This is a genomic window from Leptospira terpstrae serovar Hualin str. LT 11-33 = ATCC 700639 (genome assembly GCF_000332495.1).
In the GTDB taxonomy this organism is placed as follows: Bacteria; Spirochaetota; Leptospiria; order Leptospirales; family Leptospiraceae; genus Leptospira_A; species Leptospira_A terpstrae.
The window spans coordinates 115,344-173,014 of sequence record NZ_AOGW02000002.1; the positions used below are offsets into that span (position 1 = coordinate 115,344).

The 57,671-nt window shown below is 39.4% G+C and carries 53 protein-coding genes (1 of these 53 only partly in view); 34 read left to right on the forward strand and 19 right to left on the reverse strand.

Annotated elements, in window-relative coordinates; genetic code table 11:
• The 7 genes from LEP1GSC203_RS00665 to LEP1GSC203_RS00700 all read left to right on the forward strand — a co-directional run.
• A protein-coding gene (locus LEP1GSC203_RS00665; RefSeq protein ID WP_002971709.1) for an FAD-binding dehydrogenase crosses the window boundary here: on the forward strand, positions 1 to 1,102 show its 3' portion. The gene continues 512 nt to the left of window position 1, outside the view; 1,102 of the gene's 1,614 nt are visible here — the last part of the coding sequence; the start codon falls outside the window, past its left edge; its stop codon occupies positions 1,100 to 1,102.
• Between the two features lie 34 nt (positions 1,103 to 1,136).
• Positions 1,137 to 2,900, forward strand: coding sequence for a thiamine pyrophosphate-binding protein (locus LEP1GSC203_RS00670; RefSeq protein ID WP_002971786.1), 1,764 nt, complete (start codon positions 1,137 to 1,139; stop codon positions 2,898 to 2,900).
• Positions 2,901 to 2,914: 14 nt separating this feature from the next.
• The gene (locus tag LEP1GSC203_RS00675) at positions 2,915 to 3,856 is read left to right on the forward strand and encodes a tRNA dihydrouridine synthase (RefSeq protein ID WP_002971597.1); all 942 of its coding nucleotides are present in this window, start codon (positions 2,915 to 2,917) and stop codon (positions 3,854 to 3,856) included.
• Positions 3,857 to 3,913: 57 nt separating this feature from the next.
• Complete coding sequence (locus LEP1GSC203_RS00680) at positions 3,914 to 4,402, forward strand: DUF2721 domain-containing protein (RefSeq protein ID WP_002971913.1); 489 nt, start codon at positions 3,914 to 3,916, stop codon at positions 4,400 to 4,402.
• Positions 4,403 to 4,846: 444 nt separating this feature from the next.
• Complete coding sequence (locus tag LEP1GSC203_RS00690; protein ID WP_002971726.1) at positions 4,847 to 6,157, forward strand: 3-hydroxyacyl-CoA dehydrogenase NAD-binding domain-containing protein; 1,311 nt, start codon at positions 4,847 to 4,849, stop codon at positions 6,155 to 6,157.
• A 13-nt stretch (positions 6,158 to 6,170) separates the two neighbouring features.
• Positions 6,171 to 7,436, forward strand: coding sequence for an acetyl-CoA acetyltransferase (locus LEP1GSC203_RS00695; RefSeq protein ID WP_002971619.1), 1,266 nt, complete (start codon positions 6,171 to 6,173; stop codon positions 7,434 to 7,436).
• A gap of 4 nt (positions 7,437 to 7,440) precedes the next feature.
• A complete protein-coding gene (locus tag LEP1GSC203_RS00700; protein ID WP_002971697.1) occupies positions 7,441 to 7,878 on the forward strand; it encodes a hypothetical protein in 438 nt (145 codons plus the stop codon).
• A 78-nt stretch (positions 7,879 to 7,956) separates the two neighbouring features.
• Here LEP1GSC203_RS00700 and LEP1GSC203_RS00705 read toward each other — a convergent pair whose 3' ends face one another.
• Complete coding sequence (locus LEP1GSC203_RS00705) at positions 7,957 to 8,376, reverse strand: OsmC family protein (RefSeq protein WP_002971605.1); 420 nt, start codon at positions 8,374 to 8,376, stop codon at positions 7,957 to 7,959.
• A gap of 30 nt (positions 8,377 to 8,406) precedes the next feature.
• Positions 8,407 to 10,092, reverse strand: coding sequence for a methyl-accepting chemotaxis protein (locus tag LEP1GSC203_RS00710; protein WP_002971661.1), 1,686 nt, complete (start codon positions 10,090 to 10,092; stop codon positions 8,407 to 8,409).
• 191 nt (positions 10,093 to 10,283) lie between these two features.
• On the opposite strand from LEP1GSC203_RS00710, the gene LEP1GSC203_RS00715 reads away from it, so the two are divergent.
• From LEP1GSC203_RS00715 to LEP1GSC203_RS00730, 4 genes are all read left to right on the forward strand, one after another.
• Positions 10,284 to 12,086, forward strand: coding sequence for a SpoIIE family protein phosphatase (locus LEP1GSC203_RS00715; protein ID WP_002971744.1), 1,803 nt, complete (start codon positions 10,284 to 10,286; stop codon positions 12,084 to 12,086).
• A gap of 80 nt (positions 12,087 to 12,166) precedes the next feature.
• Positions 12,167 to 13,552, forward strand: a complete 1,386-nt coding sequence (locus tag LEP1GSC203_RS00720) for an MFS transporter (protein WP_039936800.1) — start codon at positions 12,167 to 12,169, stop codon at positions 13,550 to 13,552.
• A gap of 13 nt (positions 13,553 to 13,565) precedes the next feature.
• Positions 13,566 to 15,128 (forward strand): adenylate/guanylate cyclase domain-containing protein, encoded by a 1,563-nt coding sequence (locus LEP1GSC203_RS00725; RefSeq protein WP_002971579.1) that lies wholly within the window; start codon positions 13,566 to 13,568, stop codon positions 15,126 to 15,128.
• A 7-nt stretch (positions 15,129 to 15,135) separates the two neighbouring features.
• Entirely contained in the window at positions 15,136 to 15,450 is a 315-nt protein-coding gene (locus LEP1GSC203_RS00730; RefSeq protein ID WP_002971850.1) for a hypothetical protein, read from the forward strand.
• A 12-nt stretch (positions 15,451 to 15,462) separates the two neighbouring features.
• On the opposite strand, the gene LEP1GSC203_RS00735 is transcribed toward LEP1GSC203_RS00730, so the two are convergent.
• A complete protein-coding gene (locus LEP1GSC203_RS00735) occupies positions 15,463 to 15,948 on the reverse strand; it encodes a DUF4468 domain-containing protein (protein WP_002971596.1) in 486 nt (161 codons plus the stop codon).
• 261 nt (positions 15,949 to 16,209) lie between these two features.
• Here LEP1GSC203_RS00735 and LEP1GSC203_RS00745 point away from each other — a divergent pair, with 261 nt between their 5' ends.
• Together LEP1GSC203_RS00745 and LEP1GSC203_RS00750 are read left to right on the forward strand one after the other, a co-directional pair.
• Complete coding sequence (locus LEP1GSC203_RS00745) at positions 16,210 to 16,503, forward strand: hypothetical protein (protein ID WP_039936804.1); 294 nt, start codon at positions 16,210 to 16,212, stop codon at positions 16,501 to 16,503.
• Between the two features lies 1 nt (position 16,504).
• Positions 16,505 to 17,227: a lysophospholipid acyltransferase family protein gene (locus LEP1GSC203_RS00750; RefSeq protein WP_002971899.1), complete on the forward strand. Its 723-nt coding sequence runs from the start codon at positions 16,505 to 16,507 to the stop codon at positions 17,225 to 17,227.
• 20 nt (positions 17,228 to 17,247) lie between these two features.
• Here LEP1GSC203_RS00750 and dapF read toward each other — a convergent pair whose 3' ends face one another.
• Complete coding sequence (gene dapF, locus LEP1GSC203_RS00755; protein ID WP_002971875.1) at positions 17,248 to 18,090, reverse strand: diaminopimelate epimerase; 843 nt, start codon at positions 18,088 to 18,090, stop codon at positions 17,248 to 17,250.
• A gap of 110 nt (positions 18,091 to 18,200) precedes the next feature.
• On the opposite strand from dapF, the gene LEP1GSC203_RS00760 reads away from it, so the two are divergent.
• The gene (locus LEP1GSC203_RS00760; RefSeq protein ID WP_002971890.1) at positions 18,201 to 19,052 is read left to right on the forward strand and encodes a class I SAM-dependent methyltransferase; all 852 of its coding nucleotides are present in this window, start codon (positions 18,201 to 18,203) and stop codon (positions 19,050 to 19,052) included.
• On the opposite strand, the gene LEP1GSC203_RS00765 is transcribed toward LEP1GSC203_RS00760, so the two are convergent.
• Entirely contained in the window at positions 19,026 to 19,799 is a 774-nt protein-coding gene (locus tag LEP1GSC203_RS00765; RefSeq protein ID WP_039936806.1) for an HAD family hydrolase, read from the reverse strand. The genes LEP1GSC203_RS00760 and LEP1GSC203_RS00765 overlap by 27 nt on opposite strands.
• Positions 19,800 to 19,876: 77 nt before the next feature.
• On the opposite strand from LEP1GSC203_RS00765, the gene LEP1GSC203_RS00770 reads away from it, so the two are divergent.
• Positions 19,877 to 20,092, forward strand: coding sequence for a hypothetical protein (locus LEP1GSC203_RS00770; RefSeq protein ID WP_002971787.1), 216 nt, complete (start codon positions 19,877 to 19,879; stop codon positions 20,090 to 20,092).
• On the opposite strand, the gene LEP1GSC203_RS00775 is transcribed toward LEP1GSC203_RS00770, so the two are convergent.
• On the reverse strand, positions 20,089 to 21,051 hold the full coding sequence (locus tag LEP1GSC203_RS00775; protein WP_002971891.1) for a hypothetical protein: 963 nt from the start codon (positions 21,049 to 21,051) through the stop codon (positions 20,089 to 20,091). The genes LEP1GSC203_RS00770 and LEP1GSC203_RS00775 overlap by 4 nt on opposite strands.
• Positions 21,048 to 22,970 carry a flagellar filament capping protein FliD gene (gene fliD / locus LEP1GSC203_RS00780; RefSeq protein ID WP_002971595.1) on the reverse strand — a complete coding sequence of 641 codons (1,923 nt, stop codon included), beginning with the start codon at positions 22,968 to 22,970 and terminating at the stop codon, positions 21,048 to 21,050. The genes LEP1GSC203_RS00775 and fliD overlap by 4 nt, the downstream gene beginning before the upstream one ends.
• A 25-nt stretch (positions 22,971 to 22,995) precedes the next feature.
• Between fliD and ppk1 the strand changes: the two genes are divergently transcribed.
• The 8 genes from ppk1 (at position 22,996) to LEP1GSC203_RS00820 (ending at position 34,240) form a co-directional block, all read left to right on the forward strand.
• Complete coding sequence (ppk1, locus tag LEP1GSC203_RS00785; RefSeq protein WP_002971743.1) at positions 22,996 to 25,140, forward strand: polyphosphate kinase 1; 2,145 nt, start codon at positions 22,996 to 22,998, stop codon at positions 25,138 to 25,140.
• 11 nt (positions 25,141 to 25,151) lie between these two features.
• The gene (locus LEP1GSC203_RS00790; RefSeq protein ID WP_002971920.1) at positions 25,152 to 26,564 is read left to right on the forward strand and encodes an FAD-binding oxidoreductase; all 1,413 of its coding nucleotides are present in this window, start codon (positions 25,152 to 25,154) and stop codon (positions 26,562 to 26,564) included.
• Between the two features lie 121 nt (positions 26,565 to 26,685).
• Entirely contained in the window at positions 26,686 to 27,015 is a 330-nt protein-coding gene (locus tag LEP1GSC203_RS00795; RefSeq protein ID WP_039936872.1) for a hypothetical protein, read from the forward strand.
• Positions 27,016 to 27,279: 264 nt separating this feature from the next.
• On the forward strand, positions 27,280 to 27,657 hold the full coding sequence (locus LEP1GSC203_RS00800) for a hypothetical protein (RefSeq protein WP_039936809.1): 378 nt from the start codon (positions 27,280 to 27,282) through the stop codon (positions 27,655 to 27,657).
• A 103-nt stretch (positions 27,658 to 27,760) separates the two neighbouring features.
• Positions 27,761 to 29,179 (forward strand): TolC family protein, encoded by a 1,419-nt coding sequence (locus tag LEP1GSC203_RS00805; protein WP_002971815.1) that lies wholly within the window; start codon positions 27,761 to 27,763, stop codon positions 29,177 to 29,179.
• A gap of 1 nt (position 29,180) precedes the next feature.
• Positions 29,181 to 30,188 (forward strand): efflux RND transporter periplasmic adaptor subunit, encoded by a 1,008-nt coding sequence (locus tag LEP1GSC203_RS00810; RefSeq protein ID WP_002971895.1) that lies wholly within the window; start codon positions 29,181 to 29,183, stop codon positions 30,186 to 30,188.
• Between the two features lies 1 nt (position 30,189).
• A complete protein-coding gene (locus LEP1GSC203_RS00815) occupies positions 30,190 to 30,939 on the forward strand; it encodes a hypothetical protein (protein WP_002971594.1) in 750 nt (249 codons plus the stop codon).
• The gene (locus tag LEP1GSC203_RS00820) at positions 30,932 to 34,240 is read left to right on the forward strand and encodes an efflux RND transporter permease subunit (RefSeq protein ID WP_002971770.1); all 3,309 of its coding nucleotides are present in this window, start codon (positions 30,932 to 30,934) and stop codon (positions 34,238 to 34,240) included. The genes LEP1GSC203_RS00815 and LEP1GSC203_RS00820 overlap by 8 nt, the downstream gene beginning before the upstream one ends.
• Before the next feature lie 97 nt (positions 34,241 to 34,337).
• Here LEP1GSC203_RS00820 and LEP1GSC203_RS00825 read toward each other — a convergent pair whose 3' ends face one another.
• From LEP1GSC203_RS00825 to LEP1GSC203_RS00835, 3 genes are read right to left on the reverse strand one after another with little or no spacing between them, the layout of a single operon-like run.
• Complete coding sequence (locus LEP1GSC203_RS00825) at positions 34,338 to 35,549, reverse strand: porin (RefSeq protein ID WP_002971600.1); 1,212 nt, start codon at positions 35,547 to 35,549, stop codon at positions 34,338 to 34,340.
• A 42-nt stretch (positions 35,550 to 35,591) separates the two neighbouring features.
• A complete protein-coding gene (locus tag LEP1GSC203_RS00830; RefSeq protein ID WP_002971669.1) occupies positions 35,592 to 35,993 on the reverse strand; it encodes a hypothetical protein in 402 nt (133 codons plus the stop codon).
• A 21-nt stretch (positions 35,994 to 36,014) separates the two neighbouring features.
• Positions 36,015 to 36,893: a DUF455 family protein gene (locus LEP1GSC203_RS00835; RefSeq protein ID WP_039936873.1), complete on the reverse strand. Its 879-nt coding sequence runs from the start codon at positions 36,891 to 36,893 to the stop codon at positions 36,015 to 36,017.
• A 68-nt stretch (positions 36,894 to 36,961) separates the two neighbouring features.
• On the opposite strand from LEP1GSC203_RS00835, the gene LEP1GSC203_RS00840 reads away from it, so the two are divergent.
• Together LEP1GSC203_RS00840 and thiD are read left to right on the forward strand one after the other, a co-directional pair.
• Positions 36,962 to 37,300 carry an MGMT family protein gene (locus tag LEP1GSC203_RS00840; protein WP_002971775.1) on the forward strand — a complete coding sequence of 113 codons (339 nt, stop codon included), beginning with the start codon at positions 36,962 to 36,964 and terminating at the stop codon, positions 37,298 to 37,300.
• 1 nt (position 37,301) lies between these two features.
• Entirely contained in the window at positions 37,302 to 38,102 is an 801-nt protein-coding gene (thiD, locus tag LEP1GSC203_RS00845; protein ID WP_002971658.1) for a bifunctional hydroxymethylpyrimidine kinase/phosphomethylpyrimidine kinase, read from the forward strand.
• A gap of 8 nt (positions 38,103 to 38,110) precedes the next feature.
• Here thiD and LEP1GSC203_RS00850 read toward each other — a convergent pair whose 3' ends face one another.
• On the reverse strand, positions 38,111 to 40,228 hold the full coding sequence (locus tag LEP1GSC203_RS00850; protein WP_408605588.1) for a sigma-54-dependent Fis family transcriptional regulator: 2,118 nt from the start codon (positions 40,226 to 40,228) through the stop codon (positions 38,111 to 38,113).
• A gap of 247 nt (positions 40,229 to 40,475) precedes the next feature.
• On the opposite strand from LEP1GSC203_RS00850, the gene LEP1GSC203_RS00855 reads away from it, so the two are divergent.
• Genes LEP1GSC203_RS00855 through yihA form a run of 4 tightly spaced genes read left to right on the forward strand, consistent with a single transcriptional unit; the run spans position 40,476 to position 44,336 of the window.
• Positions 40,476 to 42,404 (forward strand): GAF domain-containing SpoIIE family protein phosphatase, encoded by a 1,929-nt coding sequence (locus LEP1GSC203_RS00855; RefSeq protein ID WP_002971764.1) that lies wholly within the window; start codon positions 40,476 to 40,478, stop codon positions 42,402 to 42,404.
• The gene (locus LEP1GSC203_RS20070) at positions 42,401 to 42,724 is read left to right on the forward strand and encodes an ATP-binding protein (RefSeq protein WP_002971905.1); all 324 of its coding nucleotides are present in this window, start codon (positions 42,401 to 42,403) and stop codon (positions 42,722 to 42,724) included. Before LEP1GSC203_RS00855 ends, LEP1GSC203_RS20070 begins: the two co-directional genes overlap by 4 nt.
• On the forward strand, positions 42,721 to 43,701 hold the full coding sequence (locus LEP1GSC203_RS00865; protein ID WP_039936814.1) for a tRNA lysidine(34) synthetase: 981 nt from the start codon (positions 42,721 to 42,723) through the stop codon (positions 43,699 to 43,701). The genes LEP1GSC203_RS20070 and LEP1GSC203_RS00865 overlap by 4 nt, the downstream gene beginning before the upstream one ends.
• A gap of 5 nt (positions 43,702 to 43,706) precedes the next feature.
• Positions 43,707 to 44,336, forward strand: coding sequence for a ribosome biogenesis GTP-binding protein YihA/YsxC (gene yihA, locus LEP1GSC203_RS00870; RefSeq protein ID WP_002971589.1), 630 nt, complete (start codon positions 43,707 to 43,709; stop codon positions 44,334 to 44,336).
• On the opposite strand, the gene LEP1GSC203_RS00875 is transcribed toward yihA, so the two are convergent.
• The 5 genes from LEP1GSC203_RS00875 to LEP1GSC203_RS00895 all read right to left on the reverse strand — a co-directional run bounded on the left by LEP1GSC203_RS00875 (position 44,319) and on the right by LEP1GSC203_RS00895 (position 49,381).
• Entirely contained in the window at positions 44,319 to 45,032 is a 714-nt protein-coding gene (locus LEP1GSC203_RS00875; RefSeq protein WP_002971624.1) for a hypothetical protein, read from the reverse strand. The genes yihA and LEP1GSC203_RS00875 overlap by 18 nt on opposite strands.
• Positions 45,033 to 45,161: 129 nt before the next feature.
• A complete protein-coding gene (gene lsa25, locus LEP1GSC203_RS00880; RefSeq protein WP_002971684.1) occupies positions 45,162 to 45,845 on the reverse strand; it encodes a surface adhesin Lsa25 in 684 nt (227 codons plus the stop codon).
• Between the two features lie 13 nt (positions 45,846 to 45,858).
• Entirely contained in the window at positions 45,859 to 47,346 is a 1,488-nt protein-coding gene (gene omp85, locus LEP1GSC203_RS00885) for an Omp85 family outer membrane protein (protein ID WP_039936816.1), read from the reverse strand.
• Positions 47,347 to 47,418: 72 nt separating this feature from the next.
• Positions 47,419 to 47,934 (reverse strand): acetyl-CoA carboxylase biotin carboxyl carrier protein subunit, encoded by a 516-nt coding sequence (locus LEP1GSC203_RS00890; RefSeq protein WP_002971829.1) that lies wholly within the window; start codon positions 47,932 to 47,934, stop codon positions 47,419 to 47,421.
• Between the two features lies 1 nt (position 47,935).
• Positions 47,936 to 49,381: an acetyl-CoA carboxylase biotin carboxylase subunit gene (locus tag LEP1GSC203_RS00895; protein ID WP_002971582.1), complete on the reverse strand. Its 1,446-nt coding sequence runs from the start codon at positions 49,379 to 49,381 to the stop codon at positions 47,936 to 47,938.
• A gap of 94 nt (positions 49,382 to 49,475) precedes the next feature.
• On the opposite strand from LEP1GSC203_RS00895, the gene LEP1GSC203_RS00900 reads away from it, so the two are divergent.
• Positions 49,476 to 51,476, forward strand: coding sequence for an LTA synthase family protein (locus tag LEP1GSC203_RS00900; protein ID WP_002971784.1), 2,001 nt, complete (start codon positions 49,476 to 49,478; stop codon positions 51,474 to 51,476).
• On the opposite strand, the gene LEP1GSC203_RS00905 is transcribed toward LEP1GSC203_RS00900, so the two are convergent.
• The 3 genes from LEP1GSC203_RS00905 to LEP1GSC203_RS00915 form a co-directional block, all read right to left on the reverse strand.
• Positions 51,456 to 51,770, reverse strand: coding sequence for a hypothetical protein (locus LEP1GSC203_RS00905; RefSeq protein WP_002971810.1), 315 nt, complete (start codon positions 51,768 to 51,770; stop codon positions 51,456 to 51,458). The genes LEP1GSC203_RS00900 and LEP1GSC203_RS00905 overlap by 21 nt on opposite strands.
• A gap of 137 nt (positions 51,771 to 51,907) precedes the next feature.
• Positions 51,908 to 52,633: a lysophospholipid acyltransferase family protein gene (locus LEP1GSC203_RS00910; RefSeq protein ID WP_002971618.1), complete on the reverse strand. Its 726-nt coding sequence runs from the start codon at positions 52,631 to 52,633 to the stop codon at positions 51,908 to 51,910.
• A gap of 175 nt (positions 52,634 to 52,808) precedes the next feature.
• A complete protein-coding gene (locus LEP1GSC203_RS00915) occupies positions 52,809 to 53,927 on the reverse strand; it encodes an LIC11274 family protein (protein ID WP_002971749.1) in 1,119 nt (372 codons plus the stop codon).
• A gap of 136 nt (positions 53,928 to 54,063) precedes the next feature.
• Between LEP1GSC203_RS00915 and LEP1GSC203_RS00920 the strand changes: the two genes are divergently transcribed.
• Genes LEP1GSC203_RS00920 through LEP1GSC203_RS00935 form a run of 4 tightly spaced genes read left to right on the forward strand, consistent with a single transcriptional unit; the run spans position 54,064 to position 57,661 of the window.
• Positions 54,064 to 54,942: a DUF2225 domain-containing protein gene (locus tag LEP1GSC203_RS00920; protein ID WP_002971924.1), complete on the forward strand. Its 879-nt coding sequence runs from the start codon at positions 54,064 to 54,066 to the stop codon at positions 54,940 to 54,942.
• A 4-nt stretch (positions 54,943 to 54,946) separates the two neighbouring features.
• Positions 54,947 to 55,741: a tRNA pseudouridine(38-40) synthase TruA gene (gene truA / locus LEP1GSC203_RS00925; protein ID WP_002971608.1), complete on the forward strand. Its 795-nt coding sequence runs from the start codon at positions 54,947 to 54,949 to the stop codon at positions 55,739 to 55,741.
• Entirely contained in the window at positions 55,713 to 56,351 is a 639-nt protein-coding gene (locus LEP1GSC203_RS00930; protein WP_002971802.1) for a hypothetical protein, read from the forward strand. Before truA ends, LEP1GSC203_RS00930 begins: the two co-directional genes overlap by 29 nt.
• Complete coding sequence (locus LEP1GSC203_RS00935; protein ID WP_002971617.1) at positions 56,351 to 57,661, forward strand: LIC11270 family surface protein; 1,311 nt, start codon at positions 56,351 to 56,353, stop codon at positions 57,659 to 57,661. The genes LEP1GSC203_RS00930 and LEP1GSC203_RS00935 overlap by 1 nt, the downstream gene beginning before the upstream one ends.
• Positions 57,662 to 57,671: the final 10 nt, after the last annotated feature.

Sequence of the window (57,671 nt, forward strand, 5' to 3'; positions counted from 1 at the left end):
GGTTACAGAGTTAGTCGAAGAAAATGGGAAGATTGTAGGATGCACCGCCAAACAGAAAAATACGAGTGAAAAAGATTTGTCTTTTTTTGCCGACCACGTAGTGGTAGCGACTGGTGGGATTACTGGATGCCTAGATAAAGTCAGGGAGAACTGGTATAAACCTTGGGGAAAGCCACCTACGGAGATATTAAACGGTTCACATCCGTATGCTGATGGCTTACTTCATGAGGCTGTGAGTCGGAAGGGTGGAAACCTCACTCATCTGGATAAAATGTGGAATTATGCGGCAGGGATTCCTCATCCCAAACCAGAATTTGAAGCCCATGGCCTCAGTTTGATTCCTTGTAAATCTGCCTTGTGGCTTGACCACTCGGGGCGAAGGATTGGACCGGAACCGATGGTGACTGGGTTTGATACCAATGAACTTTGCCACCGCATTTCGCAATTAAACAAACCTTACACCTGGCAATTGTTAAACTGGAGGATTGCTGCTAAAGAACTGGCAGTATCAGGTTCGGAACACAATCCCATGATCCGAGACCGAAAATTATTTTCCTTTCTGCAAGAAGTATTACTCGGCAACCACCGCTTAGTGCGACAGTTAGAGAAAGAGAGCGATCATTTTATTGTGGCCCGGGATTTACATGAGCTTGTAAATCAAATGAATCGTTTAAATGGAGACAACTCAGTTGATTACGAAGTATTAAAACAAGAAGTCACCCAGTTTGATGATGTGATCCGGCGCGGACAAGGACTTTGGAACGACGACCAGTTACGAAGGATCCAACATGCTAGGTCTTGGCGTTCCGATCGAGTACGAACCTGTAAACCAAGACCCATTCTCGATCCCAGTGCAGGACCACTCATTGCCATCAAACTACGATTGATTACACGTAAAAGTTTGGGCGGAATCCAAACAGATTTACAAAGTCGCGTATTGAATCAGTTAGGTGCTCCGATCGCCGGTTTATATGCGATTGGAGAAGCAGCGGGATTCGGTGGTGGTGGTGCTAGTGGTTTTAAGTCTCTGGAAGGAACATTTTTATCTGGCTGTATTTTAACCGCAAGAGCCGCAGCAAAGTCGATCAACGCTAGTGTATAACGAAAGTAATAAGGATTCACTAAGGAAATAAAACATGAAAAAAACAGGTGCCTGGTTAGTAAGATATGCTCTGGAACAAATTGGTGTTCGTTATACTTTTGGAATTCCAGGAGTCCATAATACCGAAATCTATGACGAACTAAATAGTTCGGACTCAATCATACCAATGTTAGTGACCCATGAAGGTAGTGGTGCCTTTATGGCCGACGCCATCAGTCGCACGAGTGACTCGATTGGGACTTTACTCATTGTGCCCGCAGCTGGAGTGACTCATGCCGCAAGCGGGATCGGGGAAGCTTTTTTGGATGGGATTCCCATGCTCGTAATTGCGGGAGGAGTCAGAAGCGATTCTAAGTTTAAATACCAATTGCATGATATGGACCAACATGCACTACTCAAACCCATTACTAAAAAAACTTTTAAAGTCAAATCACAAGAGGAAGTAGTAGAAACGATTTACAAAGCCTATCAAATTGCTGTTAGTGGAGAACCAGGACCTGTATTTGTGGAAATACCAGTGAATATTCAACTTTACACTGGTTCGGTGGAAAATCTTCCCACTTATAAAGACTATTGTAAGTTACAAACAATCATACCTTCCCCATTCCCGTTTGCAAGTCTAGACGAAGCCGTGGAACTATTAGTTCAAGCAAAATCACCGGGTTTGTTTTTGGGTTGGGGAGCGGTCGATGCGACAACTTCCACTATAGAAATCGCAGAACTTTTAGGTGCACCAGTTTCCACCACCTTACAAGGTTTAAGTGCATTTCCAGGGAACAATCCTTTACATTGCGGAATGAGTTTTGGTGCGGCAGCAGTTCCTGCGGCCACAATAGCTTTCTCAGATTGTGATTGTTTACTCGCCGTAGGTACTCGATTTGCAGAAATTGCAACCGCGAGCTTTGGAGTCAATGTACCGAAAAATCTAATTCATATCGACATCAATCCAGATGTGTTAGGTGCCAATTATTCCACCAAAGTTGGAATTACAGGAGATTCCAAATTAATACTTCCAGAACTTGTCAAACGATTGAAACTTAAATTAGAGGAAACTAAAAAAAGTAGGGATGAACATTCAAAAAAAATCAAATTGGATATTCTAAAAAACAAACAGGCATATACGGAAGAATGGTTCCATCATGATAGTCAGGGCAGAGTGAACCCTGCGAGATTTTTTAGTGTACTGCGGTCTACACTTCCTGATGACGGCTTTGTTGTAGTGGATGATGGAAACCATACATTTCTTACGGCAGAACTTATGCCGATCCACAAACCTAGGCATATGATTTCACCCACTGATTTTAATTGTATGGGTTATGCAGTGCCTGCAACGATTGCCACTAAACTAGCAAACCCTGAAAAAGCAGTGGTAGGAATCATCGGTGACGGTGCCTTTCTAATGACTTGTATGGAGATCATTACTGCCAGTAGGAACCAGATAGGAGCAATCTTTACTATCTTCAATGATGGTGAGTTATCTCAAATTGCACAGGCCCAACAAGTTCCATACAATCGCAAAATCTGTACGATTCTTGGAACCACTCGTTTTGAAGGCATTGCCCTGGCCACAGGTGCGGAATATTTGCGCATAGAAACCAATGACGAGATCCAACAAAAGTTAGAAACTGCCTGGAATCTGACGAAGGAAGGTCGCCCTGTGATTTTGGATGTAAATATCGATTACAGTAAAAAAACTCGATTTACCCAAGGTATTGTGGGAACGAACCTAAAGCGTCTGCCATTTTCTACAAAATTACGAATGATCAGCCGTGCCCTGGTGAGAAAAGTGACTGGATAGGTTGATGATCCCCTTTGCGTATCTTACTTGCACCCATGGAAGGACTACTTGATTACCGACTGCGTGATACACTAACACGCGTAGGTGGATTTGATGAATGTGTCAGCGAATTCATTCGTGTGAATGATACCCTTCTCCCTGCACACAGGTTTTACCGCTATGTTCCCGAATTGTATGATGGGTGCCGAACCAAGGCGGGAGTTCCTGTGAAAGTACAACTTTTAGGTTCTGATCCTATTTGTATGGCAGAGAACGCAAGTAAGGTGGCCTCTCTTGGAGCTTACGGAATTGATATTAATTTTGGATGCCCTGCGCCTACGGTAAACAGAAACCGGGGAGGAGCTGCTCTTCTCAAAGAACCCGATCTTATGTTTGCAATTGTAAAAGCGATTCGTAATGCCGTTCCAAAAATAATTCCTGTGACGGCAAAGATGCGACTCGGATTTGACTCCACCGAACTAGCGCTAGTTTGTGCCAAGGCTTTAGAAGACGGAGGAGCCGAAGAAATTGTCGTCCATGCCAGAACCAAAACAGACGGATACAAACCTCCGGCATATTGGGAATGGATTACAAAAATCCGCTCTACGGTGAAGGTTCCTGTGGTTGCCAATGGAGAAATTTGGACTGCAGATGATGCCCGAAGGTGTCTTGAAGTATCAGGTTGCGAGGACATTATGATTGGACGTGGTGTCGTTGCGAACCCTGCTCTTGCTTTAATGATTCGCAACGAAAGAAACAAAAGTCTCTCTTGGGAAGAAATGAAAGATATCTTATTTCAGTATTGGCAAAGTTTAGAAAGTGATATGGAAACAAAAAGTCGCGCAGGACGCATCAAACAATGGTTACACTATCTTTCTCGCCATTACCCAGAAGCCGAAAAGGATTTTGAATCCGTAAAAAGATTCACAAACTTGGATGCTTTTGCTAAGTATCTGAAGGAACCCGTGACAGCCTAACTCTTAAAAGCAAATTTTTTCCTTTAAAAACCATCAAAGTCCTCTATACTCTTTCTTATGTTTGAATCGTTTTCCAATTCTGAAATCCTTTCCGGTATGATCACTCCGGCGGTTCTTGTTTCCGCCTGCGCTAGTTTGATTTTTTCCACGGCCAACAGGCTGGGGCGTATTTTTGATCGTGTGAATCTTTTGAAGTCGGAAGTGGAATTGTTACTTGATGGGAAACGAAGTTTTCATAAGGAACGGATGGTGTATTTACGCCAACAACTCTCCGTGCAAAAAAAACGCGCCGTCCTCATCCAACGTTCCATGGCTTTTTTGTATTTGGCAACTTCTCTCTTTGTCATTTCCAGTCTGACACTCGCCATCACTCTTGCCTTTGCCAAAGACTATTCTTGGATTCCGACCGTTGTGGCCTTGTCAGGTGGGATTTGTTTGTTTTTGGCAAGTGCCCTACTTTTTTATGAAAGCAGGTACAATCTAACATTCATTAATCGACAAATTGAGTTTACGGAATTTTTGGAAAGGGAAGTGCAAGTGAAGTAACCCTTTTTTGTAAGTGGGGCCAAAGAGAAATAAGGATAAGAATCTAAGACAGTCCTCTCGAGAGAAATGAGATTCGGATCTTTACTTTAAGGCCTGCGCCAGGGACCTGGAGGGCTTGGTCCGAAGAGGCGACGCCTCCGAGGACGGGAGCGAACGCGGACCCCAAAAGGGCCCGCCCGGGCGCCCAAAGTATCTTACTATGAACTTTTTCGAAAGAAAATTGGGAATTTTGGGAAGAGGCGTGCCAAAAAAGCGGGTTGTGATAGAAGGAAACCATTGGGTGGCGGGTCTAGTACCCCACCCTCAGATCAGGGCGGGGAGATTGTACCCTCACCCCCCACCCCCTCGACCCTCTTTTGTAACAAATCTGACAAAAAAAAACGATTTTCCTGTCACCTTGGCTTTCTAGAACGGTAAGTAAAAATTAGATTCGGAAATTCCTTCATGAGAGAAATCAAAACTGTCACGATTTTAGGTGCCAACGGAGCCATGGGTTCTGGAAGTGCAGGCGTCATTGCCGCCTTCGGTGGTGCTAAAGTCCATATGCTCGCTAGAGATGTTGAAAAAGCTAAACAGGGTATCGAAGCCGCTGTCGCATCCGTAAAAACGGATACAATTCGCGCACGAATGATCCCTGGTTCCTACGATGCGGATCTGGAAAAAGCTGTCGCAGAGTCAGATTGGGTATTCGAACTCGTGGCGGAAAGTTACGAAGTCAAAGAACCGATCAATACTCGTATTGCAAAGGCTCGTCGTCCCGGAACTATCGTATCCACTGTGTCTTCTGGTCTTTCCATCGGTCGTTTGGCAAAAGCTTACGATGAAGATGGTCAAAAACACTATTACGGAACGCATTTTTTCAACCCTCCTTATAAAATGATCCTTTGTGAACTAGTCACTCACTCTGGAAACGATAAAAAAGTCACACAAGCGTTAGGTGAATACTTAGATAAAGTACTCGGCCGTGCAGTCGTTTATACAAACGACACTCCTGCTTTTGCTGGAAACCGCATTGGATTCCAATTGATGAACGAAGTCGCACACTTTGCAGAAAAGTATGCAGACAAAGGGGGAATTGCCCTCCTCGACGAAATCATGTCTGGTTACACTGGTCGCGCTATGGGACCATTGGCAACTGCTGACTTCGTAGGACTTGATGTTCACAAAGCCATCGTAGACAATATTTACGACAACACAAAAGACGAAGCACACGAAACATTCAAACTTCCTGGTTACTTCCAAAAGTTAATCGATGCAGGCAAACTCGGAATGAAAAGCGGTGGTGGTCTCACAAAAGTGGTGAAACACGCTGATGGAAAACGGGAAAAGTTTGTTTATAATATCAAAACTGGTGAGTACGATCCGTATCCAAAATTTGATATTCCTTTTATCAAAGAAGCTCGCCAAAAAATCAAAGAGTCTGACTACAAAGGTGCGATGGATGTAGTAAAAAAAGCAAGTGGCTTTGAAGCTGACATTGCTCGTTACTTCATTTCACGTTACATCAGTTATTCGCTCTCTCTCGTTGGTGAAGTGGTTGATACAAAAGAAAACACTGACGGTGCGATGGGTTTCGGTTTTAACTGGGTTCCTGCTTCTGCGTTCGTGGATTTTCTTGGTGGCCCCAAAGAAACAATTAAGCTAATGGAAGCGTCTAAAATACCAGTCCCAAAACTTTTAAAAGATGCCAAAGATGGCAAAAAGTTTTACGAACTCGGTGAGAAACTGGATGCAAGGTCCCTGTTCAAAGGTTAATTAGGAGTATCATATGAGTGAAAAAGTATTTGTACTAGGTGGAGAACAAACCGACTTCCAACGTAACTGGACTAAAGAAGGAAAAACCTTCATGTCTATGATGCGAGAAGTATTAGATGATGCTCTTGAAAAAGTAGGCATTAGTTACGATGAAATCAAACGATTGAATAAAGAAAACCGAGTGGCTGTATTTGTGGGTAACTTCGATGCAGAACAGTATGCCAACCAAGGTCACTTAGGCGCTTTTTTAACAGAAGTAAACCCTGCTCTTTTTGGAGTTCCTGGGGCTCGTTACGAAGCAGCTTGTGCTTCTGGATCCGTTGCCCTTGATGCTGCGATCACACATATCCGTGCCGAAGATTACGATCTAGCGATTGTTCTTGGTGTGGAAGTGATGAAAACAGTTTCTTCTTCTGTAGGTGGAGACTTTCTTGGAACTGCTGCTTACTACGATAAAGAAGCAAAGGGAGTTCAATTCCCTTTCCCAAAACTATTCGGTAAACTAGCAGACGTTATCTTGGAACGTTACGAACTCAAAGAAGAACGATTTATGGATGCTCTTGCTGAAATTTCTCGTATCAACTACGCTAACGCAAAACGTAACCCAAAAGCACAAACTCGCACTTGGTTCATGAACAAAGAACATGCGATGGCTCGTGGTGGAGATAACAATATGGCCGTGGGGGGAAGACTTTGTATCACTGACTGTTCTCAAGTAACAGATGGTGCTGCAGTAACAATCCTTGCTTCCAAAGATTATACAAAAGCATACGCTAAAAAAACTGGCCGCAAATTCGATGACATTCCTCGCATCAAAGGTTGGGGACACCGTGTGGCACCAATTACGTTTGAAGCAAAAAAATTAGAATCCGTTGGGGACAAATACATCCTTCCATGGACTCGCCAAACAGTAAAAGACGCATACAAACGTGCAGACTTAGATGTAAAAAACATTGATGTGTTTGAAACCCATGACTGTTTTACTTCATCTGAATATGCAGCTATCTCTGCGTTTGGAATCTCTGAACCTGGAAAAGAACACATCGCGATCGAAGATGGAACCATTGACTTTGGTGGTAAAAAACCAATCAACCCATCCGGTGGACTGATTGGTGTGGGTCATCCAGTGGGTGCTTCTGGGGTTCGTATGATGCTCGACCTTTACAAACAAGTAACAAACACGGCAGGGGACTACCAAGTAAAAGGCGCTAAAAATGGCCTTATGCTCAACATCGGTGGATCAGCAACTACGAACTTCGTGTTCATCTTAGGGAAGTAAGAGTTTGAATTCGCTGAATGCAGAAAAATGGAATCGGATACTCGTTCGGTTCCTTCTAGCCTTTTCGTTTTGGGAAGCGGTTTCCATCCCACTCCGGATGTTGTTTTTTTCAAAGTTCTACTTTGATCCAAACTTCAAAGGAATCTTTGTCCCCATAACTGATGTTTTTTGGTTAGCTCCTGTGTTCAGCGATTTGGTCTTTACTTTATCCTTTGGAGTTTTATATTCCTTAATCAAAGATTCTCTCCCGCAAGGTCTAGTAGGTGGATTTTTAGTAGGAATCTTAGTTTCTATCATTGGATATGTATCCCCAATGTTATGGACACTATCTCTTACAAACTTTGCACCCTCAATCCTCGTTTGGGTATGGGTGGCTTATTATGCTATTTTTACAACAGTGACTGCTGTGATTTATTCAGTAGGTTGGAATTCGGAAGATTAAAAAGATTAAATTTCAATCCTGAAAGTAAAGACTTCAGTTAACTTTTCATTCTAAAACCCAAAGGAATCTTTGGGTTTTTTATTTTCTGCGAATTTCGCCAGCCAAATCAGTTCCGGGTGTAATGGTGTTAAACACAGTTCCATATTTTTTTATATTTTCATGTAACAGATGCAGACGGTTATCCGATTCCTCTGTATCCACGATAATTTGGTATCGAATGAATTCCATTTTTGGGGGAACATCCTGACGGATTCCATCTACAATCACTTGAATCCCTTTTAGTTGGAAATGAAGAATGGGAGTTACCCTTTCCACTCCCTTAATGATACATGCCGAAAGAGCAGCGAGTAATAACTCCGCTGGGTTAAATGCATTTGGATTTCCCGCCATGTCCGTATCCAAAACAATCTCTGCAGATTTACATTGAGATTTGCTTGAGTGAGAATCAACTCGTGTGGTTTCCACATGGAAACTCATTTTTGGTTTTGGGTCTTTCATTGTCTGATCCTGGTCGGTACTAGTACATGATTAAAATTGAAATCGGAAAGCTACTGAATCCAATCTGTCCGCCACTTGGTCTAGATTCGTTATGGACTCTTCAATGGCAGCGATCGTCTGCTTTTGTTCGTTGGCTGCCGCGGACAACTCTTCTACGATGGCAGAGGTATTGATGAGTTGGGTTTGAATCTTTTCCATATTTCCGAGAACACTTCCAGACATTGATTCCGTCCCTTTTGTAGATCCATTAATTTTTTCAGCACTAATTTTTGTTTCTTCTGCATTCTTTAAAATTTTATCCATCTCAACTTGAACCGTTTCAAATTCTAGAGAACCCACTTCCACTTCAGTGAGACCCTCTTGGATATCGGCAACTGTTTGTAAAATCTTTGCAGTCAATTCAGAGATGAAAGAAGATATTTCCTTTGCCGATTTATTGGATTGTTCCGCTAGTTTTCCCACTTCCCCAGCAACAACAGCAAATCCTTTTCCAGCATCACCTGCTCTTGCAGATTCAATCGATGCGTTTAACGAAAGTAAGTTGGTTTTTTCAGAAATGGCAGTAATTGTTTCTGTGATTTTTCTGATGGCCTTTGTTTTTTCGCCCAACGCTTTGATGGTCTCCGATGTTTTGAAAATTTGGTTTTTAGCCTTCAGAAACTGTGACATCGCCTTATCGGAACGATCTTTTCCCACCAAGGAGAATTGGAATGCTTCAGTAGATTCCAATTGTACTGTATTAGATTCATTTCTGATATTACAGATTAGTTGGTTCAAAGAATCCATTTGATGAAAAATACTTTCAGAACTTTCTCGTGTCACAATGCTTGAATCTGCCAAAGAAAACATTGCTTTAGACAATTCTTGAAATGCGATATGGATATGTTCCACAGCATAGGTAAGGGATTTGATTTGAGTCTTTACTATTTCTGCATTTCCGATCAATTGCGAAATCATTCCTCTAAATTCAAATTGAGTTTTTTTAATCAGTGTTAGAATTTCCTCATTGTCCCCACCATTTACTAAAACCACATCAAACTTTAAATGGCCTTTATATAATTTCTCCAGATATCCTTTTATCTTCAAAAGAGATTTTTTATGAGCTGAGATTTTTAGATAACCAAAAACTGTTACAAGCAAGAATAAAACGAATCCAAAAGTAAAAACCAAAGTATGGTTCAGAAAATTTGGATAGGATTGTAACGAAAACAGAAACAATAAAATCCCACTTACAATTGTTTGTGTAAGAAAAACGGACGACAACGAGAACCCCGTTATCAAACCCACTTTTAACTTTGGTTTCCGAGTCCCAGAATTCATTTTGACATAAAGTAATTCGGCATTACGGATTTGTTCTCTGGTTGCCTTGGTCCGTACCGACATATAACCAATATGTTTCCCCTCTTCGTAGATTGGTGATACGTTTGCATCTACCCAATAATAGTCTCCATTCTTACAACGGTTCTTGACTACACCTACCCATGAGTTTTGGTTCTTTACTGTGTCCCATAAATCTTGGAACGCTTCTTTTGGCATATCGGGGTGACGAATGAGGTTGTGTGGTTGTCCTAGCAGCTCTTGTTCAGTATATCCACTAATGCGTAAAAAATCTTCATTCACATAAGTGATGATTCCCTTTAGATCTGTTTTAGAGGTGATCTTTGTTCCTTCTAAAAATTCGATTTCCGTTTCAGTAACCGGCAGATTCTTGCGCATAGATTCGTTATCGCAGAATCCATCCAATCATCCAAGAACAAATTAGAATATTCCAAAATCTACCGAAGCCAGAAGCTCGATTTCTTTGTTTCGAAGTGGGCATTGGCTTGACATTGTTTTATTTTTGTCATAAGTTCTCACGGGATTCAGAAACAGATGAAATTACTGGCAATGATGGGTCAGGTGAGAACGTGAAACGAGAAACACTATTCTGGGACCTAACTCTAAAACTCGAAGCGTTTACACACACGGTTCCTGTTCCTTTTGCCGTATATTATGCCATTATCACTCAGAAAATGGAGCCAGCACATTGGCAAATTTTCATTGCTCTCTGTGTGTTTTTTGCCACAGGAATTGGCCTTCTGGGTACCTTTGCCAGACATCTTTTATTAAAATATGTATATGCTAAAATTGAAAGGATCCAAGTTCCTTCGCCAGGAATGATTTCCTTATCTAAAGAAGAAATCGAATACGCAAGGTCAGTAAAAATTCTTCTATTTCGTTATCCTTTATTGGAAGCAATTATTATCGTAATACGCTGGTTATCTGGTGTCATCCCCATTAGCCTATTATTTTTTCACTTGGTAACGTATATGCCTTCCGTTACACGCTCAGCCATTTTTACATTTTTAATGATTGCACCTATCTCCTTTGTGACTTATTATTTTATTTCCGAAAATTCAATTCGTTGTTTATTTGATCTTCCTCAAATCAAAAACATTGAACTCCAAGAAAAGGACATTCCCAAATTTAATTACTTCACTAGGATCTTAGTTGCTTTTTTTAGTTTGGCGGCTCTTCCTTTTGTGATTTTTTCTTATATTTTATATTCCCTTGCCATGGGAGAATTTGCAGTTGAAGATCCTATGATCCCAATTGTGACTGTTTCATTTATTTTCGTGATCCCACTCATAGTCTGTTCCTATGTAGTCGCCAAGTCAGTGAATGAAGGTCTAAACGAAACAAGTAGATCCTTAGGAGAACTTGCAAACGGTAATTTTGATGTGGTAGTTACTCCCAAATCCAGTGATGATTTCGCCAAACAAGCATTTTATCTCAATTCAGTAATTTCTAAATTAAAAGGAATGTATGAGGAAATCAGAACGCTGAATGAAGGGTTAGAAGAAAAAGTCATCCAAAGAACTGATGAATTAAACCAATCTTTACGAGACATTAGCAATCTAAAAATCCAACAAGATGGAGATTACTTTCTCACCTATCAATTGCTAAATCCACTTGCCATTAAAGATGTAGACAGTAGTCAACTAGAAGTTGACCATTTGGTTCGACAAAAAAAAGTATTCGAATACAAAAACCAAAGATATGACATTGGAGGGGATATCAACATCTCCCACTCTATAGTCTTACAAAACAGACGGTTCTTATTATTTGCGAATGCCGATGCTATGGGAAAATCGATGCAAGGTGCCGGCGGTGCTTTAGTATTTGGAGCAGTATTTCAATCCATCGTCCAAAGAACAAAAACAGATCCAGGTTACCAAACATTAGGTCCAGACGATTGGCTAAAATACAATCTCCAAGAAATGCATATGATCTTTGAGGCCTTTGATGGAACGATGTTAGTTTCCCTTACCATGGGCCTTTTAGAGGAGGACACTGGAAAATTATATTTTCTGAATGCAGAACATCCTCCTATCGTTTTATACAGAAAAGGAAAAGCAGAATACTTACAGGCAGATGTCTCTTACAGAAAACTGGGAACTTTAGGTGCCATGCCCATTCAAAATATCAAAGAGTTCCCTCTCCAACCGGGAGACGTACTCATTATTGGATCAGATGGAAAAGACGATGTATTACGATTAGATGCGAATGGTAAATGGGAAGTTAACTCCGATGATGAGATTTTTTTGCATCTTGTTGAATCTACAGAAGGCAATTTACTCGCGATAACAAAACAAATCGAATCACTGGGCCAAGTAATTGATGATATTTCCTTAATACGGATCTGTTATTTACCCAAATCAAAACAGTGATCAAAAAACGATTTAACCTAAGTTCGGAAATTTCTTCCTCCGGAATAGACTCACCCACCGTCCAATACTTGAGTCCATGAATGAACCAAACTAAATTGAAACTCCCTATTAAAATGGGATATGGATCGGCCGAAACTGGTATAACAGCCGTTCAACTCTTTACACAAATTTATCTACTAAAATACTATACCGAAATTGTAGGTCTCAATTCCAGTTTAGCAGGAATTGCTTTATCCATATCAGTCCTTTGGGATGCCATTAGTGACCCTCTCATGGGTAGAATTTCTGACCACACCCATACACAATGGGGCCGTAGAAGGCCCTACATTCTCCTTGGTGGGGTTTTACTCTCCCTAGCCGTCTTACTCCTCTTCTCCCCACCGCACCTGACGACCCAACTCGGAAAGTTCTCGTATCTTTTGACTGTGTATCTTTTTGTAAACACCGCAATGACCATCATTTCCGTCCCTCATATTGCTTTGGGAGGGGAACTCAGTTTTGAAAGAAATGAAAGGACATCCGTTTTTGGATGGAGGTTGTTTTTTAGTAATATCGGTATGCTCATAGGAATGATAGTTCCTGCTGCCATATTACAATCTTTAGGTGACGAATCTTCAAAAGAAAATATCATCACTTCCCGAACGGTTGCTGGAGAAATTGTATCCCTTGTAATTTTATTTTCCTCAATCACTACCTTTCTTGTAACACGAGGAAGAGACAATGTAAGAAATCATTCAGAACAAAAGATTCCTTTTTTCACAGCCTTTGTTTCTGTTTTAAAAAATAAAATGTTTCTAATATTACTTTTTGCCTTTATCATTGCAACGATTGGAAGGACATTCAACTCAGCCATTGCTTTGTATTATTATGAGTATAGACTTGGTCTCAAAGAATCATTAGTAGTCATCAATATCCTTTTGCCTTTTTTTCTAGTCCTAATCCTTTCCATTGGATTCTGGGTTTGGATCGCAAAAAAAATTGGGAAAAAAATACCGGCTTTTCTGGGAGTGTTTGGACTTGGACTATTAACCGTGATCGTATATCCCCTCTTTCCTTATGGCGAGTTACGTCCTCCTCTCATTGCCGCCTTTGTCGGAGGAATCTGTGCGGGATCCATCCTTATCATGGACTCCATCTTAACGGACGTTGTGGACTATGATGAATTCAAAACTGGGGAAAAAAGAGAAGGATTGTATTTTGGAATTTGGAAGATGGGTGTAAAGTTTTCCCAAGCCTTTGGAATTGCACTTACTGGGTTTTTACTTGATGCCATTGGATTCCAAAACGGTGCTACCACCCAATCACAAGAAGTGGGATTTCGACTAGCAATGATTTTTGGTCCAGGTGTTGGTTTCTTTTTTATCCTAGGTTCTATTCTCTTTTTATTTTTTCCATTAAGTGATACAAAACACATCCAAGTCCAAAGAATTTTATTGAAACGGAATACAAAGAGAACCAAGGTATAAGGGAGACTTATTTATGAAACCAGGCCGCACCCTCCAATTCATCGCTTTTTTACTCATTTACTTTATTGTTCCGTTTTGTGCCTGTTTGTTCACACTCTTATTTGCCAACTATACAGCCTCTGCCTTTTTGCCTGATAAGTTTCTAGCAATATTTGAAGCCACAGAAACAAAAAGTGACCTAACACTCGCTATCATCACTTGGGCTCCATTTCCTATCATCACACTCATCTTGTTTTTTTACAGCCTACCGATTGCAAAATTTCTTTTTTCTACCAAAGGTTGTAACTTTATCTCTGAAGAAAGAGCCCGTCACCGTATTGTTCACTCGCCCATCACAATTAGTCTTTTAGGTTTTATCGGTTGGGAACTTTCTACTTTTTTTAGTATTTTTAGGATCGACTTTTTATATCCAGATGCTCCTCACCAAAGCATTGTTACGGTTACAATTTTATTTGCATTTTGGGGTCTTTTTGCCTTTGCCTTTTCGTATGCCACAACCACTTACTTAAACAAACTCCTCATCATTCCTTGTGTATTTCCGGAAGGGGGACTTGGAAAATATGCACATGGAAAACAATTTTCCATTGTGACCAAACAGTTTATCTTTTGGGCCGCATCGACTCTCTTTCCGATTGTACTTTTGATCTTTGGCTTGTTACTAAGGACCAATCAAAACATTCTGAATCTTCACGAACTTGTTCATAACGATGTTTTGTTTGAAGTCATTGCCATCATGCTCGTTTTTTCTTTTGCATTTGCAATGTCGTTTGCCTCTAGCTTACAACATCCACTCAATCAAATTGAAAAAGCAACAGAACTCATCAAAGAACAAAAGTTTGATACTAGAGTCAAAATTTTTAGCTCGGACGAATTGGGTCTCCTTGGTGATGCCGTCAACGAAATGGCGGAAGGCCTTGCTGAAAGAGAAAGAATGAAAGATACCTTTGGTCGTATCGTTGACCCCAGAGTTCGTGACTACCTACTATCCAATGAACATAGTTTAGGTGGAAAAGTTGTAGACGCCTCAATTCTTTTTTCAGACCTCCGAGACTTTACAAAACTTTCGGAAAAACGAAAACCTGAAGAAGTATTGTACATCCTCAATCGTTATTTCCAAGAAATGAGTAATGCCATTGAAATCCACGGTGGGTTCATCAACAAATTCATTGGGGATGCCATCCTTGCAGTGTTTGGAACTCCCATGCCCATGGCAGACCACGCCGAACGTGCGTTTGCAACGGCTCTCCAAATGCAAAAAAACCTAGATGCACTCAATGCACAATTTCTCTCCGAAGGCCTCACGGAGCTAAAAATGGGAATTGGGATTCATACGGGGAGTTTACTTGTGGGAAACATCGGCTCTGCCAATCGTATGGAATTTACAGTGATTGGAGATACGGTCAATACGGCATCGAGGGTGGAAGGACTTTGTAAGGGACTCAAAAAAAACCTTCTCCTCACAGAAAATACCTCAGTGCTTCTGCCTGAAGAAATTCGGATCAAACTTAAATCTGAAGGCGAATACGAACTAAAAGGTAGAGAGTCCAAAGAGAAGATTTATTCTTTCACAGGTTAAGAATAAAATGATTGAACTCACTTCGAAAAATGTACAAAATGGAAAAGGAATGAAGTTATGCCTCGGAATCATCTCACTTTGTCTTTTGTTTGTTTCGTGTAACGAAATTAAGTTGGTCAATAGACAAGACATCCTAGACCTTTTAGAAGGGGATGGGACACAAAATGGATCTTCCCAATCTAGCTCTTCCGATTCCACTCGATCTTCCTCTAACAGTGGTAATTCGAACAATCTAAACTATCACGGAATGACTGATTCCGCAACGGGAACCAACACTTACGGATCCACGGGCACCACAGTGGGAAACCCGCTCGGTTACTAAAACAAATTTCTCTTACTTAATAAACTCAAAGAAATCATCCATCAGTGGTCGAAAACAAGACCGAATCGTAATTTTGGCTACCTTTTCATTTTTGGGTCCATAGTTCAAAATAATGTCATTGGGATCCCGAATGAAGGAAAAGATTTTGTTGATTTGCATCTCGGCATGACCTTCACGAACTTTTACAATGTATTCAAACTCATGTTCGTTCGCATCCACTTCCCCAATTCCATAGGGAACGTAACATTTAATGAGTCCAATCCCTCTGATCTCTCCAGTTTCTTGGTTCTCAGTTTCAATCTTAGATAACTCTGGATCCAGTTTGTATTCCAACCATTGTTTTGCCTTGAGATAACTGCGGGTTTTCTGGTAAGATTTGTTATCCCTGGAATCTTCTGTAGTTCGGAACTTGGAAGATACGGTCCAAAGTTTCAAACACATAGAGTTCTGAAACAAAAGGAAAAAAATAGCTAATAAGGCGAGTCGTTTTGGCATCATTTCTATGCTTCCTGTTCCTCACCCGGCTCGCAAAACAAATCTTCACAAAGATGGAAAATTTTCTCCTTATTGGGGAGTACGGGGAAGGGTACAACGTTCGGAGGCAAAAGGGATGTGTTCTGGTTTGTTTTTTTGATCTTATGTCTCTTGGACTCGATTCTATCTCTCACTTTATTATTTTCGGAACTGCCCTCCCCCATTCTGGAGTGCTCGAATAAAAATTGGATTGAATTTGTCGGGGCATCACTTTCAATCTTGAACATGCCCGATTTTGATCGTATTGATCTTATGAATTATGCCATGTACGGAAATGATTTTGATCCCCAATGGGATGAAATCCGTACATTTTTAAAATCCAATGCAGCCGCTCAAAAAGAGTTGGAAGAGATAAAAAGAACCGTTCCAAGCCCTCATCTGGGAAAAAAACGTAGAGAGAACTCGCTGGTAACAGATCCAAGAGAGTCCAATGGAGGCAGTGGAGTGGGCCAAGAACCGAGAAATCCAGGTTCGGATCCCTCTGCTAAATCTTGGTGGCAAAAGATCTTAGGAGAATGAAATGGAAAACACCGTAGACCAAGTCAAAAAGAACGTTGAGAACATCAAAAAGTTTGTCACTCCGTTCTTTAATTTGGCTGTAACCACAAATGTCTACGGTTACCATAACATTGTACCCAATGGCAAACTCATCCTCACTTGCAATCATCGAAGTGATATGGATCCCTTTGTCATTGGTTCTGTTTTCCCAAGATTTATTTCCTGGATTGCTGCAGAATATACAACTCGCATTCCTCTATTCAAAGACTTAGTCGAAAAAACAGGAACCATCCCTATGGCCATTGATGGCAATATTTCTATGGCCAGTATCAAAAAAGTCCAACAGGTCTTTAAAAATGGTGATGTGCTTGGAATTTTTCCGGAAGGCCACGACTATATGGTGCAAAACGATTTCTCAGCCCCTCTAGCCAACTTCCATTCAGGGTTTGCTGCCTTTAGCCTTCGGAACAAAGTGGATATCTTACCAACTGTGATCATACCTGACGAAGAAACTGTCACAGACTATCCCATTCCTCCCCTTGTTCGTGCCTTTATGGGTATGCCAAAAGAGGTTTGTGATATCAAACGCCGCGTGGTTTACAAAAAAATCAATGTTGTGTTTGGCGAAGTGATTAAATACGAGAACTATGCCCACCTACCGCTTGACAAGGGTATGGTGGAAGTTTCTAACGAAACAAAACGAAGAATGGGCGAGTTACAAAAAGTAGATTATTTAAAAAAATAATCTACTTTAGTTCATACCATTTAAACTTCTACTTCTCCAGAAAATACTTCTTTGGCAGGACCTGTCATCATCACCGAACCATTTTCTTTCCATTCGATGTGAAGTGTTCCCCCGCGTAGATCAATCTGTACAGACCTACCAGTTTTTCCATTTAAAATGGATGCGACAGTGACAGCACATGCCCCTGTCCCACAAGCCAAAGTCTCCCCTGCTCCTCTTTCCCAAGTCCTTTGGTAGAGGTGGTCTTTTCCTCTGACAGAAACAAATTCTACATTCACCCTTCTTGGAAAGAGTGGGTGGTTTTCAATAAGAGGTCCAATTTCCCGAACTGGGAAAGAATCTGCATCATCCACATAAATCACACAATGTGGGTTCCCCATACTAACGGCCGTAAAATGATATTGTTTTCCTTGGACTTCAATCACTTGGTTGATGACTGCATCTTCTCCTGGCCAGATAAGGGGAACAAGAGCTGGTTTAAGAATGGGTTCTCCCATATCCACGGTAACCATTTCTACTTTGCCAGTGTTTCCTGTTTTTAAGTCGAGAGTGAGGACTCCCTTGCCAGTTTCAATCGTAGGTTTTTGGTTTTTGGTAAGGCCATGATCAAAAACAAACTTCCCTACACAACGAACTCCATTCCCACACATCTCAGAAGAACTTCCATCCGAGTTGTACATGTCCATTTGGAACTCGCCTGTTTTTGAGTTACGAATAAAAATCACCCCATCACTACCAATTCCAAAATTGCGGTCGGATAGTTTTTGGATTTGTTCCGGGCTCAAGCGAATATCGTTTTTTGTCGCATCGATATACACATAGTCATTTCCAATTCCTTCCATTTTGGTGAAGTTGATTTTCATCGGTTCCTCTCTTATCTCACCCCATGTTTTTTTTGCCATGGATGTTGGCAAGTCGGATCAAGGTTTTTGGTTTGACCCTTGTTCTCATTGGTTAGACTGACTTACAGACCATGAAATCTTGTATCCTTTGCCAATCTTCCGAGTCAAAAACCGTATTCAATGAAAATGGAACCCCTATTTTAGAATGTAAAAACTGTGGTCATGTGTATTCCTCATATGAACAAGAAGAACATTACGAAGGTTATTGGGACGGGGCAGAACAAACTTATGATTTAAAATGGTGGGACGATGCGCACCGCGCTGTCTATTCCGATTTTATTTCTACATACTTAAAATCTGACAAAGGAAACCTACTCGATGTAGGATGTGGCCTTGGATTTTTTGTGAAAGCAGTGCTCACCAAAAAACCAGGTTGGTCTGCTGTTGGTTATGAAATTTCCAAACAAGCTGTCAAATTTGCAAACGAACAAAATGGAATGAAAACCGTTCACGCAGGTCTTGTCCAAGACTCAAAACTACCCAAAGAAAGTTTTGATATCATCACTTTGTGGGACGTGATTGAACACATTCCCAAACCACATTCCCTTCTCACCTACTTACATGGACTTTTGAAACCTGGTGGAATTTTATTTTTACAAACACCTAACTTTCCGATCCAACTTGCCAAAGCAAACTTAAAGGTAAAACTAAAAGGAATGCAGGAGGGAGTCCATTATTTGGAAGCAAAAGACCATGTAAACAACTACAAAATGCACACATTGGCTGAGCTTGGAAAACAATGTGGTTTTAAAGAACCAAAATACAAGGTGCTTATGCCCATTCTTTCTGTATCAGGAAGTAAAAGTAAACTTGCCGTTTATTTCAAGTTAGGTTATTATTTTTTAACTAAATTTATTTTTGCTCTTAGTTTTAGAACTATCAACTGGAATAATACTTTATTTTTGACGTTGAAAAAGCCATAACTTAGCAAATTCCAAAGCCGCTACTGTATTCGGCGCCTTCCAGATGGGTGCCGATGATTCAAAAGGATATTCATTCACGCCTTTGCCCTCCCCCCACATTTCTAAAATATGAATGCTTGCTATCCCATGACGATTGGCACCTAGTATATCATCATCCCAATTGTCCCCAAGTAAAATACAATCCACTGGATTTTCTTTTGCAGTTTCTAAGACATAGGAAAAAAACTTTGTTTCCGGTTTTTCAAAACCTACTTCTTCTGAAGTGATCAGCGTAAAACGAAAGTCCATCGGTAAAAAAGAAGAAACTTTTAATAATTGAGTCCGCAAAGTTTCGTTGGTAGTCAAATAGATTGGAAACTGATTTGATAAGTCCACAAGTTTTGGAAATAAATTTGTTTGGTAAATTTCCTTTTTAGCTTCGTTCTTTAAATAAGAAAGGAAATGAAAATGATATCTTTCCTCCATCCACAAAACATCAAAGATATCTTTGGTTTGAAATCCTGATTGTAATAACTCATCCAACATCAATTTAAAACACAAAAGTCGTAACCGATTTGAACTATGGCCTATGAGTTGGTTTTTTACTTTTTTTCTAGCAGATTCATATAAAACATGAAAATCACCACCTAACTTTCGTTCCTGCCAGTCGTTAGCACATTCAGCAATGGCAAAATCATAAGCCGGTTTAGAAGGTAAAAGAGTATTGTCCAAATCCAAAAACAAAGCCATATCAGAAAAGCAAACCAAAAGGAATCGATCCTGTCAACGGTTTGGTTCCTGAATATTGGCTTGTATCGGTGAGAAACTTAGGATAGAATTTCGGCATGATTTCCCTGTCTTCCATTTTGGCGGCCTTGTTTCTCACCCTTGGATCGATTTTGTCTCTTTATGGAGTTTGGACTTGGTCTGACCCTATGTATGACAAGTCACTTGGATGGAATCTAAATCTGCTTTGGGGAGGGGTGGTTTTTATTGTGGGGATTTTGTTTGGTATTGGGAACCGGATTTTTGCCCGATTCCCTAAAGAACCAAATCTCTAAACAGAAACTCTTTCTAAAACAAGAGAGAGGAAAGGAATCAAAGCATCGAGTAACTCAGGAAGTTCGTATTCCAAAATATCTCCTGCATACACAATATCATTTTTTTCCATCGCAGAAGCAATGTTCGATAATGTTTCGTTCAGTTTCCCAATCACATCGGATAACTTGTTTTCATCAATGGCAAGTGATTGCCAATCCAGCTCCGAATGACGAGTTTGTACCGATACAAGAGCCGACATAAGGCCAGTCAACCGACCCACAGCATCATTCAAAATTTCAGAAGCCAAATGATCTTTTCCTGATTGGAAGTTTTCATTCACTGCCATAAAGTCTTTGATTACTTTTTCTTTATCATCTACAAAACGAGAAATGATTTCTATGAGTTCACTTTCGTCCATACGCATGACAGCAAGGCGAGTACTAAGATCCATAAGGAAAAGTTTTACATCACGAAGGTCTTCTAAAAAAGTTTCAATGGTTTTGGTAGAATCTAAAACTTCCGATCCCTTTTGCAAAGACTCTAATATTTCTTCGACGTTTTTACCTTTTCCCATTGGTTGGATTAGAGTTAGGTTTAAATTTAGAATTTTCGTCGTGGTTTGGATCATGGATATGATCCAAGGAATTCCTTCTTTTAGATCTTCTGTTTCTTTTTCTGTCAGAGAATCACGACCGACGAGAGTGCTTCCCACCTTATCTACATAACTATCCACTTCCCAAAGGCTATCTTCGATAACATCTAATTCTTCCCCTACAAATAAATCGAGGCGTTCCGTTTCCTCTACACCGACTGTGTTTAAATCAGATCGATTGAGTTCTTTCCCATTGACAGTGAAATGACGAAGATACTTTCCATTGGACTCAATCCATTTCTGAATTTCATCCAATACTTGGCCTAGGTTTGTTTCGCCATCGAGTTTAGTATCTAATTGTTGTTCGTTGATATAAATATTCATCATTCCCCACCGTTCCCTCTAAACATATTATTCTGCAAATAGTTACCGACTGATTTGTTTTTCCCTACACCTTGTTCCATATAGAGAAACCTTTGTTTCAGTTTGGCTTCAAAACTAATGAGATGAGACTCATGTTCTTTGATTTTTTTATTATTTCCTGCTACAGTTTCTTCTAAAAGTTTCACTTTGCTTGTGACAATTCCAGAAGCATATTGGTTGTAAGGTCTTAGAATTTCGAGCAGTCGAATTCCAACACCTTCTTCCATCTTCGCATCGTTATTGGGGTCAGAAGCAAACAAATCACGTACCCCATCTGGATTTTCAGAAAGTACGGAAACAAGTCTTTCTTGATCAATTTGTAAAAGCCCGTCTTGGATTTTTTCCCAGTTGGAACCCACAGCTCCAGTAGAAATTCCAATATCAGTAAGGACTTTAAACCCATTGTCTTTTGGTGCCGGATAGTACGAGTTAGCTGTTGTTTTTAACGAAGCAATCAGCCTTTGGATTGAGTTTTCACCAGCAAGAATACCGGATTTGGATTTGTTATCCCAAAAATCCCTAGAGATGTCAGCGGCTTTGGAATCATCACTTTCTTTTTTATCCGAGATCTTTCCATTTTTTTCCACGGAAGTGACTTCCTTGGAAAATTTCATGAGTTCGTTATATGCATCCACCCATTCTTTGATGAGAGCTGAACCTTTTGCATGATCCACATGGATCTTTAAAGACACAGGTTTTTCTGTGACCTTATGAACATTAAAAGAAATCCCTTCCAATACATCGGCAATGGCGTCGTTTGTTTCCCGAGTGATTTCCACACCATCAATTTTGATTTTAAGATCTTTCCCTTCTTGTAAAACTTTGAGTGGTTCTGCAGTCCCTGGAGGAGGAGGAGTCACAAGGGTGACTGATTTGATTAAAACAGGTGTAGTGGCAGCATTTGACAAGATAATCGTTGTTAGATTTTTATCTGAGGCATAATCACCGGCGGGGAAAATATATTTAGATTCTGTTTTAGTTATAGGGAGGAACTTATTACGGACACTTCCTTCCTTCTCAAAACCAATCCCAAGTTCCATCACAGCGGGAGCTTCCCCAACCACTTCGATTTCCACAAACGCTCTTTCTTTGATTTCCGTCACGGCAATCGGTATGGAAAACGAAGTATCCGCTTTGATCGAAATTCCTTCTTCAGTTTGGACCAGTTTCTCCGTTTCTGTTTCTGATTTTTTAAACTTAGTTGGTTCCCATACTTTGGATTTTAGAATATCTAAAGATAATAATTGATTCGTATTTTCAAGACCTGCTTTGTTTTCTCCCACAAGGCCTGCCAGTTTCAAAATTCCATTCGGGTCAGAAAACTGGAGTTCATTTTTTTTACCGGTCTTTACCGATGTGACAGTGAGAATGGAGGAGTCTTTATCAATTTTGATGATAGATGTTTCAGCAAGACCACCTGCCATATTTTTGATCGCATTTGTGAGTTCTGGAAGTCCCCCACCGGGAAAGGTAACCGTTTCTTTGGACTTTCCTGAATAAATAGTAAAGTTACCTTCTGGCAAACGAATGTCTGTATCGATCGCAACACCAGATAACTGGTGTTTGCTTGCCATTTCTGTAATCTCTAGTGCTCGGTTTCCCGACTTGGCGGCACGAGACGCTTCTCCTGTGATCACTCCTTCTTCCGAAGAAGAGACGGATTTGGTCGCAAAAGGTGCAGTAAAGGAAACGAGCGCGCGGGTTTTGGTTTGAAGGTTTGTGGTCAAGTTTTTGACTTCACCCCAAATTTGCATTTGTGCTTTGGAATACTCGTTTTCGGTTTCCCATCGTTTGATGGGTCGACGTTCCAATTCGACCAGTTTTTTAACGATATCGTTTGTATTTTGACCGGTCATCAAACCCGGCATGGTATATGCTGGCATATCGTCTCAAATTCCTCTGAATCTAATGTCGTCGAATTCTACAAAAGGATTAGGAATTTACAGAATTTTTTCCTTCCCAAATCCTAGAATTATGACTGCTAGCCCTACAGAAAAAATAGAACTGGGGAACCAAAATATCTTCTTCGACCGCGAACTTTCCTGGGTCGACTTCAACCACCGTGTCCTAGAAGAATCCTTCGATAAAGAAAATCCACTCCTAGAACGCCTTAAATTTCTTTGTATCACAGAATCCAATTTAGACGAGTTTTTTATGGTCCGTGTGGCCGGACTTGTGAACCTAAAGAATGCAGGAATCGAAGAACGAAGCCTCAATGGAAAAAGGACTTCAGAAACTGTCGCAGAACTATATACCAAAGTCGGACAATTTGTCAAAAGACAATATGAATCCTTAGATGATATCCTCATTGAACTAAAAGAAAACAAAATCGTAGTGGTGCAAGACCCAAGTGAACTTGCTGGCGACGATATCCAATTTGTAAAAAACTATTACAAACGAGAAGTTTCGTCTATCCTTACTCCACTGGCAATTGATCCGTCCCATCCTTTCCCACACATTCTCAACAGAACCTTAAATCTAGGAATCACCTTGTATTCCGATGATGATAAAAACAAAGCCAAAGAACTTTTTGCCATCGTTCAGGTGCCAAGTGTTCTTCCTCGTTTTTTACAATTACCACCAAATAAAGAAACCGATGTCAGAAGGTATTTTCCACTAGAAGAGATCATCAAACTCCATTTAGGTGACCTTTTCTATGGAATGAATGTAAAACAAATTCATACATTCAAAATCGTTCGTGATGCGGATATCTCCATCAACGAAGAACAAAACATTGGTGACTTACTCACCACAATGAAAAACGAATTAAAAAATAGGATGTGGGGAGATGCAGTTCGTTTGGATGTCCATTCCGGTGCGGGCCATATCAAGGAACTATTACGTGGACTTTTAGAGTTGGAAGAATACCAAGTTATGGAAATTCCCACCTTACTTAGTTTAAACGACATGATGTTCTTTCAAGGGTTGGAAAAAACTAGCCATTTAAAGTATTCTTATCCAGTTCCAAAGTCAGGATTTGCTGCCAAAAAAAGTGAATCTATCTTTTCTGAAATCCGAAAAAACGACCACCTGCTCCATCACCCTTACGAAAGTTTTAAATCCATCGAAGACATGTTAAAGATTGCAAGTCAAGATCCCAAAGTACTTGCGATCAAAATGACTTTGTACAGAACCTCGGGTGATTCTCCCATCATACAATTTTTAGGGGAAGCCGCAGAGAATGGTAAACAAGTTACCGTACTTGTGGAACTCAAAGCACGTTTTGATGAAGAAAGAAATATCCGTTGGGCAAAAAAATTAGAAGATAGTGGAGTCCATGTAGTTTATGGTGTGGTCGGCCTCAAAATCCACTGTAAGATGTTACTGATTGTACGCAGAGAAGATGACAAACTCAATCGTTATGTGCACTTAGGTACGGGAAATTATAACTCTACCACAGCAAGATTTTATACTGACTTAAGTTTATTCACAGCAAACCCTGAGATCACAGAGGATGTTGCGATTCTTTTTAATACCATCACAAGTTCCGGAAAAATGCCAAGGCTTTCAAAAATTTATGCGGCACCTACTTTTCTAAAAGAAGAGTTTCTCCACCTCATCCAAAGGGAAACAGACAATGCAAAAAACGGAAAACAAGCCCGTGTGATTTTTAAAATGAACTCTCTTGTGGATCCCGATGTGATTTTAAAACTGTATGAAGCCTCACAAGCTGGTGTAAAAATTGACCTTATCATTCGCGGGATTTGTTGTTTAAGGCCCGGAATTCCGGGGGTTTCTGATCGAATTAACGTACGCTCCATTGTGGGCCGGTATTTGGAACACTCTAGGATTTATAGTTTTGAAAATGGTGGAAAACCAGAAGTGTATTTGGCTTCCGCTGATTGTATGCCAAGAAATTTCCTTCGCCGAATCGAAGTTATGTTTCCTATCTTACAAGACAAACATAGGAAAAGAATCGGAAAAATCTTAGAACTTCTACTTCGAGACAACACACAAGCACGGGTTCTCGAATCGGATGGATCTTACACTCGTTTGGCACCAGGAGATGATGATCCTGCTGTGAACTCTCAAATTGACATGGTTGATATCTAAAGGATAAAAAAATGGATTTTACAAAAACAAAAACTGATTTAGGCCAACTCATTGGCGATAAAAAAGTCATTCAAAAAAATGATGGAACCATGGATGAGGCCTTATTCAATTCTTATGGAACTGATAGAACCAAAGTTTATCCACCCAACTACCAAGTCCTTGTCTTTCCTGAAACAACTGAAGATGTCGCAGCCATAGTTACCTATGCTTTTAATAATGATATTGCTGTAGTTCCGTCTGGTGGAAGAACCGGTTATGCAGGTGGGGCAGTTGCAAAAAACGGTGAGATCGTAATCTCATTGTCCAAAATGGACAAAGTAGTTGATTTCGATCCCTTTCTTGGCACCTTACATGTACAAGCGGGAATGATTACAAAAAATCTTCACAAAGAAGCAGAAGAACGTGGATTTTATTTTCCTGTAGATTTTGCTGCCACTGGATCTAGTCATATCGGTGGAAACATTGCAACCAATGCCGGCGGAGTTCGTGTCGTTCATTATGGACTAATCCGGGATTGGATTTTAGGCCTTACAGTTGTGAATGGGAAAGGCGAAGTTTACAGGTTTAATGGAGAAATTTTAAAAAACAATACAGGGTATGACCTCAAACACTTGTTTATTGGTTCTGAAGGAACGCTCGGAATCATCACAGAGGCAGTGGTAAAACTTACTAAACCACCAAAAGACATTCGTGTCATTTTCCTTGCTGTCCCTGAATATAAAAACATTTTAGAAATCTTTAGAGAAACACATAACTTTGATTTGCCACTACTTGCATTCGAATTTTTAACAGACTATTGTTTGGATAAAGTGAAAGAACACTTAGGAGTTCCTGATCCATTCCAAGCACCAAGCAAATATTATGTGCTTATGGAGTTTGAAGTCAGCGGTGAGTCGGATGAGGAAAAACTCTATTCCATATTAGAATCCATTACTGAAAAAGAATTGATCACCGATGGATCCATAGCCCAAAACTCGCGCCAAAACGAAACTTTTTGGAAATACCGAGAAGGAATATCCGAATCACTTTCTCTTGCCTATACAGTTCACAAAAACGATATCTCTCTTCCTCTTAGAAACATGGAAGCATTCTTAGATGAGATGACAACCTTACTCACCTCTAAATACCAAGGATTCCATATCGCTCTTTTTGGACATATTGGGGACGGGAATCTCCATCTAAACATTGTGAAACCAAAGGATCTACCGGACGCTGAATTTTTTGCTAAATGCAAACAGGTGGATCCTGAAATGTTCACTCTCATCCAAAAGTTCAAGGGTTCGATTTCCGCAGAACATGGAATTGGGTTATTGAAGAAGGATTATTTGAATTTTTCTCGTTCCCAATCCGAAATTGAGACCATGCGGGCCATCAAACTGGCATTTGACCCGAAAGGAATCCTAAATCCAGGAAAAGTGCTTTAATTCTGAACAAATGCAGATCCATCCGAAATTTCGGGTCGATCTGCCTATTCTATAGGCATTCTCTAAAAAAAATGCTAGATTTTAATCAGATCCCGTCTATACTGTAACTATGTTCAGGAAAGTGATAAAAATATTTGGGATATCCCTACTCACCCTCACCCTGGGCAGCGCTTTTCTTTCAGAAGAAAATGTACTCGTACGCACGCGTGGAACCAAATCCAGCCGTGTGGGTGGGAAGAGCCAGCTTTCAGGCCCTCTCTCCATTTCGATTAGCAAATCTTCTTCTGAAGAAACTTCAGGTACAAAAGATTTAGAAGATGTACTTACATGGAGTGGGAAAGGTCAGTCTTCGCAATTGACTTCTCCCCTAACACATAACAAAAACCTCCATTCGTCTTTTATTTCTGGGCTTCTCGCCTCTCGTTACCTGAATCTACCTCCACCCGTTTAACTCCTCTCTACCGCTTAAACCTGTGTCCCGTAAGGGACACAGGATGTTTTTATATTCTTAACATTTCCTATGATTTGTTTCTCATTTGCCAAAGACTCTTATGACTGTTCCGGGGAATTCCTGACTCTGGGCAGTCTTTTTTTTGGAAACACATACGTCCCATATCCTGTATTCTAATCAATTTGGTCAATGTTTAGGTTCAATTGGAAACATTAGAAGTATTTTAGAATTGAGTACCTAGATCAAAATGAATGAGTGGACATTATGACGGCAAACTGGTCGGCAAAACTGATAGCGTTCCTCTTAACGGTGACCATAGGTTTCCCATTAGATGCTACGTCAGATACAGTTTCCGATGCTCTGGAAGCAAATCTTCACCAGATTAAAAAATCTTATTCTGCAACTTTCGAAACACCAGAAACCACTGCAATTGATGATCCTAAACTTTCAGCAATGGACGATTCTGCTACGATCAGTCGTTCGAGAGCAGACTTTTTAGATTTTTTTAATGAAAGCAAATCGGATGTATTGTCCGAAGCGCTTTTAATTAGTTATGTTGATTTAATTTCAGAGGGAACTTATGTTCCTAATTTACTTTCCTCACTCCTTTTAAATATTCCTCCACCTCTCACTTTCGTTTAATCTACTTCGGCATTCGCTGAATTCAGAAGTATGTCCTCTCTCCAGTTGATAGAGCCATACCTATGGATTCAATACCTCTAAATCTTTGTATGTTTGGTAATTTATGAGTTTTTTTAACAGAATCGGTATCTACCTCTTTCTTGTGTTTTCAACCTCCTACCTATGGGGGGAGACTAGAGTAGCACAAGCAAGTGAAGCCTTAAAAAGGCAACTTTCAGATGAAAATCCAAGGTATTCCTTGGGCTCCAGTCTGTATCCTGATGACCAAAGGTTTGCCAAGGAAATTGATTTAGAGTCTGCAGAGACATTGTTGTGGAAAAACAACCTTTTACTCATCGCGTCTCGCTTTCAAATCGATGTTAAGAAAGCAGGGATTTTGCAAGCAGGACTCTATGCAAATCCTAACATTGCCATCGACCAAAGTATTTTTGCAGAACCAACGCAAAGATACTTTGATACAACAAGATCAGGCCAATCGGTAATCCAGATTCAACAAGTGTTCCTGCTTGGTGGTAAAATTGACAAACGTGTGAAAGTAGCAGAACTCAATGCCAAAATTTCGGAACAAGATTTTTATGACTTAGCTCGTGCCGTTATAACCAAACTAAGAAGAACTTTTTATACAGTTTATTTTTACAAAAAAGCAGTTGTCTTTTATGACCAAAGTATTGCATCGATTGAAAAAACGGTAGATTCCTCTGAACTTGCTTACAAAAGAAGAGCACTTCTTCAAGCAGAACATTTACGTTTAAAAGCCCTTTTATTCTTTTTGAAAAAAGAAAGAGAAGATTTGGCAATTAAAGTTTATGAAAAAGAAGCAGATCTAAAAGTTCTTTTGAATGATGATCAGTATCGTGATGCCCGAATCGAATTTAATCCAATCGTAAACGAAACTCAATTAGACCTGATCGTACCAAACCAAATACGATTAGAAGATTTAGTTGAAATTGCAAGGGAAAATAGACCTGATCTAAAAAAAGCACTCCAAACATTACGATTTGAAGAAGCAAATTTAGAACTTCAATATGCAAATGCTATTCCTGATTTGTCATTTGGTCCTGTTTATAACCGTGGTGGTACTGCTTTTCAGAACTATTGGGGAGTCACTGCACAATTAAGTGTTCCTCTCTTTGATAGAAACCAGGGAAACATTCAAGCGGCTGAAAAAGCCATTCTTGTCCGCAAACAAGAGTTAAAGAATAATATTCTCGAAGTAGAAAACGAAGTAGCCGTTGCCTATCAGTCGGCACGAATCAAAGACGCACTTTATAAACGTTTTAGTAACGCCTATATCAAAGATTACGGAAGTTTATCTTTAGATATGATCATGAGTTATGAGAAAAAATACATAACTATCTTAGAATTCGCAGACTTCTTTGAAACCTATCGTTCGAGTATAGTGGAGATGTTAAAACTCCAAACGGACCGAATGGAAGCGATTGAAAATGTAAACTACTCCGTGGGTAAAGGTATCTTTATCCCTAAATCTGAAAACCAAACCAATCCTAAATCTGAGGAATAAAATGTTAATCACCTTAAAATCTCTAAACCAAAAGGCAAAAATCCTCCTGATTTCAGGAGTGGCAGTTGTAATCATAGCAATCCTATTTATGATTTTTTCCAAACCAGCAAAACCTGCGCACAAACATCCTGAAAAAGCGGAAGTTTTTGACGGTGGCCTTCGCATCGTTTTTAAACCGGGTAGCCCGGGCCTCGAAATTGTAAAGTCGACTGTGATTGGTGGTGGCGGTGAGTTTGTAAGTTTGGAAGCACCAGCAAGACTCATTGCATCAACTTCTCCTTCAGTAAGTAACGGATCTCGAATCATTCTCTTCGAATCAGCAGAGTTAAATGACCTTTATGTAGGTTATATCCATGCAAAAAACAAACTGCATAGATCCAACAAAAACCTAAGTCGGATTAAAGATATGTTTGTTCACCGAGTTGCTACTGAAAAAGATTTAGTGGAATCGGAAACAGACTCTGGAAACGATGCGGCAGAACTTGCTGAATTTGAAGGGAAACTAAGAGCGCAAGGTTTAAACCCAAGTGAATTGAGTACTGCAGGAAGTTTAAAAGCTTGGATCATCACCGACGTTCCTGAATCACAAATCTCCACCTTACGAAAAGGTAAAAAAGTTAAAGTAGTATTCGCGTCTTTTCCTGATGAAGAATTTATAGGAACAGCTGAAGCAATCGGAGATAACGTAGATCCTCTTACAAGAACTGCAAAAATGAGAATCATCGTTGTTAACGATAAATACAGATTGAAACCAGGTATGTTTGGAGTTGTTAAATTCCCAGAACAAACAGGTGGAGACAGTGTTGTTCTTCCTTATACTGCAATCGTCACCGTTGAAGGTAAAAATTATGTGTTTGTTGAAGAACAGCCATTAAATTTCAAAAGGCGAGAAGTTGTATTAGGTATTTCAACAAAAGAAAGGGTAAATATTATCGAAGGTCTTACTCCTGGTGAGAAAGTAGCCATCCAAGGTTCCATTCTTTTGAAAGGTTTAAGTTTTGGATTTTAATATGAAAAAACTTATCTTTTTATTTATTACTGTTTTTTTACTCGGTCCATCTTTGTTCGCACAATCTTCACCTTATCCCAAAGATAAAGAGGGAAATGAAATCAAACCGGAATGGACACCAACTAAATCAGATCAGTCTGCGTTTGGGGAAGATGAAAAACTTAAAGCAGATAGCTTAGATGCCAAAAGGCTTCCTAAATCGACAAATTTCTGGGTTTATGGAGCATCCATTGGTTCTCCAGCAAGCTTAAATTTCAATTTAGGATATTACTTCAAAGATGTCGTATTACGAGGATCAGGTGGAGCATGGGGACCTCATTGGTATGGTGGTCAGGTAGACTTAGGATATACTTTTTGGAAAACTCCTGTCATTGCACACAGTATTTCCATTGTCGGTGGATATTTTGAAGTGAATCCATTTGCACCTGAAGTGGGACGTGGAGGACAATCTTCGTATCCAACAGGACTCAATATTCCTGGATATAACCGAAGAGATCCTTCTCAGGAAGACTTACTCATCAGGTCTTACGTAAACTCCATTGATAGTAATGTGGGAGCTTATTTAGAATACGAAAGCAGAGAAAGACAAAGAGTTCATCTTTCACAAAGATATATAGGTCTGACATACGACTTCCTACTTGGAAATTTCTTTTTGCAAGTAGGTGGTGGGGTTGGACAAGGCGACTACAAAAACCCTCAGTTATTACTTCAGATGGGTTACCTCTTCAATACGAGGGAATATCATGATTAAAGATTTTATAGAAAAAGCACTTAAAAACCGTGTTACTACTCTCGTTGCGGCAGCAGTTGCCGTACTTTTTGGACTTTGGGCTTGGATTGACATTCGTAAAGAAGCTTATTCCGACATTGCAGATACACAAGTTCGTCTCATTGCAAAATTCCCTGGGAAAGCGGCAGTAGAAGTAGAAGAACGAGTCACTCTTCCCATTGAACGCGTATTAAATGCGATTCCAAAAGTTGCGGTGCGAAGGTCCAGAACCATCAATGGATTAGTTGTATTTCAATTTGTTTTTGAAGATGGAACAGATGATTATTTTGCTCGGATGCGACTAATGGAACGTGTGGCCGATGCAGACATTCCTGAAGATGTACACCCAGCGCTTGGACCAATGAGTTCACCTGTCGGTGAGATCTATCGTTATGTAGTAGAATCTTCAGAAAACCATACTCCAATGGAACTTCGAACCATCCAAGATTGGATTGTGATGCCGAAAATGTTACAAATTCCGGGTATCGCCGATGTTGTAACATTTGGTGGACTTCCGAAACAATACCATGTGGTGACTTCACCAGATAAGTTAATCCGTTTCAAATTGACCATTGGTGATGTAATTAAAGCCATCCAAGAGAACAATTTAAACACAGGGGGAAACTTACTCCTGCAAGGTGAGCAAGGTTTCCCGATTCGTTCTCTTGGTGCCATCAGAGATCCTAAACACATTGAAAACATTGTTGTTAAAACAGTAAATGGTGTTCCTGTTTTTATTCGGGATTTAGGTTCTGTTGAAATATCTCACCCTATTCCCAGTGGTGTATTAGGGTATACCATCCAAAATGATGACGAAGGTCTGATTGATGTTGATTCGTCAGTGCAAGGTTTGGTGGCCATGCGTCGTTGGGGAGATCCTAACGAAATGGGAGAAAGGATTCGTGAAAAAGTCAAAGAAATTAACGAAAACTATCTTCCTAAAGGTGTTCAACTACGAAATACTTATGATAGAACGGATTTAGTAAACTATACTCTTCGCACGATAGGTAAAACATTAGTCGAAGGTGTCGTTGTAGTTAGTTTAGTTTTGATTTTCTTTATCGGAAGTGTACGCGCATCACTTGTAGTGGTAGCAACTATTCCGTTTGCTATGTTGTTTGCATTCTTACTGATGAACATGACTGGGATACCAGCAAGTTTACTTTCGCTAGGTGCAATCGACTTTGGTATCATTGTGGATGGTGCCGTAATCATGGTGGAAAATATCATGAGGCGATACCGTGATGCGACACCAGAAGAAAAATCTCACGGTATCTTAGCATTCACAAGGGATGCAGCATCGGAAGTGGGAACAGAAATCTTATTTTCGATTTTAATTATCATTTTAGCTTATTTACCTATTTTCTCATTTGAAAGGATTGAAGGTCGTTTGTTTAAACCGATGGCCTTTACTATTTCCTTTGCGATCTTAGGTGCCTTAATTTTTGCGATGGCAGTGATTCCTGTACTCATGTCCATCATTTACAAAACTTATTTTGAATCAAAAAACCCGGGTCCCATTGAATGGCACAACCCAGTATATGATTGGATTGAGGTTCGTTACAAACGTATTATCGAGTTCATAGTAAATCGTTCCAAAAAAGCTGTGAAATATACTTTCAGTGTGGTTACAATATTTTTGGCAATTGGTATGTTTTCTCTTGGAACGGAATTCTTACCAGAGATGGACGAAGGTGGATTTAATATTCGTATTTTCTTTCCAGTCGGAATTTCATTACCGGAAGCAAGAAAGTTTATGCCAAAAATCCGTCAGACCGTTTATAAAAATGAACAAGTAAGTGTCGTTATCTCACAGTTAGGACGAAACGATGATGGAACTGATCCACTACCACCGAATCGTTTGGAAGTCCTCATTGGTTTAAAAGATTATAATAAGTGGAACGAAAAGATCACCAAACAAGAATTACTCTTTAGGATGCGAAATGATTTAGAAGCAACACTACCTGGTGCCAGAGTCAGTTTTTCGCAACCGATTATGGACAACCTTTCTGAAGCCATTATGGGTACCATTGCGGATTTGGCTGTATTTGTTTCCGGGAATGATTTAAAAATCATGCGTGGGATAGGAAACCAAGTCCTTGAAGAAATTAAGGAAATGAAAGGGGCTAGTGAATTTGGTATTGAACAAGAAGCAGAAAGCCCACAGCTAACAATCAATATCAATAGGGAAGCTGCTGCACGATTTGGAATCAATGTGATTGACATCCAACAGATGATTGAAGCTGCCATTGGAATGCAACGAGTGAGTACCTTATATGAAGGCCCTTCCGATATTCCTCCAAAAACTCCTGCACGTTTTGGAATTGTTGTTCGATTTTCTAAGGATTACCGCGCATCCAAACAAGCAATTGAAAATATGCCAATCATTTCACCGAAAGGAGAAAGGATTCCTTTATCACAATTGGCAGACATTGAAGTGATCGATGGACCAACCATGATTTTCCGACAAGAAGGCCGCCGTGTAGTCACCGTACGAACGAATATCCGTGGCCGTGACCAAGGAGGATTTGTTTCCGAACTACAAAAAAGGGTGAAGAAAAAAATCAAACTTCCTGATGGATATGAAATTCGATTTGGAGGTCAGTATGAGAACTTGTCTCGAGTTGGTAAAAAATTAGCTCTTGTCATACCGATTACCATCCTGATTATCTTTGGCGTTCTCTATATGTTGTATAGAAACCTAAAGTATGTATACGTTGCTTTAGCATGTATACCTCTCTCACTTCTTGGAGGAATCTATGCTCTACTAATGAGAGGTTATTACTTTAACGTTTCTGGTGGTGTAGGTTTTATTTCTCTCTTCGGAATTGCGACAATGGCTGGAGTATTGTTCGTCTCAAGAACCAATCACTTGTTAATCGAAGAACCAGATATTACCACAAAAGCTGCAGTGAAAAAAGCTGCAGTAATCCAGTTACGACCCATGCTTATGACCATGTTACTGGCGTTACTTGGTCTAATTCCCGCTACTCTCGGAACGGGAGTGGGATCAGATGTGCAAAGGCCACTTGCGACAGTGATCGTAGGCGGACTATTCTCAGCAATGTGCTTAGTTCTCACCATCCTTCCGTCACTATATTTAGTAGTTGTGGGTGAAAGAAAACCCGATGCAAAAGAACTGGAAGAAATGAGCCACAAAAAACACATTCCTTTCCTTGACTTTGTGAATGAATTGAGTGAAGAACCTCTAGAAGAAGAAGATGAAGAGGGTGAAGCACCAAGGAAAAAGAAAAAACCGGCAAAGAAAAAGAAGAAAACATGAAACTTTAGCCTCTATATAGAAACTATACGTTTCCCAAATCTCCTAACTTAAACTCCAAACCAGTATAGTGGTTTGGAGTTTTTTCTTTATAACCTACCTAATATCTAACAGAAGCAGCCACGACAAACAAACGTTCTACGCGAGTGTGCTTACTTTTATCCGTTTCAAAAACAGGATCCATGGATTCTCTTTGGATCATTTCAAAACGAATCAGACCAGGATTCCAATGTAATAGATCAAATGTAACAGTGTAACCGTTTGTCATAAATCCATTCCGCGTATACGTAGTCGCCATTACTTGTTTCGGATCATAGAACCTTTCCACACGAAAACTCAACCGGTAAAGATCATCGTATCGAAAACTGGCCCAAAAAGTTCCATGATACCATTGGTTATAAACCCTCGACTCTCTGTTGGTATAAATTCCTAAAGTAGGATTGATTTCTTTCCACCAAGGTTCGTATTGGAATGATTCTTTTACTTTTTGTGCTCCTAAGTCGCCAGAAAGCGCAAATGACAACCAATCCAATACCTTCCATTCTAAAATAGTGTTATTGTAAAATCTAGTTTGTTTACGTTCATAATCGGGAGCTTCATTCCCCGCAAATTGATTTGCCGTAATTGTAAAATTTGGTGTTAGTAAAAACTTAAACTGAGTACCGAGAGACTTATCTTTATTCTGGTCAGTAATGTTTTGCCAACCATTCATCACGTGAAATTGAAATTGAAACTTATCAGTGAACTTGGTTGTGAGACGAACTCCTGAAGAGTAATAAGGAACGTAATCTAACGCCAAAGCCCTTGTATAATTCCAGTTATCTGAAGATATCCAAGACTCATGCCCTATATGACCAAAATAAATCCCTGCATCTAACCAGGTGTCTTTTGCTAACTTAAAACCAATATAGGCTTCTTGAATGTGTTTTACTGAATTTTGATTGGAACTAACATCCTTACTTGCTTCTGCTGCATAATTTGTATTTACCGATGTTCCAAACTGAAAAGCCAACCTTCCTCTGATTTTATCTTCCTGCCACTTGGCATCGACAAACCCTAAATTGATATTAAATTCATCGTTACGTACTGCCTGCGTAGTATATTGGCGTTCTTTCGATAACGGATGATTGCTATTATGTGAATAATAAGTATCAACAAAGGCACCAAACTTCAAACTAGCGGGAAGAGGATTTTGTATAGAAACAGGTTTTTCTATACCTTGCGTTTTTGTATCTTCTGCATTCAGAAGAGAAAAAGAAAAAAACAACCCGAATAATAGGATTGGAAAATTGAAATTATGGATTTTTATCATGAGAATCCGTTCCCCCAAAAGGAGGAACGAAAAAGATTGGGTTTACTTTTTTAATAACTCTTTGATTTCCTTAGGAAACCCAAGTAGGTCTTCAGGAATTGGAATTAGTTTTTTTCGATACTTAGCTTTGTATTCTTTTTTAAATTTAGTATGGCATGACTTACAAGTTTCATCTGGTTTTCCCACCGCTAACTTTGCATCAATGATTTCTTTCCATTCTGCCTTTTGGTCCTCGGGTGCCATGTCCGGTACCTTTTCTAAAATTTTGTTGAGATAGTCAGCATTATCTTTTTTATCGAACAACTTTGTGGCAGGCTTTGTATAATCCTCCATAAAATCATGAAGATTCATTTCGACTGAAGGATTGGCTTTTTTTTCCGCATTCAGTACAAATCCGAGTGCTGATAAAAACAATAGTAAACTCAACATCATTCTCAATTTCATAATCACCTTCCCTTAAAAATCTTAACGGCTGTGGGAATCAGAATCAAGTCTGTTTTTTCGTAGTATGCTCTCACCAAGTCCAAATTTTTTTACAGATTCCAAATTCACTCGCCCAGTATACTCATCTTCGTAACTTCCAAGCGATCGGATAAAATCCGGATCCATGCCAGCAAGGGACCTTGTTTCGGGTAGGTAAAGATATCCCTTCGCTCTCCTAGGAGTAAACGGAAATTGAATCAGGGATCTGTAATGATCCCAATGGTTTTTCTCTTTGGGTACAGAACGTTCAAAGGCGCGAAGCCCTCTTTTCACATGTTTCACTTCATCTTCAAAAATAGTAAGCATGATATCAGACGTTAGTTGATCTCCAAAATAAGAAAAAACTTGTGCATAAACTTGTGCATAATCTAAATTTGCGCCTTCAAAAGAAATTGACATAACTGCAGAAAAAGATTCCAAACTTCCAAATTGGCCTAGCTGTTTCCAAAAAATATAATTCAAAGGAATATCACCAAAATCGATTCCGAAATTTCTCATACGAGACAGATATAATATTAAATGAGTTTGTTCTTCTTCGATTGTTTTTAAAAAACCATTACGAACAGATTTTGGTGCAGAAGGAAAAGCAAGCAAGGCCCAGGCAAATAATTCAATAGCCATAAGTTCGTGATTTGCAAAATGATGAAGGCTTAAGCCTCGGTTGGATTCTAAATTCAGATGTTCCAAACGAGGGATTTTCACTTTTTTATCTGAAAATTGTAACTTAGTTGAACGTCCAGGTGTTTCGATTCTTAAAGGTTTAAGATCCGTTTCCTCTACCCAGTGGCGACTAGGAGGTAATAGTTTATCCTCTAAGTTTGGAGCAAGTAACAAATGTTTTGCGTATTCTGAGACTTTCATTTCAATGATGACTTCTAAAAAGGAATTTACAATAGAGTAAATATTATTAGGATATAAATCCAAATTCAATGGACACAGCGAAAACTAAAAGTACGAATTTTTACGATTCTGTTTATACGGTAGTAAAAAAGATTCCCAAGGGAAAAGTTACGACCTATGGACATATTGCATTACTTTTGGGAAATCCAAGGGCCGCAAGGGCAGTAGGATATGCATTGAATGCTCTTAAAAAAGAAATGGAATCAAAAATCCCATGGCAAAGAGTGATCAATGCAAAAGGGCAAATTTCCTTTCGGGGTGATGGTTTTCGTGCAGACTTACAGAAAAAAATCCTTCAATCAGAAGGTGTTCTCTTTGATTTAAACAATGATACATTAAATTTTGACAAGTACGGATGGTTTCCATAATATGACAAAAGATTTACCCATTACCTTAACAATTGCCGGTTCTGATTCCGGAGGTGGTGCTGGCGTGCAGGCGGATCTCAAAACTTTCTCGTCTCTCGCATCTTTTGGAACTACTGTCTTTACATGTTTGACTGCACAAAATCCAGATGGAGTGAGCGGTATATTTGAAATCTCTCCTGACTTTGTATCTGCCCAACTAAAAGCAGTCGCAGGATACTTTCCTATCAAAGCAGCAAAAACAGGAATGTTGTATTCTGCTGAAATCATCAAAACTGTTGCTGAATTTTTTTATGAAAACCCTGATATACAATTGGTTCTTGATCCAGTGATGGTAGCCACAAGTGGAGCAAAACTCTTAAAAGACGATGCAATTCTATCTTTGACCAACGACCTTATACCACTTGCCAAGCTAATTACGCCTAACTTAGATGAGGCGTCGCTTCTCTTGGGTGAAAAAATTCATCAATACGACCAACTGGTCCCTATGGCAGAAAAGTTATTTCAAAAATACAATGTTCCTATTCTTTTAAAAGGGGGGCATTTACCAAATGCTACAGAAGCTACCGATGTTTTGTTTGATGGGAAATCCTCCTATCTATTTTCAAAACCTTTTTTGAAAGGTAAAAACACCCATGGAACAGGCTGCACCTATTCCGCTGCGATTACGTCCTTCCTTGCTCACGGCAAAAACTTACCAGAGGCAGTTGGTTCTGCAAAAGAGTACCTTCACCTAACCTTAGAAGACGAAATCAAAACTGGCCCCATCAATCATTTAAATCACTTTCCAGAACCAACCAACTGAACTAAAACCTAATATTCGATATTGAGTTCTTTGATTTTTTTATCCAAAGTGTTTCGGTTGATTCCTAAGAATTTTGCCACACGAGTTTTGGTGTAACGGAACTTTTTCATCGCATATTGGATGAGTCTTGATTCTACTTCACTTACAACGATTTCCATTGCACGACCATCTAAGCCGTCAAGTTGTCCTGGTGTCAATCTTCCAGATCCTAAATCCAAAGGTTCCGCACCAGATACAGTTTCTACGTGATTCTGTTGAGTTACCTCTGTTGTGTTTTCAGGCATTTCTTCAAGACTTGAAAGAATATCAGAAAAATCCTCTTCGCTGAGTATTTCATCTTGAGCAAGAACTACGGCTCTTTCAATGACATTTTCCAACTCACGGACGTTACCTGGCCAACGATACTTAAGAAGTAGTTTTGATGCTTCTCGCGAGATCCCTTTAATTACTTTATTATTGTCTTTTGTGTATTTTTCCAAAAAGTGATTCATCAGAAGTGGGATGTCTTCCACTCGATCACGTAACGGTGGTGTATTGATCTTTACTACATTCAATCGATAAAAAAGATCGGCTCTAAACTTTTTCTCTGAAACCAGTTGTTCCAATTCCGCATTGGTAGCCGCAATAATTCTAACATCCACCTTCTTTGCTTTGGTTGAACCAATCGCTTCAATTTCTCGTTCTTGCAAAACACGAAGAAGTTTAGATTGTAAGTTCAAATCCATTTCACCAATTTCATCCAGAAAAATGGTTCCAGTATCCGCTAATTCAAACTTTCCTTTTTTATCTGTCACCGCTCCAGTAAAGGATCCTTTTTTATGACCAAAAAGTTCACTTTCTAGTAAATTCTCAGGAATGGCCGCACAGTTGATTTTGATAAATGGATTTTCAGAACGAGAACTATTATAATGAATTGCATTGGCAATCATCTCTTTACCAGTTCCAGATTCACCTGTAATTAAAACGGAAGCTCTAGAATCTGCAACAAGTTGGATTTTTTCAAACATCTTCTCCATACTCGCCGCTTTTCCGATGAGCGATCCAAACTTGTATTTATTTTTTAATTCTCTTTTGAGTTGGATATTTTCACGAGAAATTTCTTTTTTAGCTTCTTCTACTAAATTCTGAATTTTAATCGATTGAGAGATAATGGACGCAACCACTTGCAAAAAATCTAAATAAGATTTTAAATCCGTATGTTTGTTTTGAACTATAAATGCATTTACAACACCTAACATAGTTTGTTCACTTAAAATAGGTGCACACAATAAACTTACATTATGTGGATCATGTTTAAAATGTGATAAATATCCTACTCGATTTAAAAAATCAGGATGGCTTGCGACCGACTCAATAATGATTGGTTCCCCAGATTCATATACTTTTCCAGTAATTCCTTCCCCTGGTTGGTAACTTCCTTTATCGATTTCTTCTGGTGATAAACCCGAAGCCGCAACAATACGAAGAAGTCCTTCTTCCTTATTGAATAAAACAATGCTCCCTTTTTCTAATCGGAGCGATTTTTCCATCGTGACCATAATTGAATCAAAAACTTCGTTTTGGTCCAACGTGGAACTAACTACTTTTGAAATTTCTATGAGTGTTGCTTGTATTTTGGTTCTTTGTTCTAAACTACGAATTGTTTGTAAGTTTTTAAAAATTTGTCCTGCTTGGTTTGCAAGGACACTAACAATTTCTAACATCTCTGCGGTAAATGCATTTAAACGATTGGAGTCAAGTGAGATGACACCGATGATATCATCTTCCATAATCATCGGAGCAACTAACTCTGACTTGATTTCTTCCTTTACTTGAATGTAGTCTGGATCTTTTGAAACATCATTTACCAGCTTCGCTTTTCCAGTAGAAGCTGCCATCCCCGTAATCCCTTGCCCAATTTTGAGTTTGGTTTCACGAAGTAACTGTTGGTTCATTCCCCGCGAAGTGACTGCGTCCAATACCCCATGTTTTTCATCGATGAGCATTAGTGATCCCGATTCCACACCACAGATTTGGATGCATCGATCCAAAATAAGTTCGAGTAGCCCGTCTGGGTCTTGGGTTGAATTCATAGCCGTAGCTACTTCATGGATGGATTGGATGGGATTAAATTTTTTCACGCTCATAGTTCTTGCTCTTTAGTATTACGCTCTGCCTCGAAAGAATACAGAAAAACATTGTTAGTGACCAATACACTATGCTTATTTATTAAACAAATAAACCATTTTTTAATCATAACTACCGACAACCTTCCGATTTCTGCAGAAAAAACAACATTTGCTTATAGATTAAGCATGAATCGTACCAGGTTTCTCGGATCTGACGGAAATTCTTGTAGCTTATGAAAAAAGAAATCGAATACCTTGGCTTAGGATGAACCGAGAGCCCACTGATGACAGGATTTGTTTGCTCTGTGCTGAATCTCAGGTTCCCAACGGGATTACCAAGGATGGTCGTTTTTTCTGCCAAACTTGTGATCGGGAATGGATTTTAGAAAAACGTAAAATCCCTCGGATCGGAAAAAACATCCTAAGTTCGCAAGAAAAGACAGAATTTCTTTTGGACAATCTTTCTCTATTCAATTCCTCCATGGGTTTGGAAGAATTAATGCAAAGATTTACTGAACTTATATCCGTCCGTTTGAAACGCGATAAAGTAGCGGTCTTTATCACCAATTTAGAGTTAGGTGAAATTAAACTCGCCTACTATTCTAGTAGGCAAAGAACATTACAAAGAGCCATCAAACGAATTACATTGGATTATGATTTGAGTTATGGAGTTTTGATTGAAGCGATGGCGAAAGGAGAGCCTTGTTTCTATAAATTTTCCGAACAAAGCCATCCATTCTACGAATTTTATTCGAAGCTCACAGGCACAAAATCACAACTTGTCATTCCCATTCTCTATGCAAATACTGCGGTAGGAATGGTAACCATTGATTATGAAGAAGAAGATTACTCCGACTATTTGGAAGACCAAGAAATTTTGCAACTTGTAGTTGGTCAATTTGCAGTATCACTTCGAAATTCTCTTTTGTTTTCTAAATCAGAAAACCAATCCAAAAACTTCCAAAGTTTGCATACAGCGGCACTGACACTTAGCCAACTGTATTTAAACAATCATGATGAAATGATTCGTATGATTCTATTGACACTTTCAGGAATTGTTGAATCCTCTTTGACCTGTCTTATTGAAAGAACAATTGACTCGTCGAAAGCAAAAATTTTCAAACTTTATAGGGATTTAGAGAATCACCAAATCCATACAAAAACAGAATCCATCGATGTTGATAAAATCATTTCTCTATTACAAACAAATGAAACGATTACTGTGGATCCAATTACGAATCTTAGTTTGAAAACTCTTGAGATTGAAGGAAAAGAATCCATGGTTTTCCCACTCACTTTGGAAAATGGAACCGCTTGCGTTTTTATTCTCACTAAACAAGACAACCGATTCCCGCAGGATGAAATAGAAGCGCTGAACGCCTTCGTTTCCTTAGCAAGAATCACTATGGAAAATTCCAATTTATACCAAAACCTTTCCAATAAAGAAAGATTGGAAAAAGAAATTGAAATTGCAAAAGAAATACAAAGTACCCTTTTACCTAGAAATGCTCCAGAAGCGGAAGGTTTCTCTTTTGGTGGTTTTATGGTACCAGCACGTGGGATTGGCGGAGATTATTATGACTTCATACTTTCACCTAACAGAAATGAATTGTTTATTTGTATTGGAGATGTAAGCGGTAAAGGGGTTGCAGCAGGCCTAGTGATGGCAACCGTAAGAACCATCCTTCATTCCCTCGTGCGAGTGAAAGATTCTCCTTGGGAAATCCTGAATGATATCAATAACTACCTGTATACAAGTTATAAGGAAGCGATCACTCCACGATTTATGAGTATGATTTTACTCAGATGGAATTTAATAACAGGAGAAGTGCAATACTCTGGAGCTGGACACGGAAATTTTTACCACTACAAATCAGATTCTAAATCTCTTTCTGTCATCGAAACAGAAGGTGTAATTCTAGGAATCCAACCAGATATTTCCTCCTTTAAGAATGAATCCAAATTGCGGTTCCACTCGGGTGATACCATTTTATTATACACAGATGGTGTGACAGAGGCGCGAAACTCAGCCGGAACACAGTTTGGAGAACACGAATTAAAATCTAATTTTCTCTCCTTTATCTCACTAGAGCCAAAAAACATACTCGAGAAGATCTATTTCGAACTAAAAGAATTTGTCAAAGAACAGGAACAACACGATGATATCACTATGGTGGCAGTAAGGAAGATATGATCCCAGAAATCCCCACTTCTATTTCTAAACTTTTTGAAGCTGCCTTGGCCAGGATGGGAAACAACATTCCTGCATTCTGGGCAAAAAACAAAACCCAATTTCTCATTGCTTATTCTGGAGGAAAAGACTCCTCTATTTTAGTTTTGTTTTTTAACTATTTAAAAGAAAGATACCATATCCAAACTCCCACTTTGTTTTATTTGTCTCATGGGATTCGTTCCATTGAAACAGAAGAAAATGAATTGATTCAATTTTTAAAATCTACAGGATTCCCTTTCCATTTTGTAAAAAAAAAATCCCAAATCTTTCTCTCAAACTGAAGAAAGGTTTAGAAGAAACGGGAAGGCTCGTTCGTTACCACGAACTAAAAAAAATTACCAATCAAATTCCTGCCATTATCCTCACCGGTCATCACTGTAAGGACTATACAGAATCCATTTTTTTACATCTAACAAGAGGAGGAGGGAAAAAAGCTTTTTATACACTTCCACCTTTTGATGGAGAACGTTTTCTTCCTTTAGTGTTTTTTGAAGATAAAGAGTTGGACTTACTCTACGAGTTTGTATCCAATCATATGAAAATATTTGAAGATGAGTCCAACAAAGATCCAATCTACAAACGTAATCGAATCCGAATGGATTTACTTCCAATATTAGAAAAAGAAAATTGGAACTTTCATAAAACTTATTGGAATTTTCATGATCGTTCCCAACTCAATTTACATTTTGATTTAAAAAATGAACCTGTTTCCAAACAAGAACCTCATATCTTTCGTATCCCTCACGAAACCTGGACAAGTCTCAACTTATCCTCAAAAAAAGAACTGATCGATTTTCATTTAAAATTACTCGGTCATTATCCTTTATATAAATCAGGATTTGATAACTTCCATCTCCAATCGGAAGGAGAAAGAGCTTTTTTAGAAAATAAAAACTGTTTCCTATACAAATCAAAGTTTGGTGATCTGTTCATCATTGATAAAAAATCCCCAGCTTTTAAAAAAGCAGTCTCCCATCGGGAAGGAGATAACCTTTTCATTGAATGGAATCAAAACAAGTTCAAACTTTCTGATCCATCGGAAAAATACAGTCTTGGATCTTGGCACCATGGCCAAAAAATCCAAATTCGTTCAGGAAATAAGGAAATTTCCGAATGTATGAGAGAAAACGGAATTCCATTTTTCTTAAGAACCTACATTCCTATTCTCTATTTTGATGGAGAACCGATTCAAATTTTATTTTCTCTCTTTTCGAAAAGCGAAAAGAATTATCCCAAACGAATCTATCTGGAAAGGTGAGCTAGATGCACAAGTATTCTAAAGAAATACCCTTTCCGGAAACTAAATTCTTCACTTCCATTGCCAACCTTAACGAAAAGGAAGAATTGGATTCCATTCCTTCCATCGCCTTTATGGGTAGGTCCAACTCTGGGAAGTCTAGTTTACTCAACGCACTCTCTAACCACAGAGGTCTTGCTAAAGTTTCTAGAACTCCCGGTAAAACAAAACTAATTAATATTTTCCGAACCAGAGAAGGTTTTAATCTAGTCGACTTACCTGGATTTGGTTATTCAAAGGCCTCTCACAAAGAACATAAAGATATGATGAAACTTTTAGAAGGTTTCTTAAACACATGGCAAAATTTGAAAATTTTATTTATCCTTTGTGATTCACAAAGAGAATTTCCGGAAGAAGAACTTTCTACCATTGAAGTTGCCATGGAGAAAAAAATCAAACCTGTGGTGATCCGTACAAAAATAGATAAACTAAATCAAAGTGAACAACACCGAGTTCGTACGGATATGGAAACTTCAATGAATAAAATTGGCGTTCCCTTTAGAGTGTTTTATGTATCGGCTACAACAGGTAGAGGTGTTGGTGAGTTACGTGAGTTTATCGTGGAAAATATGATTCCATCAAACAAAGGTGTCTAAATAATTACCAGAATTAGATTCGGTTTGTACACTCATCATTCCAAACAAATTAGAAGTCATCATTTTACGAAAATCTGTAAGCAGGGCAAAAGTTTCTCTTAGTTGTTCTTTTACTCGGATCAGTCTTACTTCTTCTTCTAATCGTTTTTTTTCTGACTCAATTTCTTTCAATCGTTCCGCAGAATGAACATCGGTTGACGACTTTTTTGTTTTCTCTGATTCTAATCGTGTTTCGAGTTCTTTTATTTTAGATTCCAATTCTTTTTCATGAGACTTTTGCATTAATTCTTTTGGATTTAATTTACTTTTCTCTTTTGCATTGGGTTTTTTATCTTCCTCCTCTTTTAGTTGGAAAAGATCCTTTATCGACTTTCCATCTGAATAAGGAGTGAGTGTGGAATCTTCATCTGGATTTGATTTTGCACGAGTGACTGCATGTGTTTCCCCACTCACAGCCACCATCCGACCATCTCTTAATTCATAATTGATTTTTACTTGTACAGATTGTACATCTCGCCCTTTGCGGATGGCTTCATTTTTGAATTCGGCAGCATGTCCGAGTTCATGCGAAATGACATGTAAGGCGGAAAGGGATTCAGGAGCACTTTCCAATTGTCCATGACCGACATAATTCACCCGGCGATCTTTTAAAAGATCTACATTCATACGATTGAATGGGGACTCGTCGATTCTCATGGAAACCTCACCACCTAATGGGTACTTCGGTTTGTCTTTAGAAAATATTAGTAAGAAATTGAATTTTTGAAAAGCGAAAACTCTCCTGGAGGACCAGGAGAGTGAGTGAAAATTGTGACTAGAGAGGGGTTACGGGCCTGTGCGAACGCATCGGACATAATTCCTTTGTGTTTTCACTACATTTCTTTGTACCCCGTAAGACTGTCTGTCAAAGGAAATTGCATAAGCAGTTTCCCCTGGAAGGTCCTCGTGATTTGACCAAGCAGTCCAATAATCTTCTTCTTGTGTAGAAGGAAAAAATTGGAGTGTTGCCGCCCGACCAGGAATCACTAACCTTTGGTATTCGATCGCTGTGGGAACTCTCCAAGTGGCACCTAAGTAGTTACTGTTTTGGCAAGCACCATACAATTCGCTGGATCCAGCAATCCCAATGGAAGAAAAACCTTGGATCACTTGTGGAAACGCAACCGAGTTACATGCATGTGTTTTAGAATCACAAAATGCAACTTGAGCGGCCCCTGCTCGAGCGGAATCATAAGGATTGAAAATAGAGCCTTGCGGAGCCCCCAAACAATCATTAAATCCCGCACGGTATACTTGGCCATGCGTACATTTTTGCCAGACTAAATTGGCGACAGTATCAGTGATGGTTCCATTACCATTGTCACGAAGACTTTGGTTGGCGATGAGACCAGCAAACAGCTGGTTGGTTTCTTCCGGGCTTAAACCGTAGATATCTTCTACCGGCTTCATTTCACAGTTCATGAAAAAAGATAAGACCAAAAGAGCGAAACAATATTGAATTTTTTTCATAAGCTCTGCCCTCCTAAAATATATGGTTAAAGTTAATGAAAGTTTGTCTATCTTCATTCGAAATCGCATGATCAAAATAGATAACAGTTGCTTGGTTCCAAGGAATTCGTAAACCAATACCTCTAGAGTGTTTGTAGTTTTTTAGATTTGCATCTTCAGTGCGATCCCAAACACGTCCTACATCATAGAACGGAACCAATTGGAAATCAAAGTGTTGCCCACCAAATTCCGCCTCAGCGAACTTCCAACGAATTTCAAAGTTTGCAAATGCCATCGTTTGGCCTACAAAACGATCCTGTTTGTAACCACGGATGGTAGTCCTACCACCTAAACCAGATTGGTTGGTTTCTGTTCCCCACATGTTGCGGTATTCATAAAATGGAGCATCCCCATTGGTTTGGATCATCGTTCCACGCGCAGCGAGAACAAACTTTTCCAAAATTTCCGGAGGTTTGCTGGTAAACCATTGTACGGGGCTTATGAAAATACGACCTGATACCAAGTTCTTGTTGAATTCGGAAGTAGATCCAATGGCCTTTGTGGAACGTTCATGAGTGTATTCTAAAAACAATCCGCGATTGGGGTCTGGTTCAAAGTCACGAGTGTCATAAACAATCCCGGCACGAACCGTATTTGTATAACCACCGTTAATTCCCTTTATCTTTCCATCTTTATCATCGCGAGTTAACTTGGTTTCCCCTTGCGGTGTTCCAAAAGTACGATCTACATCAAGAAGTCCTAAAATTCCGTCGGCTGGACCTAACTGTGCATCGTTATACTTTCCGTCATAAGTTCGAATGATTTGTTTTGATAGACGAACACCCGTTACCGTACGAAGTGTACCTCCGAAAAAAGAGTACTCACCAGAAGTACTAAAGTTAGGATTTTCAATGTCATAACGATTGTATCTGTGATCACTTACAATAGGAGCTTCGCCAGATCCTGCATCCCCTGGACGACGATAATTCAAATTGTCTTCATAATCGGAAAAAGGAGCATTCCTTCTGATCTGACCATTGGGATCATTTCTTTCTAAATAAGAAAGGGGTTGGAGGGTATTTTCTCCTACACCAAAGAAAAGAGAGTTTGGATTTCGCTCATAGACTAAATCTGCACGGAGTCTCCACTTGGTATCGAAGATATACGGTGCATCGATACTTAACTGGTGGTAGGGAGCTCGTTTTGTCGTATTAAAATACTGAGCAAATACCCTTACACGGTAGGGAGTGTATTCAAACATGGGCGAAGTTTTCGCTCCATTGTAAAAATAAAGCACACGAGCCCCATAACCGACACCCACATTGGGATCAGAGTTGATGAGAGGAAGACCTGTAAAGTACCCACCCTCTTTTTTATTCTTAAAATCCCTCTCGCTCAGTCTCTTTTTTTCAGAGATCTCGAACGGAAGGTCGGTCCGGGGTTGACGTTCCTGACCGAAAACCCCATGAAAAAACGAAAAAAACAACAGAAGCGTAAAACTTCTTATAATATGATTGTACATTCTCTACCTATCAGCCAAAGAAACTGCCTTATGGTGGGAAGTTTGAAAAATATGTCAAATAGATTCGAAAATTTATGTTTTTTCCGGTTCGATTCTGTGTAATATGATCAGCACTTCGTCTTGTTGGACTAGATCCCCTTGCGATTTTCTAATCTCCTCTACACGGCATAGATAAGGGGCCTTAACGGCGTTCTCCATTTTCATCGCTTCCAAAATCAGAAGTGTTTCCCCTTGTTTGTGTTCCTTTCCGACTTCAGTAGAGATTTGCACTACTTTCCCTGGCATAGGACTTTTGATTTCTGGAGATGTTTGGGCTCCACCTTCATACTGCCGTTCGGCGAGTTTTCCACTCCAAGTTTCTCCTTTCCAATGAAGAAAAAGTTCATTTCTTACTTTAAGAAATTGTAATACTGATCCATCATTCATGAGAACAGATTGTAATGGATTTGTATTCGATGAGTTTGTTTTTTCTTTTACCAAATCATTCAATTGGAAGGAAAAAGATTCCAACCCCAATCGAACTCGAACAGAAAGACCGCTCACATAAACAGAAGCAGGTCCAGATTTTGTTTCAAATAAATAATCCATATTAGGCGGTTTCCTTTACCCAAGGGTTAATCGATTCTTTGGAAGTAAAAAAAGCTCCCGCTAAGGCCAATTTCAATTCCTCCTTGGTTTTGTCTGACAAAAGTTCTGATTCATTGTCTGCAATGAAGTGTGTTGATACCTTTCCCTCAGCAAATTCTTTTGTAGAAACAAGTCTTTGTAAAAATTGTAAATTTGTTTTGGGACCAAACACAATCGTTTCCGACAAACATTCGATTAGGCGGTGAATCGCTGTGATTCGATCATCTCCCCATACAATTAATTTTGCAATCATGGGATCGTAAAACATGGTGATCTCAGAGCCCGAAACAACACCTGAGTCGATACGTAAGTAATCTTTAGTAGGAAAGGATATATGGTGGATCCGTCCAGTGGATGGTAAAAAACCTTCTTTTGGATCTTCTGCATAAATTCGGACTTCCAGTGCATGTCCTTTTTGGGGAGGAGTTTGAATTTGTGGTAGTGTTTCTCCTTGGCAGACTCGAATTTGCCACTCCACTAAGTCAAGTCCCGTTGTCATTTCTGTTACAGGATGTTCAACCTGCAAACGAGTGTTCATCTCAAGAAAATAAAACTCGCCCGCTTCACCTAATATAAACTCTACGGTCCCAGCTCCTTCATATTGAACTGACTTGGCTGCCATCACTGCAGCTTCAGACATTTTGGATTTTAGTTCTGAGGAATATCTAGGGGCAGGAGTTTCTTCCACAACCTTTTGGTGTCGTCTTTGTAGGGAACAATCCCTTTCATGTAAGTGAATGATATTTCCTTTTGTATCGCCAAAAATTTGGAACTCCACATGTCGTGGATTGGTGATGTATTTTTCCAAAAGGATACGATCATCACCAAATGCAGAAAGTGCTTCCCGTTTTGCTGATAGAATACCAGGTTCTAATTCTTCGGGTGTATTGATACGTCGCATTCCTTTTCCCCCACCGCCGGCACTTGCTTTCGCCATAATGGGATACCCAATTTTTTCGGCTTCTTTTTGGAATACCGACATTTCCTGAGACGCACCTTCATAACCGGGAACAACAGGTACACCATTTTTTGCAACTAACAAGCGTGAACCGATCTTATCTCCCATTGCTTCGATAGAATGAGGTTTTGGGCCGATGAATCGAATTCCATGTTTTTCTAATTTCGTGGCAAAATCAGTATTTTCAGATAAAAATCCATAGCCAGGATGGACAGCATCCGCTCCGGTTTCCAAACAAGCCTTAATGACCTTCTCTACATTTAAGTAAGAAGAACGGGCATCGGTTCCGCCTAAAGAGAACGCTTCGTCTGCAGACTGGACAAATAAACTTTGTGCATCTGGATCGGAAAAGACGGCAACAGTTTTGATTCCCATTTTTTTTGCGGTGCGGATGACACGTACGGCAATTTCGCCACGATTGGCGATGAGTATTTTTTGTATCGGCTTCATGTGAGTAGGATCAAAACTAATGTGCCGTGAAAATAAATCAACAGAAAGATCGGAAGTCGATTGACCGCCTCCTTCCTTAACAAATTATTTTTTTATGGTGAAACAGTATCTCTCTCTCCGATTTTCGGATCGAATCTTTCTAACTTATTTCTCCTTTGGTTTTTTGACTCTTTTCCTACACCGAATTTTATTTTTTGTCGTTTATTCCTACCGATTGGAAGAATTCTCGTTTTTCATCTTACTCAAAGCGTTTTTAATTGGATTTCGATTTGATTGGGTTACCATTTCTATTTTGTTAGTTGGGTTCTACTTCTTATCCCTTTGGGACAAAGCATCGAAGTTAAGACCTTACCGTTATTTTTGGACCATCACTCCCTTAGTCATTTATCCATTTTGTTTGGTACACTTGTTTGCAGATTTATTGTATTTTGAAAATGCAAACAAACATATTGGATATGAAGCGATCGTATTTTTAGGAGATTTAGATGTATTGTTATCTTCTGCATTCAAAGAAACACCATTTAAAATTTTATCTTTTTTAGTATTTATTACATTGTATATAACGGGGATTCGTTATTGGTTTTCCAAACAAAAAATTGCGGATCAAATAAATACTAAGGGAAGTTTTCGATCTAATTCCATAGTGAGTATACTTTGGATCTTATTTTTCTTTATAGGACTTCGAGGTGGGCCACAAGAATCACCTTTACGTGCTAGCGAAGCCATAATCTCTGATAATGCCCTTATCAACCAACTAGCGTTAAATGGAATTTATACAACTATCAATGATTTCAAAAGCCAGGCAATTCCTAAACATCTAAAAATGACAGATAAGGATATGTTGGCGGTAGTTCGGGAAGAAATTGAGTATTCAGGATCTGAATTTGTAAATGATCCAGAGTTTCCACTCGTTCGGAAAATCAAAGGAATACCGGGAAGAAAACCAATCAATGTGGTTTTGGTCATCCAAGAATCTTGGACGGGAAAGTATGTTTGGCCGATATCAGATGGATTTTGGTTAGGCAAGGAAGTAACACCGTATTACAATAGATTGGCGAAAAAGGGACATAGCTTTCGAAAATTCTATGCAAATGGTGGGAGAACTAGCAATGCTTTACTATCGGTTCTTACCAGTGTTCCCGATCGGCCAGGTCTTACGGCAATTCGTACTCCACAAATTCTCAGTAATTTTTCTGCTATTGGTAATCTATTTTCTGAATTTGGATACCAAACCAGTTTTATTACAGGAGATGATCTAAAATTCGATAGTTTGGCCACTATCCTTCCTCATTTTGGATTCAAAACTTTGATTGGGAAAGAAGACTTTCGTAAATCGGGAAAATATTCCATCGGAGCTTGGGGTTATGATGATGAACATCTTTATACAAAAGCATTAGAAGAAATGGACTTGTACCAAAAGAATAACAAACCCTTCTTAATGACTATTCTTACTATGACAACACATTATCCATATAAGGTGCCAAACCCTAAGTATGAAATATACGAACCTACTGTAACTGATTTTGATTATCTCAATACTTATCACTATTCTGATTCTGCGTTAGAAGTTTTTATGAAAGAAATACAAAAGAAAAAGTATTTTGAAGACACTTTGTTTGTATTTGTGGGAGACCATACCCACCACAGGTATCTATCATATTATGAAGATCGAATGGTCCCTTTTTTGTTATATTCTCCAAAATACATAAAACCAATGTTAGATGAAAGAATTTCATCACAATTGGATGTCCTGCCTACTATTTTAGGAGTTGTAGGAAAAGAAACTTACTTTGCAGGGTTCGGTAAAGATATGTTAGCCAGTGGTGTGAAGTCGGGAAGTACTTACTTTGCTTATGGAAGTGCTTGCGGATGGATCGATGAAGAAAAAATTCTTTATCAAAGTGTAGATGGGGACACTCAGTTTATTTTCCAAATGATCCCACCTTATGGAGTGGACCCGGCCTGTAATCCAGATCGAAAAAACTGCTTTCGCCAAACGATCAAGGCCAGGGCCTTCTTTAATTTATCTTTAGAATTAATGAACCGTAATTCGCTTTATCCTTTAGAGGGTTCTTTACGGTACACCAGGAAATGAATTTACATATTTGATTTTGAAGTCAGGAAAACTATTAACGATCTGCACTTTGAAATCGGGGAAAGAACTGACTTCTTGCCACTTCCCACAGTCAGAAGGGAAACTACTTACTTTTTGCACATTGAGGTCAGGGAAACTATCTACAATTTGGACCTTAAAATCGGGGAAACTAGTAACGAACTGAACCTTTCCTGCTAATTTTTTCCCTTTGAAAGTACAATCAGAGCCAATTTCTCCTGCGAAAAGAGTCGAAGTGAACAGAATACCTAAAATCAAACCAATCAACTTTTTCATACATACTCCTATTTTTTAAGAAATAAATTCTAAATCGATTTTTCCACCTGTCAATCCCTTTGTCCTTAGATTCGAAACACAAAAAGGCGCCCTTGAAAAATAAATTTTAAAATCATCAAGTATCTATGAATTAAAGACTAAACTTTAGATAGTTTTATACGTTCGGCTTCCGTCATTACATCTAACTCTTGTTTTTTGGATTGCATCAAATTATTTAGATAGGTTTGAAATTCTTCCCAAGAAGAAAAATCCGTAGGGTCATGGACACCCAATCCCATATAGCCAACTACGTTTCCTTTTTGGTAATTTTGATACGTGGTGACACCTGACTTTAGAGCAACAAAAACAGGAATTTTTTGATCAAAAGCAATTTTCACCATCCCTTTCTTTAGGGGAAGGATTTCCTCGGAATAAGTATTTTTCCCTTCTGGATACACAATGTAAGAAGTTGTTTTTAAACCTTCGATCAGATTTTTTACAGAAACTGCAACAGACATGGCTTTGGAGTTATCAAAAACTTGTGAACCCATGGCAACCATCCACCAATAAGCAAACCAAGCTTTTTTGATCACCTGGTTTGCTAAAAACGGTTTTCTTATCACATAACAATCATAAGGGAAATCCATTTCGTTTACATGGTTTAAAAATATCATATGTCCTTTTTCAGGTACACTAATTTCATTAAATACGATGAGTTGAGTTTTTGTAATCTTCAGAACATCTTCTGCCCAAATTTTTGTTCCTTCTAGAAATTCTTTTATACGAGCTTCTTTGTTCCCTGTAAGAGAACGATATAAACCTCTGATGAGGTAGGGACTTGCTTTTCCAAAAACAAGAAGGGTGATCCTTAAGTAAACCTTCATCACCAAACGCCCGTAGTGGACACTAAGTCCGTGTAAATTTTTCTTAATGAGATCGTCAACGACCGGAATTTTCGCCATAGCAACAATTAGACAAAAGAGGTCATTCTATGGAAATAAAAAAGCCCAAGAAAAATCTTGGGCTTTAGACTTCGGAAACGGTGTTAGTTAACGTTTCTTATTGTTGCGGAGTGGATGTCGCTCCAGCGGCAGGTTTTGCAGGGACATTCAATGCTTTTTTACGTTCTTGGTCGTACTTCATGAACACCATATTGTTGGAGTCCAAATCATAGACTCGACCTCTCACGTCAGCATGATCCACGCGGTAATCTTCAGGAACACGTACGTCAAACATAGCTTGCAAACGATTGTCATATTTGATGTAAGGGTTTTTGGTAAAATCATAAGTAACACCATCTACCTTTACTGGTTTCCCTTCCACTGGTGCACCATTTTCATCTTTAAGAGTTTCTGATTTTGCAAGGGAATTGTTCAGGTAATAATTGTCGTAAGGATACTTCAACTTATAAATGTTAATCGCATTTGCTTTAGAATCACGAGCTAAGTTGATGGCACCAAAATAAAGATCTATGCGATACTTTCTGTGGGTCGGTTGGAGTTTTTGGTGTTTTTCCAAATTCTTTTCCACTTTTAAAGCATTGGCTCTTGCTTCTTTTGCAAGACCGAGGTGTTTGTATCCTAACTCCAGGTTTTTCTCAATGTCATATTTATTATAACTATAATGAGCTTCTTTTGGATCATACATACGACGTGAGAAAGGAGCTTCCCGTGGAATATCCATTACGTCTTGGCGGAAGTAAGAACCTTTTCCATATTCGATTGAAATATCGAGGAGTGCTTTATCCATATGATCGTTTGGATTTTTTCTTTCCATAGCCGTTTTCATCATCTCTTCTGCACGTAAAATGTAGAGTTGAGAAAGTTCTTCGGTTATTTTTTCGATTCCCAATTGGCATTCTAGAAAACGTTGGTAGGCGGAAGAATAATTTCCCTCGAAGTGGTATTGTAAACCTTCTTGGTAGATTCGTTTGGCTTCGATGTATTTTTTCATACGAAAGCCTTCTTTCCCTTCCGGTGCATTTATTTCCGTAGGTTTTCCTTCCGGATCTTCACCACGGAAATTTTTAACGATAGGTTCTAACTCACGTAGGTAAGTCAGAAGCTCAATTCGTTTGTGGTATGATTTACTAGAGACCGATTCTGCAAACATAGGTGCTTGCATCATGAGACTCATCATGAGAATAAGAAGGGATTGTTTCATTGCTCTGCCGTTCATTCCGTTTCCGTACTTTCCTTCCTTGGAAGAATCTTACAAGTAATTTCGGGGTAGCCCCTGTGAGTATTATCGGAGATTTCTGATATTGGATTGACAGATTGTATTTTAAAATTGAGCCTTTTCCTAGATTTTTCCTATGTCCCTAGCCGCAGCCCAGTCCAAAAAAGTATCTTTTCGAGCCAAAGAGTCCACAGTCTGTCCTATTTGTGATGAAAATCACCAAAAGGAACAAATGTTCCAAGGGGGTGGACGACTCATCGCCGGAAAGTTGGCTCAGGATTTACGCCGTTTATACGAAAAAAATAGAAAATTCGGTCGTGTCAGTCCTCTGGATTATGTCATGTCCGTTTGCCCACGTTGTCTCTACTCCTCCTTTCCGAAAGATTGGAATGCACTGAACCCTGCGGACAACGAAGCCATACGTATGGCCACAGACAATCGCAGAAGTTACATAGAAAAAATTCTGGGACCTCTCGATTTTACAGGAGACCGCCAAATTGTGTTAGGTGCTGCTTCTTATCTACTGGGAATGGATTGTTACCAACTCCGCGGCGCCAGTGTCGCACCTACTCCCAAAAAAGCAGTCTGTGCCATTCGAGCTGCTTGGTATTTTTCAGACCTACATGAAGAATTCCCACATATTGGTTATGACAAAATCCGAGATTTACTCTACCAGAAAGCAGCGGTTATCTATGGTTATACGCTTGAGCTTATGCAAAATGGAAACGAACCGGTAGACCAAGCAGCAGGGATGCTCGGACCCGATACAGATAACAACTGGGGATTTGATGGTGTTATCTATCTCAATGCCTATCTTACAAAAAAATTCAAAGACCAAATGGCTCCGAAACCTGATGACCAAGTTTTGCTTTTATCTCGCGCCAAACGAACACTTGCAAGACTATATGGCTCAGGAAAGGCTTCTAAAGGTAAACCAGGTCCTATTGTAGAAATGACTCGCGAGTTGTATGACGAATACAACGCCATACTTGAAGCGATGGGAGGCGAGAAGTAAGGGTTTGCCCAACTACGCACTTCTCGTCGAATACGACGGTACTCATTTTTACGGTTGGCAGAAACAAAAAGATATTCCTACAGTTCAGTCTGCCATTGAATCAGCTATTTCCATAATCTTAAGCAGAAATCCCGCCTCACGTTTGTCAGTCGCAGGCAGAACAGATACTGGAGTTCATGCACTCGGTATGGTGTGTAATTTTAAAACAGAATTCCCCATTCCTAACTTTCACAAATTTTTAGTGTCAGTGAATGCTCTAACTAAACGAGGAGTATCCGTTAAAAATATAGTCGAAGTACCCATGGACTTCCACTCTAGGTTTAGTTGTACTGGCAGAGAGTATATCTACAAAATCTATTACAGTAAATATGAAAGTAGCTTTGTGGAAGGAAGGGCCTATTGGGAGAAACACCCTGTGGATTGGGATTATGTGGAAAACCAACTCACAAACTTGATTGGAGAAAAAGACTTTCGATCACTGACAAAAGCAAAGTCAATGGCAGGCAAACGCTCCATAAGAAATATATTTGACATTCGTTTGGAACGATTGACATCAGATTGGATCCAGGTTCGTATCCGTGCCAATGGATTTATGCACAATATGGTTCGTATTACAGTAGGAACTTTACTGGACATTGGGAAGGGACGTTGGAAATCTAGATCCATCGGCTCCATTTTGGAAGAGAAGAACCGTTCGAAAGCAGGGATTACCCTCCCGCCGGATGGACTCTATTTTGTCCGCGCATATTACGAAGATTATCCGGAAATTCATGAATTGTATAAAATCCCTCTTCCTTAGCCTATTTTTTGCACTCACACTGTTTCCTGGTCTTCTCTCTGCACAAACTCTGGAAGAATACAATAAACGTAGGTATGAAATTGGTGGTTGGGTCGGCGCTGCCAATCCAATGCCTGGAACCCCTACCGTTCGTGTGTTGGAAACAACCCTTGGTGGTGGTTTTTATGCTCGTATGCCTTGGCCTTGGGTTTTTTACACAGAAATTGGTGGCTCCTATGCTGTATTTTTATCAAGATCAGAGAGAGCTCTTACTGCAATGCCACTCTATGCGGCCTTAGCTTACAAAATTCCGATTGAACTCCCGATTCAATTTTTTCTCAAAGGTGGTGGCGGTTCTGCTTATGTTGTGGCCCGTCCCTCGGATACTGCCAAATGGAACCCAACCGCATTTGCAGGGTTAGAAGCAAGTTTTATTGCTGGTCGTAGAATCCGAATTGGTGTTCGATTGGACTATTACAAGATCTTTGAAACCCAAATGGATGTTCCCGCTCAATACCGATACCCACTTTCGAGTCCTTATGACGACCCTCGTTTACAAAATCCAGCAAGTTACACTTTGCAGAATGTAGATTTTTTCTATTTCGGTCTAACTGTAGGAGTGTTGTTTTAGTGAAGTCATTATACCTACAATTATTGTTAATTTTACTCAATGTTTTTGTAATCATAGGTTGCAAAACCAAACTAGACTTAGGAGATGAATCCAAACTTCCCGTCATCTCTACTTTATTCAACAATCGTATGTTGTTACTCCTCAAAGGAACTTATGCAACAGACAATCCTTTGGATTGGAGTGAATTAAATAATGGAACTGGGGAATTGTATGTAGATGACCAAGGGGAAGGATTAGATCCAACCATGACCTTAGTCAATCGCCCTAAAGCTGGAAGTATTCCTATCTTCTTAGATATAGGTGAAGTGCGAATTTCCAGTAAATACTTAAAAGGATTAAACGAACTCACGCAAATTCGCGACACAGTGGATTCAAATAAATTCTGGGACTATATTGCACCGAACCGACAAGTTTTTTGTACAGTTACTTATTCATTCGATAACAACACTTGCACCGAAAGTAACGGAATTCTCAAAGCTTCTGATTTTTTCAATGGAATTGGAGCACAATTTCCTTCCAATGATCCTTCTTCCGAAACCATTGGTGGAATTGAAACGGCTTTAGCAACGGGAAGGTATTGGTTCGGTCGTGAGTATTATTATGCTGCAATTTACTTTCGTTCCTTAGTGACTGGTTATGCTCTTGATGCAGGAATTCCAGTGTCTGGTCGTTTTGATAATAGACCCATCATCAATGGTCTTAATATAGTTCCACGTAACAACTATGTGGCGGGAACTACCTCCTCTGCAAAAAGCACTATTGTTCCAAAAATGTTCCCTGCGCTCTTTACCCAATTGAATACCCAATCAGTACAATCGGATATGGTGATTCGGGATGGATTTGATCCTTATATTTTAGAAGTCCGAATCAACTTAAAAGAAAATTTGATGTTACACTCTTATTTAACAAGTCGGTCTACAATCGTAACTTATGTTGGAGTGAGTGATATCTTTTTTGATCACAAAGGGGAAGGAGACGCTGGCGGAAATATTTTGACAAGGGCTCGTGTCATTTATCCTGAGACAGCTTCTAGCCTGACAATTTCTGGCGGAGGCAATTCTTTGTTACATTATTATGGCATCTTTCGATTCCATGAAACTGATTTTTTAAACGTTTTGCCTCTTGCGGCTACACCTGCAAAACAAAATGCTAAGATAAAATACCTAAACCCTGGTACTTACAAGGCAGTTTGTTTGGGAGATCTGACGAAACAGGACGGATATCCAGACACTGTAGTACGAGAGACTACATTTAACATACCTGAGTATCCATTCCGACAAACATATAACGTTGATTTGACATGCCCTTAGTAAAAAATTA

Excerpts from the sequence above, each read along its gene's own strand:
- LEP1GSC203_RS00670 (WP_002971786.1), top strand. The coding sequence starts at position 1,137 with ATGAAAAAAACAGGTGCCTGGTTAGTAAGATATGCTCTGGAACAAATT.
- LEP1GSC203_RS00680 (WP_002971913.1), top strand. The coding sequence starts at position 3,914 with ATGTTTGAATCGTTTTCCAATTCTGAAATCCTTTCCGGTATGATCACT.
- LEP1GSC203_RS00735 (WP_002971596.1), bottom strand. The coding sequence starts at position 15,948 with ATGATGCCAAAACGACTCGCCTTATTAGCTATTTTTTTCCTTTTGTTT.
- thiD (WP_002971658.1), top strand. The coding sequence starts at position 37,302 with ATGACAAAAGATTTACCCATTACCTTAACAATTGCCGGTTCTGATTCC.
- lsa25 (WP_002971684.1), bottom strand. The coding sequence starts at position 45,845 with ATGAAAAAAATTCAATATTGTTTCGCTCTTTTGGTCTTATCTTTTTTC.
- LEP1GSC203_RS00815 (WP_002971594.1), top strand. The coding sequence starts at position 30,190 with ATGAAAAAACTTATCTTTTTATTTATTACTGTTTTTTTACTCGGTCCA.
- LEP1GSC203_RS00835 (WP_039936873.1), bottom strand. The coding sequence starts at position 36,893 with ATGAAAGTCTCAGAATACGCAAAACATTTGTTACTTGCTCCAAACTTA.
- LEP1GSC203_RS00930 (WP_002971802.1), top strand. The coding sequence starts at position 55,713 with ATGAATTGTATAAAATCCCTCTTCCTTAGCCTATTTTTTGCACTCACA.
- LEP1GSC203_RS00760 (WP_002971890.1), top strand. The coding sequence starts at position 18,201 with ATGAAATCTTGTATCCTTTGCCAATCTTCCGAGTCAAAAACCGTATTC.
- LEP1GSC203_RS00855 (WP_002971764.1), top strand. The coding sequence starts at position 40,476 with ATGAACCGAGAGCCCACTGATGACAGGATTTGTTTGCTCTGTGCTGAA.
- LEP1GSC203_RS00695 (WP_002971619.1), top strand. The coding sequence starts at position 6,171 with ATGAGTGAAAAAGTATTTGTACTAGGTGGAGAACAAACCGACTTCCAA.
- LEP1GSC203_RS00920 (WP_002971924.1), top strand. The coding sequence starts at position 54,064 with ATGTCCCTAGCCGCAGCCCAGTCCAAAAAAGTATCTTTTCGAGCCAAA.
- LEP1GSC203_RS00820 (WP_002971770.1), top strand. The coding sequence starts at position 30,932 with ATGATTAAAGATTTTATAGAAAAAGCACTTAAAAACCGTGTTACTACT.
- LEP1GSC203_RS00710 (WP_002971661.1), bottom strand. The coding sequence starts at position 10,092 with ATGCGCAAGAATCTGCCGGTTACTGAAACGGAAATCGAATTTTTAGAA.
- yihA (WP_002971589.1), top strand. The coding sequence starts at position 43,707 with ATGCACAAGTATTCTAAAGAAATACCCTTTCCGGAAACTAAATTCTTC.
- LEP1GSC203_RS00825 (WP_002971600.1), bottom strand. The coding sequence starts at position 35,549 with ATGATAAAAATCCATAATTTCAATTTTCCAATCCTATTATTCGGGTTG.
- LEP1GSC203_RS00775 (WP_002971891.1), bottom strand. The coding sequence starts at position 21,051 with ATGATGAATATTTATATCAACGAACAACAATTAGATACTAAACTCGAT.
- LEP1GSC203_RS00705 (WP_002971605.1), bottom strand. The coding sequence starts at position 8,376 with ATGAAAGACCCAAAACCAAAAATGAGTTTCCATGTGGAAACCACACGA.
- omp85 (WP_039936816.1), bottom strand. The coding sequence starts at position 47,346 with ATGTACAATCATATTATAAGAAGTTTTACGCTTCTGTTGTTTTTTTCG.
- LEP1GSC203_RS00725 (WP_002971579.1), top strand. The coding sequence starts at position 13,566 with ATGAAACCAGGCCGCACCCTCCAATTCATCGCTTTTTTACTCATTTAC.
- LEP1GSC203_RS00875 (WP_002971624.1), bottom strand. The coding sequence starts at position 45,032 with ATGAGAATCGACGAGTCCCCATTCAATCGTATGAATGTAGATCTTTTA.
- LEP1GSC203_RS00830 (WP_002971669.1), bottom strand. The coding sequence starts at position 35,993 with ATGAAATTGAGAATGATGTTGAGTTTACTATTGTTTTTATCAGCACTC.
- LEP1GSC203_RS00790 (WP_002971920.1), top strand. The coding sequence starts at position 25,152 with ATGGATTTTACAAAAACAAAAACTGATTTAGGCCAACTCATTGGCGAT.
- LEP1GSC203_RS00770 (WP_002971787.1), top strand. The coding sequence starts at position 19,877 with ATGATTTCCCTGTCTTCCATTTTGGCGGCCTTGTTTCTCACCCTTGGA.
- dapF (WP_002971875.1), bottom strand. The coding sequence starts at position 18,090 with ATGAAAATCAACTTCACCAAAATGGAAGGAATTGGAAATGACTATGTG.
- LEP1GSC203_RS00720 (WP_039936800.1), top strand. The coding sequence starts at position 12,167 with ATGAACCAAACTAAATTGAAACTCCCTATTAAAATGGGATATGGATCG.
- LEP1GSC203_RS00890 (WP_002971829.1), bottom strand. The coding sequence starts at position 47,934 with ATGGATTATTTATTTGAAACAAAATCTGGACCTGCTTCTGTTTATGTG.
- fliD (WP_002971595.1), bottom strand. The coding sequence starts at position 22,970 with ATGCCAGCATATACCATGCCGGGTTTGATGACCGGTCAAAATACAAAC.
- LEP1GSC203_RS00915 (WP_002971749.1), bottom strand. The coding sequence starts at position 53,927 with ATGAACGGCAGAGCAATGAAACAATCCCTTCTTATTCTCATGATGAGT.
- LEP1GSC203_RS00840 (WP_002971775.1), top strand. The coding sequence starts at position 36,962 with ATGGACACAGCGAAAACTAAAAGTACGAATTTTTACGATTCTGTTTAT.
- ppk1 (WP_002971743.1), top strand. The coding sequence starts at position 22,996 with ATGTCGTCGAATTCTACAAAAGGATTAGGAATTTACAGAATTTTTTCC.
- LEP1GSC203_RS20070 (WP_002971905.1), top strand. The coding sequence starts at position 42,401 with ATGATCCCAGAAATCCCCACTTCTATTTCTAAACTTTTTGAAGCTGCC.
- LEP1GSC203_RS00745 (WP_039936804.1), top strand. The coding sequence starts at position 16,210 with ATGCCCGATTTTGATCGTATTGATCTTATGAATTATGCCATGTACGGA.
- LEP1GSC203_RS00690 (WP_002971726.1), top strand. The coding sequence starts at position 4,847 with ATGAGAGAAATCAAAACTGTCACGATTTTAGGTGCCAACGGAGCCATG.
- LEP1GSC203_RS00750 (WP_002971899.1), top strand. The coding sequence starts at position 16,505 with ATGGAAAACACCGTAGACCAAGTCAAAAAGAACGTTGAGAACATCAAA.
- LEP1GSC203_RS00850 (WP_408605588.1), bottom strand. The coding sequence starts at position 40,228 with ATGAGCGTGAAAAAATTTAATCCCATCCAATCCATCCATGAAGTAGCT.
- LEP1GSC203_RS00895 (WP_002971582.1), bottom strand. The coding sequence starts at position 49,381 with ATGAAGCCGATACAAAAAATACTCATCGCCAATCGTGGCGAAATTGCC.
- LEP1GSC203_RS00900 (WP_002971784.1), top strand. The coding sequence starts at position 49,476 with ATGGTGAAACAGTATCTCTCTCTCCGATTTTCGGATCGAATCTTTCTA.
- LEP1GSC203_RS00800 (WP_039936809.1), top strand. The coding sequence starts at position 27,280 with ATGACGGCAAACTGGTCGGCAAAACTGATAGCGTTCCTCTTAACGGTG.
- LEP1GSC203_RS00810 (WP_002971895.1), top strand. The coding sequence starts at position 29,181 with ATGTTAATCACCTTAAAATCTCTAAACCAAAAGGCAAAAATCCTCCTG.
- LEP1GSC203_RS00910 (WP_002971618.1), bottom strand. The coding sequence starts at position 52,633 with ATGAAGGTTTACTTAAGGATCACCCTTCTTGTTTTTGGAAAAGCAAGT.
- LEP1GSC203_RS00905 (WP_002971810.1), bottom strand. The coding sequence starts at position 51,770 with ATGAAAAAGTTGATTGGTTTGATTTTAGGTATTCTGTTCACTTCGACT.
- LEP1GSC203_RS00730 (WP_002971850.1), top strand. The coding sequence starts at position 15,136 with ATGATTGAACTCACTTCGAAAAATGTACAAAATGGAAAAGGAATGAAG.
- LEP1GSC203_RS00805 (WP_002971815.1), top strand. The coding sequence starts at position 27,761 with ATGAGTTTTTTTAACAGAATCGGTATCTACCTCTTTCTTGTGTTTTCA.